This window comes from Arthrobacter sp. ok362 (assembly GCF_900102785.1).
Classification (GTDB): Bacteria; Actinomycetota; Actinomycetes; order Actinomycetales; family Micrococcaceae; genus Arthrobacter.
Map to the genome: position 1 here is coordinate 57111 of NZ_FNGC01000015.1, position 56744 is coordinate 113854.

The 56744-nt window shown below is 67.0% G+C and carries 54 protein-coding genes, 1 tRNA gene and 1 pseudogene (2 of these 56 cut by a window edge); 26 read left to right on the plus strand and 30 right to left on the minus strand.

The window, feature by feature from the left end:
- A protein-coding gene (locus BLQ10_RS17960; RefSeq protein WP_091564387.1) for a lysophospholipid acyltransferase family protein crosses the window boundary here: on the minus strand, positions 1–313 show its 5' portion. 527 nt of this gene lie to the left of the window's left edge; the window shows 313 of its 840 coding nt (coding positions 1–313); the start codon lies at positions 311–313; its stop codon lies off the left edge, out of view.
- A 113-nt stretch (positions 314–426) separates the two neighbouring features.
- Between BLQ10_RS17960 and BLQ10_RS17965 the strand changes: the two genes are divergently transcribed.
- The 3 genes from BLQ10_RS17965 to BLQ10_RS17975 are packed head-to-tail and all read left to right on the plus strand — an operon-like array spanning position 427 to position 2760.
- On the plus strand, positions 427–1242 hold the full coding sequence (locus BLQ10_RS17965) for an alpha/beta hydrolase (protein WP_091564389.1): 816 nt from the start codon (positions 427–429) through the stop codon (positions 1240–1242).
- Positions 1239–2042 carry an alpha/beta hydrolase gene (locus BLQ10_RS17970; RefSeq protein WP_091564391.1) on the plus strand — a complete coding sequence of 268 codons (804 nt, stop codon included), beginning with the start codon at positions 1239–1241 and terminating at the stop codon, positions 2040–2042. The genes BLQ10_RS17965 and BLQ10_RS17970 overlap by 4 nt, the downstream gene beginning before the upstream one ends.
- Complete coding sequence (locus tag BLQ10_RS17975; protein ID WP_254785651.1) at positions 2035–2760, plus strand: hypothetical protein; 726 nt, start codon at positions 2035–2037, stop codon at positions 2758–2760. The genes BLQ10_RS17970 and BLQ10_RS17975 overlap by 8 nt, the downstream gene beginning before the upstream one ends.
- 65 nt (positions 2761–2825) lie before the next feature.
- Here BLQ10_RS17975 and BLQ10_RS17980 read toward each other — a convergent pair whose 3' ends face one another.
- Positions 2826–3917, minus strand: a complete 1092-nt coding sequence (locus tag BLQ10_RS17980) for an ROK family glucokinase (protein ID WP_091564393.1) — start codon at positions 3915–3917, stop codon at positions 2826–2828.
- Positions 3918–4140: 223 nt separating this feature from the next.
- Between BLQ10_RS17980 and BLQ10_RS17985 the strand changes: the two genes are divergently transcribed.
- On the plus strand, positions 4141–5964 hold the full coding sequence (locus BLQ10_RS17985) for an AMP-dependent synthetase/ligase (protein WP_091564394.1): 1824 nt from the start codon (positions 4141–4143) through the stop codon (positions 5962–5964).
- A 141-nt stretch (positions 5965–6105) separates the two neighbouring features.
- Here BLQ10_RS17985 and BLQ10_RS17990 read toward each other — a convergent pair whose 3' ends face one another.
- Complete coding sequence (locus BLQ10_RS17990) at positions 6106–9501, minus strand: pyruvate carboxylase (RefSeq protein WP_091564396.1); 3396 nt, start codon at positions 9499–9501, stop codon at positions 6106–6108.
- A 318-nt stretch (positions 9502–9819) separates the two neighbouring features.
- On the opposite strand from BLQ10_RS17990, the gene BLQ10_RS17995 reads away from it, so the two are divergent.
- The gene (locus BLQ10_RS17995; RefSeq protein WP_091564398.1) at positions 9820–10707 is read left to right on the plus strand and encodes a ParA family protein; all 888 of its coding nucleotides are present in this window, start codon (positions 9820–9822) and stop codon (positions 10705–10707) included.
- Between the two features lie 161 nt (positions 10708–10868).
- On the opposite strand, the gene BLQ10_RS18000 is transcribed toward BLQ10_RS17995, so the two are convergent.
- From BLQ10_RS18000 to gcvH, 5 genes are all read right to left on the minus strand, one after another.
- Positions 10869–11465, minus strand: coding sequence for a MerR family transcriptional regulator (locus tag BLQ10_RS18000; RefSeq protein WP_018772320.1), 597 nt, complete (start codon positions 11463–11465; stop codon positions 10869–10871).
- 352 nt (positions 11466–11817) lie between these two features.
- On the minus strand, positions 11818–12321 hold the full coding sequence (locus tag BLQ10_RS18005; protein ID WP_091255089.1) for a bifunctional nuclease family protein: 504 nt from the start codon (positions 12319–12321) through the stop codon (positions 11818–11820).
- Positions 12321–13043, minus strand: a complete 723-nt coding sequence (locus tag BLQ10_RS18010) for a transcriptional regulator FtsR (protein WP_091564399.1) — start codon at positions 13041–13043, stop codon at positions 12321–12323. The genes BLQ10_RS18005 and BLQ10_RS18010 overlap by 1 nt, the downstream gene beginning before the upstream one ends.
- 17 nt (positions 13044–13060) lie before the next feature.
- Positions 13061–13537, minus strand: a complete 477-nt coding sequence (locus tag BLQ10_RS18015; protein WP_091564401.1) for an FHA domain-containing protein — start codon at positions 13535–13537, stop codon at positions 13061–13063.
- 160 nt (positions 13538–13697) lie between these two features.
- Complete coding sequence (gene gcvH / locus BLQ10_RS18020) at positions 13698–14084, minus strand: glycine cleavage system protein GcvH (RefSeq protein WP_091564402.1); 387 nt, start codon at positions 14082–14084, stop codon at positions 13698–13700.
- Positions 14085–14286: 202 nt separating this feature from the next.
- Here gcvH and BLQ10_RS18025 point away from each other — a divergent pair, with 202 nt between their 5' ends.
- On the plus strand, positions 14287–15156 hold the full coding sequence (locus BLQ10_RS18025) for an Fpg/Nei family DNA glycosylase (RefSeq protein WP_091564403.1): 870 nt from the start codon (positions 14287–14289) through the stop codon (positions 15154–15156).
- A gap of 109 nt (positions 15157–15265) precedes the next feature.
- Positions 15266–15838 (plus strand): adenylate kinase, encoded by a 573-nt coding sequence (locus BLQ10_RS18030; protein WP_091564405.1) that lies wholly within the window; start codon positions 15266–15268, stop codon positions 15836–15838.
- A gap of 149 nt (positions 15839–15987) precedes the next feature.
- Here the strand turns inward: BLQ10_RS18030 and BLQ10_RS18035 are convergent.
- From BLQ10_RS18035 to BLQ10_RS18075, 9 genes are all read right to left on the minus strand, one after another.
- Positions 15988–16064 (minus strand) — tRNA-Pro (locus BLQ10_RS18035).
- A gap of 149 nt (positions 16065–16213) precedes the next feature.
- The gene (der, locus tag BLQ10_RS18040) at positions 16214–17764 is read right to left on the minus strand and encodes a ribosome biogenesis GTPase Der (protein WP_091564407.1); all 1551 of its coding nucleotides are present in this window, start codon (positions 17762–17764) and stop codon (positions 16214–16216) included.
- Positions 17761–18459: a lysophospholipid acyltransferase family protein gene (locus tag BLQ10_RS18045; protein WP_091564409.1), complete on the minus strand. Its 699-nt coding sequence runs from the start codon at positions 18457–18459 to the stop codon at positions 17761–17763. Before BLQ10_RS18045 ends, der begins: the two co-directional genes overlap by 4 nt.
- Before the next feature lie 55 nt (positions 18460–18514).
- Entirely contained in the window at positions 18515–19258 is a 744-nt protein-coding gene (cmk, locus tag BLQ10_RS18050; protein WP_091564410.1) for a (d)CMP kinase, read from the minus strand.
- The gene (locus BLQ10_RS18055) at positions 19258–20367 is read right to left on the minus strand and encodes a prephenate dehydrogenase (RefSeq protein ID WP_091564411.1); all 1110 of its coding nucleotides are present in this window, start codon (positions 20365–20367) and stop codon (positions 19258–19260) included. Before BLQ10_RS18055 ends, cmk begins: the two co-directional genes overlap by 1 nt.
- A gap of 2 nt (positions 20368–20369) precedes the next feature.
- Positions 20370–21641: a pseudouridine synthase gene (locus BLQ10_RS18060; RefSeq protein ID WP_091564412.1), complete on the minus strand. Its 1272-nt coding sequence runs from the start codon at positions 21639–21641 to the stop codon at positions 20370–20372.
- A gap of 118 nt (positions 21642–21759) precedes the next feature.
- Positions 21760–22341, minus strand: coding sequence for an SMC-Scp complex subunit ScpB (locus tag BLQ10_RS18065; RefSeq protein ID WP_254785656.1), 582 nt, complete (start codon positions 22339–22341; stop codon positions 21760–21762).
- A 101-nt stretch (positions 22342–22442) separates the two neighbouring features.
- The gene (locus BLQ10_RS18070; protein ID WP_175558687.1) at positions 22443–23264 is read right to left on the minus strand and encodes a segregation and condensation protein A; all 822 of its coding nucleotides are present in this window, start codon (positions 23262–23264) and stop codon (positions 22443–22445) included.
- Positions 23265–23377: 113 nt separating this feature from the next.
- Entirely contained in the window at positions 23378–24277 is a 900-nt protein-coding gene (locus tag BLQ10_RS18075; protein WP_090583539.1) for a ParA family protein, read from the minus strand.
- Positions 24278–24632: 355 nt separating this feature from the next.
- On the opposite strand from BLQ10_RS18075, the gene BLQ10_RS18080 reads away from it, so the two are divergent.
- The 10 genes from BLQ10_RS18080 (at position 24633) to BLQ10_RS18125 (ending at position 33610) form a co-directional block, all read left to right on the plus strand.
- Entirely contained in the window at positions 24633–24962 is a 330-nt protein-coding gene (locus tag BLQ10_RS18080) for a hydrogenase maturation nickel metallochaperone HypA/HybF (protein ID WP_091564413.1), read from the plus strand.
- A gap of 2 nt (positions 24963–24964) precedes the next feature.
- Positions 24965–25897 carry a hydrogenase nickel incorporation protein HypB gene (hypB, locus tag BLQ10_RS18085; protein WP_091564414.1) on the plus strand — a complete coding sequence of 311 codons (933 nt, stop codon included), beginning with the start codon at positions 24965–24967 and terminating at the stop codon, positions 25895–25897.
- Between the two features lie 56 nt (positions 25898–25953).
- A complete protein-coding gene (locus tag BLQ10_RS18090; RefSeq protein ID WP_091564415.1) occupies positions 25954–27012 on the plus strand; it encodes an NADH-quinone oxidoreductase subunit B family protein in 1059 nt (352 codons plus the stop codon).
- Between the two features lie 25 nt (positions 27013–27037).
- Complete coding sequence (locus tag BLQ10_RS18095; RefSeq protein ID WP_091564416.1) at positions 27038–28831, plus strand: nickel-dependent hydrogenase large subunit; 1794 nt, start codon at positions 27038–27040, stop codon at positions 28829–28831.
- 6 nt (positions 28832–28837) lie between these two features.
- Positions 28838–29782 (plus strand): NifU family protein, encoded by a 945-nt coding sequence (locus tag BLQ10_RS18100; RefSeq protein WP_091564417.1) that lies wholly within the window; start codon positions 28838–28840, stop codon positions 29780–29782.
- 10 nt (positions 29783–29792) lie between these two features.
- Positions 29793–30485, plus strand: coding sequence for a DUF5947 family protein (locus BLQ10_RS18105; RefSeq protein ID WP_091564418.1), 693 nt, complete (start codon positions 29793–29795; stop codon positions 30483–30485).
- On the plus strand, positions 30478–31119 hold the full coding sequence (locus tag BLQ10_RS18110; RefSeq protein WP_091564419.1) for a DUF6084 family protein: 642 nt from the start codon (positions 30478–30480) through the stop codon (positions 31117–31119). The genes BLQ10_RS18105 and BLQ10_RS18110 overlap by 8 nt, the downstream gene beginning before the upstream one ends.
- Entirely contained in the window at positions 31116–32642 is a 1527-nt protein-coding gene (locus BLQ10_RS18115; protein WP_091564420.1) for a hypothetical protein, read from the plus strand. Before BLQ10_RS18110 ends, BLQ10_RS18115 begins: the two co-directional genes overlap by 4 nt.
- 124 nt (positions 32643–32766) lie before the next feature.
- Positions 32767–33339 carry a hydrogenase maturation protease gene (locus tag BLQ10_RS18120; protein WP_091564421.1) on the plus strand — a complete coding sequence of 191 codons (573 nt, stop codon included), beginning with the start codon at positions 32767–32769 and terminating at the stop codon, positions 33337–33339.
- Between the two features lie 13 nt (positions 33340–33352).
- Positions 33353–33610, plus strand: coding sequence for a HypC/HybG/HupF family hydrogenase formation chaperone (locus BLQ10_RS18125; protein ID WP_091564422.1), 258 nt, complete (start codon positions 33353–33355; stop codon positions 33608–33610).
- Positions 33611–33663: 53 nt separating this feature from the next.
- Here BLQ10_RS18125 and BLQ10_RS18130 read toward each other — a convergent pair whose 3' ends face one another.
- The gene (locus BLQ10_RS18130; RefSeq protein WP_091564423.1) at positions 33664–34437 is read right to left on the minus strand and encodes a DUF6390 family protein; all 774 of its coding nucleotides are present in this window, start codon (positions 34435–34437) and stop codon (positions 33664–33666) included.
- Between the two features lie 195 nt (positions 34438–34632).
- On the opposite strand from BLQ10_RS18130, the gene BLQ10_RS18135 reads away from it, so the two are divergent.
- The 3 genes from BLQ10_RS18135 to BLQ10_RS18145 are packed head-to-tail and all read left to right on the plus strand — an operon-like array spanning position 34633 to position 37607.
- Entirely contained in the window at positions 34633–35799 is a 1167-nt protein-coding gene (locus BLQ10_RS18135; protein WP_254785652.1) for an ABC transporter substrate-binding protein, read from the plus strand.
- The gene (locus BLQ10_RS18140) at positions 35789–36865 is read left to right on the plus strand and encodes a FecCD family ABC transporter permease (RefSeq protein WP_254785653.1); all 1077 of its coding nucleotides are present in this window, start codon (positions 35789–35791) and stop codon (positions 36863–36865) included. The genes BLQ10_RS18135 and BLQ10_RS18140 overlap by 11 nt, the downstream gene beginning before the upstream one ends.
- Entirely contained in the window at positions 36858–37607 is a 750-nt protein-coding gene (locus BLQ10_RS18145; protein ID WP_091564424.1) for an ABC transporter ATP-binding protein, read from the plus strand. Before BLQ10_RS18140 ends, BLQ10_RS18145 begins: the two co-directional genes overlap by 8 nt.
- A gap of 101 nt (positions 37608–37708) precedes the next feature.
- Here BLQ10_RS18145 and BLQ10_RS18150 read toward each other — a convergent pair whose 3' ends face one another.
- Positions 37709–39082, minus strand: coding sequence for a cation:dicarboxylate symporter family transporter (locus BLQ10_RS18150; protein WP_091564425.1), 1374 nt, complete (start codon positions 39080–39082; stop codon positions 37709–37711).
- A gap of 138 nt (positions 39083–39220) precedes the next feature.
- Here BLQ10_RS18150 and BLQ10_RS18155 point away from each other — a divergent pair, with 138 nt between their 5' ends.
- Entirely contained in the window at positions 39221–40933 is a 1713-nt protein-coding gene (locus BLQ10_RS18155) for a sensor histidine kinase (protein WP_091564426.1), read from the plus strand.
- The gene (locus BLQ10_RS18160) at positions 40930–41649 is read left to right on the plus strand and encodes a response regulator (protein ID WP_091564427.1); all 720 of its coding nucleotides are present in this window, start codon (positions 40930–40932) and stop codon (positions 41647–41649) included. The genes BLQ10_RS18155 and BLQ10_RS18160 overlap by 4 nt, the downstream gene beginning before the upstream one ends.
- 15 nt (positions 41650–41664) lie before the next feature.
- Here BLQ10_RS18160 and BLQ10_RS18165 read toward each other — a convergent pair whose 3' ends face one another.
- Positions 41665–43575, minus strand: coding sequence for an AMP-binding protein (locus BLQ10_RS18165; protein ID WP_091564428.1), 1911 nt, complete (start codon positions 43573–43575; stop codon positions 41665–41667).
- Between the two features lie 190 nt (positions 43576–43765).
- On the opposite strand from BLQ10_RS18165, the gene BLQ10_RS18170 reads away from it, so the two are divergent.
- From BLQ10_RS18170 to BLQ10_RS18185, 4 genes are read left to right on the plus strand one after another with little or no spacing between them, the layout of a single operon-like run.
- On the plus strand, positions 43766–44425 hold the full coding sequence (locus BLQ10_RS18170) for a GntR family transcriptional regulator (protein WP_091564429.1): 660 nt from the start codon (positions 43766–43768) through the stop codon (positions 44423–44425).
- Complete coding sequence (locus tag BLQ10_RS18175; RefSeq protein WP_091564430.1) at positions 44418–45938, plus strand: MmgE/PrpD family protein; 1521 nt, start codon at positions 44418–44420, stop codon at positions 45936–45938. Before BLQ10_RS18170 ends, BLQ10_RS18175 begins: the two co-directional genes overlap by 8 nt.
- Positions 45938–46840 (plus strand): methylisocitrate lyase, encoded by a 903-nt coding sequence (gene prpB / locus BLQ10_RS18180; protein WP_091564431.1) that lies wholly within the window; start codon positions 45938–45940, stop codon positions 46838–46840. Before BLQ10_RS18175 ends, prpB begins: the two co-directional genes overlap by 1 nt.
- A gap of 59 nt (positions 46841–46899) precedes the next feature.
- Positions 46900–48039 (plus strand): bifunctional 2-methylcitrate synthase/citrate synthase, encoded by a 1140-nt coding sequence (locus BLQ10_RS18185; protein ID WP_091564432.1) that lies wholly within the window; start codon positions 46900–46902, stop codon positions 48037–48039.
- Between the two features lie 100 nt (positions 48040–48139).
- On the opposite strand, the gene BLQ10_RS18190 is transcribed toward BLQ10_RS18185, so the two are convergent.
- From BLQ10_RS18190 to recN, 10 genes and pseudogenes are all read right to left on the minus strand, one after another.
- Positions 48140–49048 (minus strand): hypothetical protein, encoded by a 909-nt coding sequence (locus BLQ10_RS18190; protein ID WP_091564433.1) that lies wholly within the window; start codon positions 49046–49048, stop codon positions 48140–48142.
- A gap of 159 nt (positions 49049–49207) precedes the next feature.
- The gene (locus BLQ10_RS18195; protein WP_091564434.1) at positions 49208–49696 is read right to left on the minus strand and encodes an 8-oxo-dGTP diphosphatase; all 489 of its coding nucleotides are present in this window, start codon (positions 49694–49696) and stop codon (positions 49208–49210) included.
- Between the two features lie 35 nt (positions 49697–49731).
- Complete coding sequence (locus BLQ10_RS22470) at positions 49732–49998, minus strand: hypothetical protein (RefSeq protein WP_175558682.1); 267 nt, start codon at positions 49996–49998, stop codon at positions 49732–49734.
- Between the two features lie 207 nt (positions 49999–50205).
- On the minus strand, positions 50206–51198 hold the full coding sequence (locus tag BLQ10_RS22475; RefSeq protein ID WP_254785657.1) for a hypothetical protein: 993 nt from the start codon (positions 51196–51198) through the stop codon (positions 50206–50208).
- Between the two features lies 1 nt (position 51199).
- On the minus strand, positions 51200–51709 hold the full coding sequence (locus BLQ10_RS18215) for an RNA polymerase sigma factor (protein WP_091564438.1): 510 nt from the start codon (positions 51707–51709) through the stop codon (positions 51200–51202).
- 69 nt (positions 51710–51778) lie between these two features.
- Positions 51779–52268, minus strand: a pseudogene (locus BLQ10_RS18220) (8-oxo-dGTP diphosphatase).
- Positions 52269–52336: 68 nt separating this feature from the next.
- Complete coding sequence (gene xerD, locus BLQ10_RS18225; RefSeq protein ID WP_302847338.1) at positions 52337–53386, minus strand: site-specific tyrosine recombinase XerD; 1050 nt, start codon at positions 53384–53386, stop codon at positions 52337–52339.
- Positions 53383–54048, minus strand: a complete 666-nt coding sequence (locus BLQ10_RS18230; protein ID WP_091564439.1) for an NUDIX domain-containing protein — start codon at positions 54046–54048, stop codon at positions 53383–53385. Before BLQ10_RS18230 ends, xerD begins: the two co-directional genes overlap by 4 nt.
- 27 nt (positions 54049–54075) lie before the next feature.
- A complete protein-coding gene (locus BLQ10_RS18235; protein ID WP_091564440.1) occupies positions 54076–55869 on the minus strand; it encodes a CTP synthase in 1794 nt (597 codons plus the stop codon).
- Between the two features lie 100 nt (positions 55870–55969).
- A protein-coding gene (gene recN / locus BLQ10_RS18240; RefSeq protein WP_091564441.1) for a DNA repair protein RecN crosses the window boundary here: on the minus strand, positions 55970–56744 show its end. The gene runs 962 nt beyond the window's last position; 775 of the gene's 1737 nt are visible here — the last part of the coding sequence; the start codon falls outside the window, past its right edge; it ends in the stop codon at positions 55970–55972.

Genomic DNA, 56744 nt, shown 5'->3' on the forward strand with positions numbered 1-56744 from the left:
TGCCGGCGTTCAGGGACAGCGCGGATGCGGCGCCCCCGGATCTGTCCATGGGGAGCTGGTTGGTGAGCCGGAAGAAGGCCGCCGTCAGCCGGCCCTTGATCCCCGTGCCGGTGAAGTATTCGGATTTCGCCAGGAACACGACCGGCCGCGGCACCATCAGCGGCATGAAGATTGAATCCGAGAAGGAGAGGTGGTTCGAGGCCAGGATTGCGGCGCCCTCGGCCGGGACGTTGTCGAGGCCCTTGACCCAGGGCCGGAACAGCAGCTTTACCACCGGTCCCAGGACAAACGTCTTCATGAACCAATAAAACACTCGGCGACCTCTCCGGAAGGCGACTGGCCGGCCGCCCGAATCGGGTCCGGCCCGGACTTCAATGGACACCTTACTCTAGTGAGTTTTGTCGCCAAGGGTGACACGATGGGCTCATGACTGAAAGCAGCACTCCACCGGCACCCGCCGCTTTCAGCTACCCCGGCCACGGCCCCAACGCCCGGACCGGCGTGGCCATCTGCCACGGCTTCACGGGCAGCCCGCTCAGCCTCCTGCCGTGGGCCCACCACCTCGCCACCCAGGGCTTCGCGGTATCGGTGCCACTCCTGCCCGGGCACGGCACCCACTGGCGGGACCTCGCCCGGCAGGGCTGGCAGGACTGGTACACGAGCTTTGAAACGGCGTACCTGGAACTGGCCGCCCGGACCAATGACTGCTACGTCGCGGGGCTGTCCATGGGCGGCACCATCGCACTGCGCACCGCGGCCCGCCACAGCGTGGCCGGCGTGGCCGCAGTCAACCCCGGCCTGAGCTTCTATGACCGCAGGGTCAGGATCGTGGGACTGCTCAAGTACTTCCAGCGCACCACCACGCCGATTCTGGAGGAGAATTCCACGGCGGTCACCACCGACGACGGCGACTACTCCCTGACGCCGCTGGCCGCCGTACACCAGCTGCGCCGGCTGTTCTCCGCGACCCTGCGGGATCTGCCGGCAGTCCAGGCTCCGGCCCTGGTCTTCAAGTCGGGCACCGACGCCGTGGTCCCGCCGTCGTCCCTGGCGCTGCTGCGCAGGCGGCTCGGATCCCGGGACCTCACTGTGGTTCCCCTTCCGCGCAGCGGGCACGTTGCCACCCTGGATGCCGATGCGCCGCTACTCTTTGAAGAATCAGTCCGCTTCTTCCTTCAGCACGCCCACGCCACCCACACACGGTCCACCATGCCGCCCCCCGCCCCCTCGGAGACCCCATGAGCATCCTCCCGGACCACTCGCCGTTCAGCAGCCCGTTCACGGGAACCGGCCCCCGGACCGGCGTCGTGGTGTGCCATGGCTTCACCGGCAGCCCACACGGTGTGAGGGACTGGGCGTCGTCCCTGGCCGGTGCCGGGTCCGCCGTCCGGCTGCCCCTCCTGCCGGGGCACGGAACGAGCTGGCAGGAGCTGGCCAAAACCCGCTGGCAGGACTGGCACGCGGCCCTGGACGCGGCCTACCTGGAGCTGGCGGAAGAATGCGACGTCGTGGTCATGGCGGGACTGTCCATGGGCGGTGCCCTGGCGTTGCGGATTGCGGCCACGCGCCCCGTGGCGGGGGTGGTGGTGGTCAACCCCGGCCTGGTCATCGATGATCCCCGTGCCCCGCTGGCCGGCATCCTGAAGTTTGTCCTCAAGAGCACCCCCGCTATCGCCAATGACATCCTCAAACCTGACATGGATGAGGGTGCCTACCCGCGCACGCCGGTGGCCGCGGCGCATGAGCTCAACAAGATGTTCAAGGACACCGTGCGGCTGCTGCCCCGCATTACGGCTCCCGTCCGGGTGTACCGTTCAGCAGTGGATCATGTGGTGTCCGAATCCAGCATGGTGGCTCTGCGCCGCGGGCTGACCAACGCCCCGCTCGAGGTGGTCCGGCTGGAAAACAGCTACCACGTGGCTACCATGGACAACGACGCGCCCGAGATCTTCCGCGGCACGGCCGAATTCGTCCGGTCCGTTGCATCCGCAGCCAGTCCGGGCGCCGCGCGCGCCAGCCGGAAGGACACGGCCAATGACTAAACCAGACCCGGAAACCCCGGACCCCGAGACGCCGGACCCCGCCGACGCCCGGTCCTCCGGCCCTGACGCTGCCGGCGCCCAGCACTCGGGCGACACGCCGCCCCATGGGTCCCAGCCCCATGAGTCCCAGGACCCGCCCGCCGCAGACACACCCTCCGACGACGACGCCGTCTGGCTGGATCTCGTCGCCAGGCTTGAAGGGGTCGGGACAGCCGGGGACGAGGCGACTGGACCGGCTGGCGGAATGGACAGCACCGGAGCCGGCGCCGGCTTCGGTGCTGCCTCCGGCGCTGGCTCCCCTCCGGGGGGGAGGACGTTCCGCGATTTTGACCCGCTGGGTCTCTCCGGCGCCGCACCGATCGAGCTCTCCGCCAAGGAGCGGCTCGCCCCCGCCCCGGGGCAGCCGGCTGCGGGCAGCAGCAACGACATACCTGACACCGCGCCCGGTCCCCGCGACTACGAGACCGACGACGACGGCGGCGGCGCGTTTGTCCCGGAGGAGCCGCCCAGCCTGGCAGGGGCAGATCCGATGACTGTCCTTGCCTGGATTGGCGCCGTGGGCGGGCCGATTGCGCTGGTGCTCTCGGCGATGTTCTGGCGATCGGCCCCGCTGCTCGCGATCCTTGGCATGGTGGCCGCGTTCGCTGCCTCGGTGGTGTTCCTGATCATGCAGTTGCCGGGCGAGAAAGACGAAAACGACGACGGGGCGCGCATCTAGTCCACCCGGTCATTTAGACCACCAGCTGCTCCGCTGGTTAGTTCACGGCTGGTACCGTCGTGCTGCTACGTGTGCATGCGGCTGCTGACCCGGGAGAGGTCAGCGGCGCCGATCAGTCCGGCGTTGGGTCCAAGGGCAGCGAGTTCAATCTCCGCTGCGGGGCGGAACCCGCGGCCCGTGAGGTTCCGGGCGAAGGCCTTTCGGGCCGGCGCGACGAGCAGTTCGCCGGCATCGCACAGTCCGCCGCCGATCACGAACTTTCCGGGGTCCAGGGCCGCTGCGAGGTTCGCCAGGCCAAGGCCCAGCCATTCCCCGACGTCCTCGAGGAGTTCGCGGGAGGTCTGGTCCCCGGCCTCGGCCAGCCCGGTCACGATCACGCCCGTGATGCGTGCTACGTCTCCGTCCACGGCCTTGAGCAGTTCCTGGGCAACCGGAGAATTCGCGGCGGCCAGTTCCCTGGCCTCGCGGCCGAGCGCATTGCCTGAGGCGTATTGTTCCCAGCAGCCGCGATTGCCGCACTCGCAGCGATGCCCGCCCGGCATGATGATCTGGTGGCCGAACTCCCCCGCCACGCCGAAACGGCCGCGTTCCAGCCGTCCGTCCATCACCATCGCGCCGCCGATCCCGGTGCCCAGGGTGATGCAGACCAGACGGTTCTGTCCCTGCCCGGCGCCGAAGCGCCATTCCGCCCAGGCGGCGGCGTCGGCATCGTTGGTCAGCAGGACGGGGCGGCGCAGCAGCCGCTGCAGGTTCTCCCGCAGTGGTTCATTGCGCCAGGCCAGGTGCGGGCTGAAGAGCACCGTCCCGCCGTCAAGGTCCATCCAGCCGGCGGCGCCGATTCCGACCGACCAGATCCGGTGCCCTGTGCCCAGTTCTTCGACCAGTTCGACAATGACCTGCTCCACGGCGCGCGGGTCGTTGCCCGGAGTGGAGCGTTTCGCCTGGCTGAGGATCCGGCCCTCGGCATCGACCACTCCGGCAGCAACCTTGGTTCCCCCGATGTCGACGCCGATCGCCAGGCCCTTGCGGCCCAGCCGCAGGTGTGAACGGATGTCATGTCCGGCTGTGGCGGCCGCCGCTCCGGCCACAGTCCTGCTCCGCCAGGCGGCGGTCCGGCCGCGCAGGCCGGGCTGCCGGCCGGGTGTTGGTGTCTGCATGGTGCCCCATTCTATTCGCCGGCGCCGCCGCAGCGGCCAAGGCCCGGCAGCACGACGCGGCTGCATGACACCGCACCCGTGTCGACAGCATCGCTGACTGGCGGAACGGCGGGCCTGAACGTAAAGTTACTGGCCGGTAGGTGTCGCAGAACACACCTTGGGGGGACCGCATACTAGGCTTAGCGGTACCCCTTGCGGGCCTACGGATACCTAAGGAGCTCCCGTGCGAGAAATCATTGTCCCGCCCCTGGTGAATGTCGATCCGGACATCAACGCCACCGATCTCGTGGTACGCCAGGCGGCCAAGGCCTCCAACCCTGCGCTGTACTCGCGGCTCGATGCGGCGGGCCAGTGGCAGGACGTTCGTGCCACGGATTTCCTGGCCGACGTCTCGGCCCTCGCCAAGGGGCTCATGGCCAGCGGTGTGGCCGCCGGCGACCGCGTGGGCATCATGTCCCGCACACGGTACGAATGGGCCCTGATCGACTTCGCCATCTGGTTCGCCGGCGCCGTCTCGGTCCCGATCTATGAGACCTCCTCCCCCTCCCAGGTGGCTTGGAACCTTGGCGACTCCGGCGCCGTGGCCGCGTTCGGCGAATCCACGCATCACGAGGACATCATCCGGCAGGCCGCCACCTCCGAAGGGCTCACCGCTCTGCGGCATGTCTGGCAGCTCGAGGGCGACAGCCTGGACGAGGTCCGTGCGGCCGGAGCCGGCATCAGCGACGCCGAGCTCGAAGCGCGGCGCGGCCAGGCGTCCCTAAACGATATCGCCACGATCATCTACACCTCAGGAACCACCGGCCGGCCCAAGGGCTGCGAACTGACGCACGGCAATTTCGTGGAACTGTCTGAGAACGCCCTGGCTTCGTCGCTGGGCAAGATCGTGCACGAGCAAGCCAGGACCATCATGTTCCTGCCCATGGCCCACGTCTTTGCACGCTTCATCTCCGTGCTGGCCGTCGCAGCCGGCGTTACGGTGGCGCACACACCGGATATCAAGAACCTGCTCCCGGATCTGCAGAGCTACAAACCGACGTTCATTCTCGCCGTTCCGCGCGTCTTCGAAAAGGTCTACAACTCCGCCCTGACCAAGGCCGAGGACGGCGGCAAAGGCGCCATCTTCCACCGCGCCGCGGACACCGCCATCGAATTCTCCCGGGCCCGGCAGGCCGGCAAGGTGGGGCTCGTGCTCAGGCTCAAGCACTCCTTGTTCGACAAGCTCGTGTACAGCAAGCTTCGGGCCGCCATGGGCGGGCACGTCTCCCATGCCGTTTCCGGCGGCGGCCCGCTCGGTGAACGGCTGGGCCACTTCTTCCAGGGCATCGGCATGCAGATCCTGGAAGGGTACGGGCTGACCGAAACCACGGCGCCGGTCACGGTCAACACCCCGGACCTGATCAAGATCGGCACCGTCGGCGCCCCGATTCCCGGCAACTCCGTCAGGATCGCGGACGACGGCGAGATCCTCGCCAAGGGCGTGTGCGTCATGCGCGGCTACTACAAGCGCGACGACCTCTCCGCCGCGACCTTCGACGACGACGGCTGGTTCCGCACGGGCGACATCGGCCAGCTGGACGAGGCGGGGTTCCTGACCATCACCGGACGCAAGAAGGAAATCATCGTCACGGCGGGCGGCAAGAACGTGGTCCCTGCCCTGCTGGAAGACCAGATCCGGGCGGACGCCCTCGTCTCGCAGGTGCTCGTGGTGGGCGACAACCGCCCGTTCATCGGTGCCCTCGTGACCCTGGACGAAGAGGCCCTTCCCGGCTGGCTGGGCCGCCACGGACTCCCGGCCTCGACCCCGCTCGCCGAGGCTGCCGGGCACCCGGCGGTCAAGGCCGCCGTCCAGGAGCTCATCAACCACGCCAACCAGTCAGTGTCCCAGGCCGAGGCAATCAAGTCCTTCCGGATCGTGCCGGCCGACTTCACCGAGGCCTCCGGCCACCTGACCCCCTCCATGAAGGTCAAGCGCGCACAGGTCCTCAAAGACTTCGAGAACGTGATCGAGGACATGTACAGCGCCAAGCGTCCCACCCTCGCCTAGGTAGCGGACGCCCCGCACCGCCAAAACCTGCACCGCCAAAACCCGCACCGCCAAAACCCGCACCGCCAAGAAGGGTCCTTCCAGCTTCGGCTGGAAGGACCCTTCTGGGTTGCTACGGGTTGTTGGAGTGCTGCGCGGCCGCTATTCGACGACGAGCAGCAGGTCCCCGCCCTGGACCTGTTCGATCGAGCCGACGGCGAGGCGCGCCACGGTGCCGGCCACCGGCGTCGTGATGGACGCTTCCATCTTCATGGCCTCGATGGTGGCCACCGTGTCGCCGGCCTTGACCGTGTCCCCGGCCTTGACGGTCAGCGTGACGGCACCGGCGAACGGCGAGGCCACCTGGCCCGGCTGGGAGGCGTCGGCGCGTTCGGCGGCCTTGACGTTGCTCACCACTGAACGGTCACGGACCACCACGGGCCGGGACTGGCCGTTGAGCGTGCACATGACCGTGCGCATGCCCTTCTCGTCCGGCTCGGAGACGGCCTCGAGCGAGGCGATCAGGCGGACGCCCTTCTCGAGCTCGATCTCGTGCTCCGCGCCGCGCTGCAGCCCGAAGAGGTAATCGCGCGTGTCCAGCACCGAAAGGTTGCCGTAGGACTCGACGCTCTTCTGGTAGTCCTTGGTGGGCCCGGCGAAGAGAAGGCGGTTGAGGGTGCGCCGACGGGTCTTGGAATCGCCGTTGAGCGCAGCGCTGTCCTCGGTGCTGATCTCGACGTCGCGGACCTTGATGGTCCGGCCCTGCAGCGCCTTGGTCCGGAAAGGCTCAGGCCAGCCGCCGGGCGGGTCGCCGAGCTCGCCGGAGAGGAAGCCGATCACGGAATCCGGGACGTCGTACTTCTGCGGGTTTTCGTTGAAGTCCGCGGGATCGGCGTTGAGGCCCACGAGGTGCAGGGCGAGGTCGCCCACCACCTTGGACGACGGCGTCACCTTCACCAGTCGGCCGAGGATGCGGTCCGCCGCGGTGTACATGTCCTCGATGGCCTCGAAACGTTCGCCCAGGCCCAGCGCCATCGCCTGCTGACGCAGGTTGGACAGCTGCCCGCCCGGAATCTCATGCTGGTAGACCCGGCCCGTGGGCCCAGGCAGTCCGGACTCGAACGGCGCGTAGACCCGGCGGACGGCTTCCCAGTAGGGCTCGAGGGCACAAACGTTCGCGAGGCTGAGGCCAGTGTCGCGCGGCGTGTGGGCCAGCGCGGCGACGAGGGCCGAGGCCGAGGGCTGGCTGGTGGTTCCGGCCAGGGAGGCCGAAGCCACGTCCACGGCATCCACGCCGGCATCCACGGCTGCGAGGAGGGTGGCCAACTGGCCCCCTGCGGTGTCGTGGGTGTGCAGGTGCACAGGCAGGTCGAACCGCGCCCGCAGCGCCGAGACGAGGCGTGCCGCGGCAGCCGGACGCAGCAGCCCGGCCATGTCCTTGATCGCGAGGATGTGCGCCCCGGCGTCGACGATCTTCTGCGCCAGCTCCAGGTAGTAGTCCAGCGTGTAGAGCGTTTCCTCCGGATCCAGCATGTCCGCGGTGTAGCAGAGGGCGACCTCGGCGACGGCGGTACCGGTCTCGCGGACGGCCCGGATGGCCGGGGCCATCTGGTTGACGTCGTTGAGGGCATCGAAGATGCGGAAGATGTCGATGCCCGTGGCGGCGGCCTCGTTGACGAACGCCACCGTGACCTCTTCCGGGTAGGGCGTGTAGCCGACGGTGTTGCGGCCGCGGAGCAGCATCTGCAGGCACAGGTTCGGCATCGCCTTGCGCAGGGCAGCAAGCCGGTCCCACGGGTCTTCGCCGAGGAAGCGCAGGGCGACGTCGTAGGTCGCCCCGCCCCAGGCCTCGACCGACAGCAGCTCCGGGAGCAGCTTGGACTCGGCCGGACCGGCCGCCACGAGGTCGCGGGTGCGCACACGGGTGGCGAGCAGGGACTGGTGCGCGTCGCGGAAGGTGGTGTCCGTGACGGCCACGGCGTCCTGCGCGCGCAGGGCCCGGGCAAATCCTTCCGGGCCGAGCTCCAGGAGCCGCTGGCGGGACCCCGGCCGGGCCTCGGTGTCATCAAGGGCTGGAAGCTTGTCCGCCGGGTCCGTGTGGACCTTAAGTTCGCCGTTGGGCTTGTTGACTGTGACCTCGGCAAGCCAGGTCAACAGCTTGGTGCCGCGGTCTGCGGAGACCCGCGCCTTCAGCAGCTCGGGCCGTTCGTCAATAAACGAGGTGGCCACATCCCCCGCGACGAAGTCGGCATCGTCCAGGACGGCCTGCAGGAAGGAGATGTTGGTGGACACGCCGCGGATACGGAACTCGGCGAGGGCGCGCCGGGCCCGGGCCACGGCGGCCGGGTAGTCGCGGCCTCGGCAGGTCAGCTTGACCAGCATGGAGTCGAAGTGCGGGCTGATCTCCGCGCCCGAGTAGACGGTACCGCCGTCGAGCCGGACACCCGCTCCGCCGGCCGAGCGGTAGCCGGTGATCTTGCCGACGTCGGGCCGGAAGCCGTTGGCCGGGTCCTCCGTGGTGATGCGGCACTGCAGGGCAGCGCCCTTGAGCTGGACGCTCTCCTGCGACAGGCCCAGGTCCGCGAGCGTCTCACCGGCGGCGATGCGCAGCTGCGCCTGGACGAGATCGACGTCGGTGACTTCCTCGGTGACGGTGTGCTCGACCTGGATGCGCGGGTTCATTTCAATGAACACGTGCTGGCCGGCGCGCTCCCCCACCGTGTCGACAAGGAATTCGACCGTGCCGGCGTTGACGTAGTTCAACGCCTTCGCGAACTTCACGGCGTCGCGGTAGAGCGCCTGCCGGATGCCCTCATCGAGGTTCGGTGCCGGTGCAATCTCGATGACCTTCTGGTGGCGGCGCTGGATGGAGCAGTCCCGCTCGAAGAGGTGCATGATGTTGCCCTGGGCGTCGGCCAGAATCTGGACTTCGATGTGGCGCGGGCGCAGGACGGCCTGCTCGAGGAACATGGTGGGGTCCCCGAACGCTGCGTCCGCTTCGCGCATGGCGGCCTGCAGGGCATCCGGGAGCGCTTCGCGGGTGTCCACGCGGCGCATGCCGCGCCCGCCGCCGCCGGCGACGGCCTTGGCGAAGATCGGGAAGCCGATCTCATCCGCGGCGGCGATCAGTTCGTCCAGGTCTTTTGACGGCTGGCTGGACTTGAGCACCGGGACACCGGCCTTGCGGGCGGCCTCGAGGGCGGCAACCTTGTTGCCTGCGAGTTCCAGGACTTCCGCCGGCGGGCCGACGAACGTGATGCCGGCCGCCTTCGCGGCGCGCGCCAGGCGCGGGTTCTCGGAGAGGAAGCCGTAGCCGGGGTAGATGGCGTCCGCACCGGACTCCTTGGCTACCCGCACCACCTCATCAACGTCCAGGTACGCCCGGACCGGGTGTCCCTCCTCGCCGATCAGGTACGCCTCGTCGGCCTTCTGGCGGTGGATCGAGTTGCGGTCTTCGTGGGGAAACACAGCGACAGTCTTGGCACCCAGCTCGTAGCTCGCGCGGAACGCGCGAATCGCGATTTCGCCGCGGTTGGCCACCAGAATCTTAGAAAACATGCTTCTCCTGCATCATCGCGGGCGTATCGGTAAGTGCTCACAGTGTCTAGGACCTGTGCGGGCAAACACAAATCATTGTGGCCACTGTCACAGCATTATCCGTCACGGACGCCGCGATGGGCAGGGTCCCGGCCATGAAGCTTTTCCTGCATGCCCGGTTCGCGACGTTCTGGCGCCCCCACGCCGGATGAAACGGGTTTCGCCGGAGCATCAACATATGATGAGGGGGTGGGTGGCGCACGCACGCCCCGGCTCCGAAGAACGCAGGAGCCGGCACGACCCCGTCTCGGCAACCGGCGTTAGGTATTGGTTTTTCAAGTGCAAGTAGTGAGCATCAGCAGCCTCAAAGGCGGTGTCGGCAAGACATCCGTGACCACCGGACTGGCGTCGGCGGCATTGGCCGCCGGCATCCCCACCCTCGTCGTCGACCTTGACCCGCACGCTGACGCCAGCACCGCCCTGGGCGTGAGCCCGGACGATCAGCTTGATATCGGCAGGATGCTGAGGTCGCCCCGGCGGGCCCACTTGGCTGACAACGTGGTTCCCAGCGGCTGGGTGGAACACGCCAGGATCAACGGAGGCGCCAACGGCCGCGCCAACGGCAGCACCAACGGTAGAACACAACCCGGCGCTGCAACCTCCGTCCTCGACGTGGCGGTCGGCTCTGCCTACACCGGCATCTACGACCGGCCTGACCTGGGCCGCCGCGACCTCCGCCGGCTCTCCGCTGTGCTGGCCGATGCCACGAACTATGAACTCGTCCTAGTGGATTGCCCCCCGTCGCTGAACGGCCTGACCCGGATGGCGTGGTCCGCAAGCGACAAGGTGACCCTGGTGGCCGAACCGGGGCTCTTCTCGGTGGCCGGCACGGAGCGCACCATGCGCGCCATCGCGTTGTTCCGGCAGGAATTCGCCCCCAAGCTGTCCCCCGCCGGCATTGTGGCCAACCGGGTGCGCAGCGGCTCGGCCGAGCACACGTTCCGGCTCTCGGAGATGGAGTCCATGTTCGGCCAGCTGCTGCTGAGCCCTCACATCCCGGAGCAGGCGAACTGGCAGCAGATCCAGGGCGCAGCCCACTCCATCCACCACTGGCCCGGAGACTCGGCCAAGAACGCGGCCGGGCTCTTCGATACCCTGCTGCAGAACCTGCTGCATCCCAACGGCGCGGCCCCGGCCGGCACTGTCCGCAACCGCAACTTGCGTTAACCGGCGGCTGCCCGGCACCGGCCGCGGACTCCGAACCGGCCGGATCCCGGCACCGGCGCACCAGACTTTACGAACTGAGCGTTCAACGAACTGAGGCCGCCTCCCTGTCCGGAAGGCGGCCTCAGTCGCGTCTGTAACTCTCGTGTCTGTACCGGAGCGCGCTAGCCGATCTTGCGGGCCGCGCGGCGCTTGCTCAGTTCGTCGTCGGGAAAGGACTGGTCCGCGGCGTGTTCGCTGGGAAGGGCTGCGAGGCTTCCTTCAACTTCGCGCCAGACACGGCCGACGGCGATGCCGAACACCCCCTGGCCGCCCTGGACCAGATCGATCACTTCGTCCGCCGATGTGCACTCGTATACGCTCGCACCGTCGCTCATGAGCGTGATCTGGGCGAGGTCTTCGACGCCGCGCTCCCGCAGGTGCTCCACGGCCGTGCGGATCTGCTGCAGGGAGACACCGGTGTCCAGGAGCCGCTTGACCACCTTGAGGACCAGGATGTCCCGGAAGCCGTAGAGCCGTTGCGAGCCGGAGCCAGCAGCGCCGCGCACGGCGGGCTCAACGAGCCCGGTGCGTGCCCAGTAGTCGAGTTGGCGGTAGGTAATGCCGGCCGCCTTGCAGGCGGTGGGGCCGCGGTAGCCCGCGTCTTCGTCCAGCACGGGAAGATCCTCGGTGAACAGCAGGCCTTGGGCACCGCTGGCGGGCACAGCAACGCCGGCCGTCGCGGCCTGCTTCAGCTCGCCCGCTTCGCCTTTCGGACTCACGTGGACCCTCCTTGTCGTGAGTTCCCCTGAGTAAGTTGCATCGGCAGCAATATATGTGAACAGCTGCATGACACAGGATAATGACTTCATCCGTGTAATTCAGCCGAGGCTGCACTTTCCAGTGTGACTTGCGCGGCTACCGTATGCAATGGGAACTTGTACCTCCGACGTTAGGCCTGCTGGGGCCCAAGGTCAAAGACGTTGGGGCTATTCGGCGGGCGTGTCGAAACTTTCATCCTCGACTTTAACGTTTAATGCCGCCACAGCTGTCCCAAGCGTCTCAGAAACCTCAGCCGCCACAGGCACACCAGCAACCCCGGCAGCCTCCTTGGCCCCGGTTACCAGCGGCAATTCAGCCGCCGAAGTCTTCCGGTTCGACGTCGTCGAGGAACTCGCGGAAGCGCCGTAGTTCGCCTTCCTCGTCCACGGCGGGTCCGGGATGCGTGTCCTCGCCCTCGTCGTGTTCGGTGATCCGGACGCCGGCCTCGTCCATGACGGCGTCGGCACACCAGATCCGGCACTTGGCGCGCAGGGCAAGCGCCAAGGCATCCGAGGCCCGGGAGCTTACGGTGGTTCCGTTCTCGAACTGCAGTTGCCCGTAAAAGATGTTGTCCTCCACCGCGACGATGTTGACGCTGACGATCGTGTGGCCCAGGGCCTCGACAACGTCCACCAGGAGGTCGTGGGTCATCGGCCGGGGCGGGACGACCCCCTGCTGGGCCAGGGCGATGGCACTGGCTTCCGGAGTCCCGATCCAGATCGGCACGTGGCGCTCACCATGGATTTCTTTGAGCAGGACAAGCGGCTGGTTGGACGGCAATTCAATCCGCACGCCGACAATCTCCACCTCAATCATCAGATGTCCATCCTCGAGATGCGGTCGTGGACCAGCGCCTGGTGCAGGGACAGGCAGAGGTCGCTGATTTCCCGGGCTGCCTCGGCGGCGCGGGCTTGGGAGGCAGCGTCCTTGCGGGACGTCAGCGTGGCCACGGCGCGTTCCACGAGCCCAAATTCGCGGTCGGCAGCTGCCTGGAAGGGCCGCAGGTGGCGCGGTTCCAGGCCGTGGCCCTCCAGCTGGACGCAAGCCCGCGCCACCTGCAGGGCGTGTTCGTCGAACTTGCCGTTGACGTGCCCGATCAGGCCGTAGCTTAAGAGGGATTCCAGCAAGGGGACGCTCGCCCCGGATTCGGCACGGAGCTGCTCCTCGCTGAGCCGGCGCGCACGGCTCTGCAGCTCGGTGGCGAGCTCCTCGGAGACGATCCGCGGGGAGACAGTGACGCCTGCCGGCAGGTTTTCCGGCCGTTCGCCCCGGTCGATCGCGTCGAGGTAGTCCTTGATGACCTTTAGCGGCAGGTACTGGTCACGCTGGAGGGACAGGACAAAGCGCAGCCGTTCGACGTCGTTCTCGGAATACTGCCGGTAGCCGGCAGGGGTCCGCTGCGGGTTGATGAGTCCTTTTTCCTCAAGGAACCGGATTTTTGACGCGGTCATGCTGGGAAAGTCGTCACTCAATTGAGCCAGGACTTCCCCGATGTTCAGAACCTGGGGTCCGCGCCGATCCGCATGTGCCGTGGCCACAGGCAGCTACCCCGGAATCAGACGTTGCCTGCTGCGCGGGCAGGGCTGCGATAGAAGGTGAGCCGGAACTTGCCGATCTGGACCTCGTTGCCGGACTTCAGTTCCACGGAGTCCACGCGGTCGTGGTTGACGTAGGTGCCGTTCAGGCTCCCGGTGTCCACGACCTCGAAGCTGCGCGCGGTGCGGCGGAATTCTACGTGCCTGCGGGACACGGTGACGTCGTCGAGGAAGATATCGGCGTCCGGGTGGCGGCCGGCCGTCGTGACGTCAGAGTCCAGCAGGAACCGCGCGCCGGCGTTGGGGCCGCTGTGCGCCACGAGCAGGGCCGATCCGAAGGGAAGGGCCTCTACGGCCGCCCGCTCCTCGGTCGAGAGCTTCGGTGTGAAGTTGGGTTCATCGCGCACCGGAGTGAGGTTGATCGACGTGGTCTCCGAAGCCTTCACTCCACCCGTGCCGTAACCGTCACCGGTGTCGTTCCGTTCGTGCCCAAACATTGAGTCCTCCTCATTCGTTGCAGGTGTCCCCCCTGCAAACAACGCATGCCGTCCGGAAAAGCCTCGCAGTCCCGGTATTGAGGCCTTTCGGCGGGGCGCGGCTTTGTTTTGTTATCCCAACAACACTCTCCGGCGACCCCGGACCGAACGACCTCTGTCTTTAGCCTACCTGCTGTTCATACTCGGATGCACTGAGCAGAGACTCGACCGCGTCGGCTTCCGCGAGCTTGATTTCGATCAGCCAGCCCTCACCGTACGGATCGGAGTTGATCAGGGCAGAATCGGTGTCCAGGGACTCGTTCCGCGCCACGACCTCGCCCGTCACGGGGGCGTAGATGTCGCTGACGCTCTTGGTGGATTCGACCTCTCCGACGACGTCGTTGGCCTTGATGGTGGTCCCCACTTCGGGCATCTGGGCGTAAACGACATCCCCGAGGGCGTCCTGGGCAAAATCGGTGATGCCGACGCGCACAATCCCGTCGGCATTGGGGGCCGAAACCCATTCGTGTTCTGCGGTGTAGGACAGGTCTTCGGGAATGATGCTCATGACGGGCCTTTCATCGGGTCAATCACCTATGCGGCGGCAGTCGTTTGTTCTAGCCGCCGCTGAAAGTATAGGCATATCGGGCAGGGGCCGGGGAGGGATCTGAGAAGATGGGGCGATGGCAGAACATGCACCGCCGAAGGTCAGGAATGTGAACAACCGGGCCGCCGGGACCCCGGGACCCCGGACCAGCAAGGGCTAGGCCATGCCTGAGCTTCCTGAAGTTGCGGCCCTGACGGACTTTCTGGACGAGCACCTGCGCGGAGCAGTTGTGGCGAAGATCCAGCTGGTCTCCTTCGCCGTGCTCAAGACGGCCGACCCTCCCTTCACCGATCTCGAAGGCAGGGTCGTCACCGGGGTGCGCCGGTTCGGCAAGTTCGTCAGCATGGAAGCCGACGGGCTGCATTTTGTCTTCCATCTGGCGCGGGCCGGCTGGGTCCGCTTCACTGACGCCCCCACAGACGCCCAGCTGAAAATGGGCAAGGGGCACATCGCGGTGCGGCTGACATTTTCCGGCGCTCCGGGCCCGGTGGGCATGGACCTGACCGAGGCGGGCACGAAAAAGAGCCTGGCGGTCTACGTGGTCCGCGATCCGCTTGACGTTCCCGGCGTCGCGGCGCTCGGACCGGATCCGTTCAGTCCGGGCTTCGACGTCGGCGCTTTGGCGGGGATCCTCGGTTCCAGCTCCCAGCAGATCAAGGGCGTCCTGAGGAGCCAGAGCATCATCGCCGGAATTGGAAATGCCTACAGCGACGAGATCCTGCACGCCGCCAAGACATCCCCTTTCGCCCTCGCCAAGTCCCTGGACCGGACGGACGTCCAGCGCCTCTACGACGCCATCCACACCATTCTGGGAACGGCCGTGGAGGAAGCCCAAGGCAAGCCGCCCAACGAGCTCAAAGACACCAAGCGGAGCCACATGAGGGTCCACGGCCGGACCGGCGAAGCGTGTCCGGTGTGCGGCGACACGGTCAGGGAGGTCTCCTTTGCGGACACCGCCCTGCAGTACTGCCCGAAGTGCCAGACGAAGGGAAAGATCCTGGCCGACCGCCGGACGTCGCGCTTCCTCAAATAGGCGCTTCCCGGGCGCCGGCGATTCAATCCCTTGCGCTGGCGCCTCCCAGCGAACACGATACAAGGACACCTTTCAACGGCGCCTGAGGGGAGTTGTCTCAAAGATGCGAATGCTGATCATGGGTCCCCCGGGGTGCGGCAAGGGCACCCAGGCCGAACGTTTGTCCCGGCGCCTCGGCATCACCGTGGTGTCCACTGGAGAGGTTTTCCGCGACCATGTGAAGAACCTGACGCCGCTGGGCCAGGAAGTCATTGTGCATCTGGACGCGGGCGATTTGGTGCCCGATACCCTGACAAACCGTGTGGTGCGTGACCGCCTGAACCAGAATGACGTCAGGGTCGGGTTTCTCTTGGACGGGTATCCCCGAAACACGTCGCAGCTGGCTGAACTCGACTTCATCCTCGCCATCAACGGGCACGCGCTGGACGTTGCAGTCCAACTGACGGTTGACGACGCGGAACTCGTCCGCCGAATGCTCCACCGCGCCACCATGACCGGACGCAGCGACGATACCGAGGACGTCATCCGGCACCGTTTGGAGCTCTACCACCAAGAGACTGAGCCGGTGGCCTCAGCATACTCACAGCGCGGCATCCTCCTCAGCGTCGACGGCATGGGAAGCGAGGATGAGATCTTCGGCAGACTGCTTGCTGCACTTCGTGCGTCCTTCCCGCGGCCATAACCGATGTCGCCATGGACGGAACGATGCCGAACTGAGTGACCCGCCGACAGTCACCAGCAGCAACCCACACCGGCGCCGCGATTTCCTTGGAAGTTCGAGATACAGAAAACCCCGCCATTCCTGATCAGGAATGGCGGGGTTTTCTCTGTTGGTCGGGCTGACAGGATTTGAACCTGCGACCCCTTGACCCCCAGTCAAGTGCGCTACCAAGCTGCGCTACAGCCCGCTGGTTCCACCGTTCTCCGCTGGGAAGTCCTCCCGGATTCTCTCCAGGTTTTCTTCCAAGCAGTCCGGCCGAACCACCTCCAAAAGCTTACACGATCCCGGAGGGTGCCTGTGACAATTTCATCCTGTCACGGCCACGGTGTGTCGGAATTAACGTTTCTTGCCGCGCTTTTCGCGCACACGCATGTTGACCTCGATCGGCGTGCCCTCGAAACCGAAGGTCTCGCGCAGGCGCCGGGTGATGAAGCGGCGGTATCCCGGATCCAGGAATCCCGTGGTGAACAGCACGAACTTCGGCGGCCGGCTCGACGCCTGGGTGCCAAACAGGATGCGCGGCTGCTTGCCGCCGCGCACCGGGTGCGGGTGCGCCGCCACGAGTTCGCCCAGGAACGCGTTGAGGCGTCCGGTGGGGATGCGCTTGTCCCAGTTTTCCAGGGCAACGTCCAGTGCCGGGACCAGCCGGTCCTTGTGCCAGCCGGTCTTCGCCGAGATGTTCACGCGCGGTGCCCAGGCCACGTGGGCCAGGTCCTGCTCGATTTCGCGTTCCAGGTAGCGGCGGCGCTCGTCGTCGAGGAGGTCCCACTTATTGAAGGCGAGCACCAGGGCCCGGCCGGATTCAACGGCGAGTTGCAGGATGCGCACATCCTGCTCGCTGAGCACTTCGTCCACGGCCAGGAGCACGACGGCGACCTCGGCCTTTTCGAGCGCGCTCTGCGTCCGCAGGGAGGCGTAGAAGTCCGCACCCTGGGCCATGTGCTGGCGTCGCCGGATGCCGGCGGTGTCCACGAAGCGCCACGTGCGTCCGCCGAGTTCGATGAATTCGTCGACCGGGTCGCGGGTGGTGCCGGCGGTGTTGTCCACCACCACACGCTCGGAACCGGCGAGCTTGTTCAGCAGCGAGGACTTGCCGACGTTCGGGCGGCCGATCAGGGCCACACGGCGGGGTCCACCGGAGCGCTCGAGGCCTTCGATCGTGGAGAACTCCGGGAGGGTGTCCATGACGTGGTCCAGGAGGTCGGCCACGCCGCGGCCGTGCAGGGCCGAGACGGGGTACGGTTCGCCAAAGCCCAGTCCCCAGAGGGTTGCCGAGTCGGCTTCCTGGGCGAAGTCGTCCACCTTGTTGGCCACCATGATGACCGGCTTCTTGGCCTTGCGCAGCATCTTCATGACGCCTTCGTCCGTGGCCGTAGCGCCCACGGCGGAGTCGACGACGAACAGGACGGCGTCGGCAAGTTCCACTGCCATCTCGGCCTGCTCCGCCACGCGGGCGTGGATGCCACGGGCATCATGTTCCCACCCGCCGGTGTCCACCACGGTGAAGTTGCGGCCGTTCCAGTTCGCCGAGTACATGACACGGTCCCGGGTGACGCCGGGAGTGTCCTCGACGACTGCCTCGCGGCGGCCCAGAATCCTGTTGACCAGGGTGGACTTGCCCACGTTGGGGCGGCCGATGATGGCCAGGACCGGATCCAGTTTGACTGGGCCGTCAAAGTCTTCATCGTCGAAGTGGCCGCTCAGCAGTGCGGCGTCGTCTTCGTCCAACTCGTAGTCGTCCAGCCCGGCGCGCAGCGACGCAGCGCGGAGCTCCGCTTCGTCGTCGTCCAGGGCGGCGAGGTTTTCAGCCACCTGGTCGGTGCCGGTGGGCGTGTATTCGTCTTCGCCGGCGCCGAAATTACCGGAGGTTTGAGTCGTATCGCTCATTGCACTTTCCTTAGGTGGTGATCTGCCGGCGTCCCGGCTACTGCTTCATGACGTTCATGCGGGAATTCCGCGTGGGGCAGGGGCTGCCCTGTTCTTTGGATCGAGTCCTGGACATGGCGGGCCAGGGCGGCCCGGATTTCGGTTCCCGCCCTGTCCATTGAAACACGCCCAGTCTCGCCGGGCCTGCGGCTGACGTTGATGGCACCGCCGAAGCTGACATGCAGCCGCCGGCGGGGTGCGGGAACAGTGTCCAGGTGTTCGCCGCCGATTCTGGTGCCCAGGATGGCCACGGGAACCACTGTGGCGCCGGAGTTGAGCGCCAGCCAGGCGACGCCGTTGTTGATCGCGGCGGCCTCACCACTCCCCCGGGTCCCTTCGGGCAAAATCCCAACACACCGTCCGGCGGCGAGCAGGCTCCGGGCCGTGGCCAGCGCCGCACGGCCGCCGCGGCGGTCGACGGGCAGCTGGCCCGACGCCGCCAGTACGCGGCCGAGGAGCCCGGTGAACATCTCCTGCTTGACGAGGATGTGCATGGGCCGGGGCGAGGCGCCGAACATGACGGGCCCGTCGAGGAAGCTGATGTGGTTTCCCGCGAAGATGACGGGTCCGGCCGCCGGGACGTTGGACCGTCCGGTGACCGAGGTGCGGTAGACGAGGTGGTCCAGGATCCAGCCCACAGGCCGGCTCCACGCCATCGTCCAGTGGCCGGGAAGGGAGGCGTGCACGTTCGCCTGCCCCCCGGTGCGCCCCTCAGTCACCGTGGACGGCCCGGCGTGGGACAGCAGTGTGGTTGACCACGGTGTCCACGATGTCGAGGGCGGCCTGAACGGTCTCGTCAAAGTCCAGCTCCGAGGAATCCAGGGTGACGACGCCGTCGGCGGCCGTGGTGAAGTTTACAACGGTGGAGTCCTTGGCATCGCGGTGCGTGACCTGGGCTGCCAGCTGCTCAGCATTCTGGCTCCCGCCCAGCTGGATGCCGCGGCGGCGCAGCCGGGCTTCCTCGCTCGCGGTCAGCAGCATCCGCACCTCGGCATGGGGCGCGACGACGGTGGTGATGTCCCGGCCCTCCACCACCATGCGGCGGTGGTGCTGCTCGATCAGCTCGCGCTGCCGGCGGATCAGTTCCGTGCGTGCGCCCAGGGTGGTGGCAACGGCACTCACCGCCGCGGAAATGGCGGGCTCACGGATGGCCAGAGTGACATCGTGCCCACCGACGCGGACGTACTCTTCCTGCGGGCTCGTGCTGATGTCCAGCGTGAGCGCCTCGGACGCGGCCTCGACGGCAGCCCCGTCGTCCAGGTCCGTGCCGTTCTCCAGGCAGAACCACGTTAGGGCCCGGTACATTGCTCCGGTGTCGAGGTAGGCCAGTTTGAGCCGGCGGGCGACCTCTTTGCTGACGCTGGATTTGCCGGAGCCGGAGGGGCCGTCGATGGCGACCACCAGGCTTTTTCCGGGACGGAGCACTTCCACGGTCTCGATGAGTTCCTGGGTCATTACTGGAGTACCTGCCATCCGCGGTCGTTGAGGGCTTCAATCAAAAGGTCGTGTTTGTTGGGCAGGACGGAAATTTCCACCATGCCCACATTCTGTCCCGAGGAGTGGTCGAGGCGGAGGTCCTCGACGTTGACGCCGATCTCGCCGATCTCGGTCAGGAGCTTCGCGATCTGTCCAGGCGTGTCGTCCACCAGGACCGTCAGCCATGAGTAGGCCTGCGGCGGTCCACCGTGCTTGCCCGGGATCCGGGACTGGCCGGCGTTGCCTTCGCTGAACAGTTGGGCAAGGTCCAGCCGGGCGCCGGGAGCGGTCGGCGCCTCCAGGGTACCGATCAGCCGGTTGAGGTCTTCGCGGACTCCATGCAGGATCCCCACGACCTTGTCCGCGTTCGCGCCCAGGATCTGGACCCACAGCGTGGGATCGCTCGCGGCGATCCGGGTGACGTCCCGCAGCCCGTTTCCCGCCAGGGACAGGGCGTGCAGGGGTGTGCCCTGCAGGCGGCTGGCCACGAGCGAGGACATCACCTGCGGAAGGTGTGAGACGAGCGCCACGGCCTCGTCGTGTTCGTCGGCGGCGAATTCGGATACGACGGCGCCGAGGTCGCCGGCCAGCGCACGCGCCACCTGCAGGGACTCGGGCAGAGTCTCTTCCGCCGGGCACACGACCCACGGCATGGACGTGAACAGCTCGCCGCGGGCAGCGACGGGACCGGATTTCTCGCGCCCGGCCATGGGGTGGGTCCCCACGTAGCGGCCCACATCAGCGCCGCGGCTGCGGAGATCGGCCAGGATGGACGCCTTCACACTCGCGATGTCCACCACGACGGCGTGCGGGTAGTCCCGGAGCGCGTTGGCAACGACGTCCGCCGTGACATCCGGCGGCGCAGCCACTACAACGAGCTCCGGCTGTTCCCCGTCGAGGCGCGCCAATGGCAGGCCGGCGCCGATGTCTACGGCGACGGCCTGGTTGGTCGGCGAGGGGTCCGAGAGGAACACAGCGACACCACGCCCCCGCAGCCCCAGCCCGATGCTGGTGCCCAGAAGCCCGGAGCCCAAGACGACCACCGGGCCGTTCAGGTGGCCGCGGCCGTGCGTGCGGAAGGCGGACATGCTTACAGCCCCACGGATGCCAGCAGGTGGCCGACTTCCTGCTTGCCGAGGTTGCGGATGCTGCCCTGGCGCTGGTCGCCCAGACCGATGGGGCCAACCTTGACGCGGACCAGGCGCAGCACGGGGAAGCCGACGGCGTCGAACAAGCGCCGGACGATACGGTTCTTGCCCGAGTGGAGCACGACCTCGATCAGCACGTGGCCGGGGGTCGAGTCCACGAGCTTGAAGGAGTCCACCGAGGCGATACCGTCCTCGAGCTCGACGCCGTCCTTGAGTTCGGCGCCGATGCCCTGCGGGAACGGCCCGCGCACCTGCACGAGGTAGGTCTTGGGCACTTCGTAGGACGGGTGCGTCAGGCGGTTGGCGAGCTCGCCGTCGTTAGTCAGGAGCAGCAGCCCTTCCGTGGCGACGTCGAGCCGGCCCACGTGGAACAGTCGTTCGCCGTGGTGGTGGCGGACGAAGTCGCTGATGCACGGACGGCCGTCCGGGTCCTCCATGGTGGAGACAACGCCCTTGGGCTTGTTGAAGACCATGTAGACCATGTTCTCGTCCAGCTGGATGCGCAGTCCGTCGACGTGGATCACTGCCGTCTTCGGGTCGACGCGCACGCCGAGTTCGGTGACCACCTGGCCGTCGACCTCGACACGGCCTTCGGCGATCATTTCCTCGCAGACCCGCCGTGAGGCGACCCCGGCGGAGGCCATGACCTTCTGGAGGCGGGTGCCGTCGGCGTCGTGTAGCTCAGACTGCGGCACCTCGCGGCGCGGTCCGCGGTGACGGGCGGGCTTGCGCACCGGTCCGAGGTTCTGGCCAAAGCGTTCGCTGCCGAAGGCGCGGGGACCGGCGAACTTGGCGGCGCCGGTGCGGGGCTTGGGCTTGAGGGCACCGGGGGTGCCGGGGGCCTTGCCGAAGCCGGGCTTGCGGGCGGCGGCCTTGCGGGCTGCTTCCTTGCCGGAGGGCGCCTTGGACTTCCAGTCAGCGGAAGCCGGGCGGCCAGCCGACGGCGCGCCGTCGGGACCCTGCAGGTCCGGATCGATGAAGGCCTCTTCACGAGGCTTGGGGTGCTTGAAGGGGCGGTCACCGCCGCCCTTGGAGAAGTCACGGCCTCCCTTGCCGCCGGCAGCGCGCGGGCCGCCGCCCTGAACCGGACCGCGTGCGGTCTTACCCTGACCTGCCCTGCTTTGTCCGGCACTGCTTTGTCCGGCCCTGCTCTGTCCGGCACTGTTGCGTCCCGAACTGTTACGTGGTGAACCCTGGCGTCCCGCCTGTGTCATGACCCGTCCTTACGTTAATGGCCTGCGGCCGCTGTCTCCCGACAACACCCGCCGGCCGGGCAAATTGTTCTGCCCGATGGATACTCTCGTGCAGACGTTATGCCTGCACAGATGCTTCTTACATTCTTCCTGCGTCGTAGTATTCCTCGATGCCTTCCAGACCCGGAAGGTGGGGGGAAAGCTGTGGCAATTCAGCCACCGAGCCGATTCCCATCCGCTCAAGGAAATACGATGTCGTGCGGTACAGGATTGCTCCGGATTCGGGATCGGTTCCCGAGTCCTCGATCAGCCCCCGCTGCGTCAGCGTCCGCACGACAGAGTCAACGTTGACTCCTCGAATTGCAGACACCCGCGCCCTTGATACGGGCTGGCGGTAAGCGATAACGGCGAGCGTTTCGAGCGCCGCCTGCGTCAGCCTGGCTGTTTGTCCTTCCAACACGAATCCGCCAACGATCTCGGCGAACTCCGCGCGGGAATAGATCCGCCAGCCTCCGGCGATATTCCGCAATTCAAAACCCCGGGGGGCGGCATTGTTGCCGTCAGTTTTACTGTTATGGCTGGCGACGTCCGCATCCGGGGCATTAACAGTATAGCCGTTATACTCCCGCTCCAGTTCAGCCAGCAGGGTCTCGACGACGTCGACGGTCAGGTCCAGTCCGGCGGCGAGAGCCGTGGCTGTGGCCGGTTCGTCGATCACCATCAGGACGGCTTCGAGCGCCGCGCGGGCCCCGCCGGGCAGGCTCGCGACGTCCGGCCGCGTGTCCGGCCCGGCGTCAGGCCCGGCGTCCGGCAATCGTTCGTTCACGGCAGGTCCTCGTATTCTTCACTCAGGTTTTCGCTGCTCCACCCGTGAGAATCGGCCGTCCAGTGCACGGTCAGGTCTCCCAGCGGCAGCAGCTGGTCAAAGCCCACCGCGCGGTCGCGGAACAGCTCCAGCAGGGCCAGGAAGCGCGCCACCACCACCAGCGTGGATTCGGCGTCGGCGATCAGCGCCCGGAACGTCAGCGGCGTCCCCAGGCGCAGTCGGTCCCCCAGCAGTTCGGCCTGTTCCTTGACGCTCACGGGCGTACCGTGCAGGTGCGCGAGGCCTACTTCCGTAGGGGCTGCCGCCTTGGGCTTGAGGGCCGCCTCGGCCAGGGAAGCGAACTGCTCCGGGGTGTGCCGCCAAAGAAGTTCCGGAAGCAGGGCAGCGAAGTGTCCCTCCAGGGCAACCTGCCGGGGATACCGCCGGGCCTCGAGCTCAAGGGTGGAGCCGATCATGCCGGCCACGTGCTTGAAGGCCTTGTACTGCAACAACCGGGCAAACAAGAGGTCCCGGGCTTCCAGCAGGGCAATGTCCTCATCGTCCTCAACCTCGCCTGCGGGCAGCAGCCGGGCCGCCTTCAGGTCCAGGAGCGTGGCCGCAATCACCAGGAATTCGCTGGCTTCATCCAGCGCCCATTCCTCCCCCAGCTGCTGCAGGCCTCGGATGTACTTGATGAATTCGTCCGTGACCGTGGACAGCGCCACCTCGGTAATGTCCAGCTGATGCTTGGAGATCAGGCCGAGCAGGAGGTCGAATGGTCCGGTAAAGTTGGCGAGCCGCACTTCGAATCCCGGCTTCTTCCCGGACGGCCCGGCAATGACGTCCGGCTCTGCCGGGACGGCCGGGCCTGCGGACTGCGTGGAATCCGCGCGCGTGTCGAGCTCCACGTCGAGATTCGCTGGCGGAGAGAAGGCGGCTGGCACGATCCTGGCTAGGGCGCGCCGCCGCGCGAGATCAGCTCTTTGGCCAGTCGGCGGTAGGCGTCGGCACCTACGTGGTTGCCCGCGTAGGTGGTGATGGGCTCGGCTGCAACGGTGGCGTCGGCAAACTTGATGGAGCGCTTGATGACGGTTTCGAAGACCTTGTCACCGAAGGCCTCCACCAGGCGGGCGATCACTTCTCGGCCGTGCAGGGTCCGCGCGTCGTACATCGTGGCGAGCACGCCGTCGACCTGCAGGCGCGGATTGAGGCGGTCCTGGACCTTGTCGATGGTTTCCACGAGCAGCGCCACGGCGCGCAGGGCGAAGAATTCACAGATCAGCGGGATGATGACGCCGTGGGCGGCGGTCAGCGCGTTGACGGTGAGGAGCCCGAGTGAGGGCTGGCAGTCGATCAGGACGACGTCGTAGTCGTCCTCTACTTTTTTCAGCGCCCGGTCCAGGACCTGCTCGCGGGCCACTTCGTTGACCAGCTGCACCTCGGCGGCGGAGAGGTCGATGTTGGCCGGGAGAAGATCCACGTTTTCCACGCCGGTCTTCTGGATGGCGTCGCGGATGTCCACTTTGCGGTCCATCAGCACGTTGTACACGGTGAGGTCGAGCTCATGCGGGTTCGTGCCCAGGCCGGCGGAGAGGGCACCCTGCGGATCGAAATCGACCAGGAGCACGCGGCGGCCGTATTCGGCCAGCGCTGCGGCGAGGTTGATCGTGGACGTGGTTTTGCCCACGCCGCCCTTTTGGTTCACCATGGCGATGACCCGCGCAGGGCCGTGGGAGGACAGCGGTGCGGGCTCCGGAAAGTCGCGATGGGGACGCCCGGTGGGGCCCATGACGGCGTCTTCCAGATCGAGTTCGGTGCCTTCCAGAGTTGCTGAACCCTGCTCGCTGCTCACGTATCTATCCACACTTTCGATGACGGTGATTGTCGTGCTTCATATTGCCGCCTGGGCTCGCAGAGCCCAGCGCGTTCCTCCCAAGGTTACAGCGCCCGACACGGTATTCGCCGGACCTTGACATCGGCGCGGACGCTGTGCCTTGACCTTCGGGTTGAAGTCGAAGGTTGACCCCAGGCGGGCACGACGGCGGGAGCACGCTGGCAGCTGCACGCCGGTAGCTAGATCGGGAGCGGCTGAGGGAGGCGGGCAGGCGGGGCGACGGGCGGCTCCAAACCTATTGCAGGCGTATTGCGGGCATATTGAAGTTTGTACCCTGCAGGCCTACATTGATACGACGAGGTGGCAGCGGCTCATGCACGAACTTTCGATCACGCAAAGTCTTGTGGAGGCGGTCCTGAACCGGACCGGCGGCCGCCCCGTCACGGGCGTGAATCTCCGGATCGGACCCTTGAGTGGCGTCCTCCCGGACGCCGTGCGCTTTTGCTTCGAAGTCGTTTCAGCTGACACGCCGCTGGCCGGCGCGGCGCTCACGATCGATGAATCCGAGGGCCGGGCCAGGTGCCGCAGCTGCCGCGACGAATTCGTCCTTGAGGACATGTTTCTGCTCTGTCCGTGCGGCAGTGCCGATGTCGAAATCGTCAGTGGCCGGGAACTCCTGGTCACCTCGGTGGAGGTTGCGTAGACATGTGTGCGACGTGCGGATGCGGCGACGACGCCGGAACCAGGGTTTCGGACCTCGACGGAACAGTGCACGACGGAACAGTGCACGACGGAACTGTGCACGACGGAACTGCGCACGCTGCTGCAGCACCGCATGAGCATCCGCATCCCCACGATCACGAACATCCACACGACCACGACCACGGGCACGAGCATCCGCACGACCACGACCACGGGCACAGCCACGCGCCGGACGGTCGGACCATTATTTCCCTGGAGGAGAATCTTCTCGCCAAGAACGACCTCCTGGCCGCACGAAACCGGGGATGGCTGGAAGGACGCGGCATTCGGGCGTTCAACGTCATGAGTTCCCCCGGCGCCGGTAAGACCACGCTCCTGGTGCGGACCATCTGGGAACTGGCCGGTGAACTGGACATCGGTGTCATCGAAGGGGACCAGGAGACCTCGCTGGACGCCGACCGGATCCGGTCCACGGGGCGGCCGGTGATCCAAATCAACACCGGAGCAGGCTGCCACCTGGATGCCGGGATGCTGCAGCGGGCCCTGGACGCGCTGGACCCGGTATCCGGCTCGACACTCTTCATCGAAAACGTGGGCAACCTGGTGTGCCCGGCATTGTTCGACCTCGGCGAATCGGCCAGGGTCGTCGTGATCTCAGTTACGGAGGGCGATGATAAACCGCAGAAATACCCCCACATGTTCCTGGCTGCCGACCTGGTGATCATCAACAAGGCAGACCTGCTCCCCTATGTGGAGTTCGACGTCGAGCGTTGCGTGCGCCAGGCGCGCCGGCTGAATCCCGGCGTCGACGTCCTGACCGTGTCAGCTACCACCGGCGACGGCATGGATGGCTGGCTCGAGTGGATCCGGAAGAATCCCCACCTGGCGACGGGCGCCGCCGGGAGCGCGCCGCGCTCCGGTGGACTACGCGTTTGACCGTTGACGCAACATTCGAGCCGCAGCCGCAGGGCGGGGCTCCGAAGGAGGCAACGATGCCTACAGCTACTGCATTGAAAGCGGAACAGACTTTGATCCACGTCCTGTGGATCAACGCCGGACTCAGCTGCGACGGTGACTCCGTGGCCCTGACGGCGGCAACCCAACCAAGCGTCGAGGAGATAGCCCTCGGGGCGCTTCCCGGGCTTCCCAAAATCGCCATGCACTGGCCGCTGATCGACTTCGAATGCGGCCCGCAGCAGGGGGCCGACGACTTCCTAGAGTGGTTCCGCAAGGCGGACCGCGGCGAGCTGGAGCCGTTCGTGCTGGTGGTGGAGGGCTCCATCCCGAATGAGAACCTGCACGCCCCGGGCGGCTACTGGGCGGCCTTCGGCAACAACCTCGACACCGGACAGCCGATCACGACCAGCGAGTGGTTGGACCGGCTGGCGCCCAAAGCGACGGCAATCATCGCGGCGGGGACCTGTGCGACCTATGGCGGCATCCACGCCATGGCCGGGAACCCCACCGGGGCCATGGGGGTGCCCGACTATCTCGGCTATGAGTGGCGGTCCAAGGCCGGAATCCCGATCGTGTGCGTCCCGGGCTGCCCCATCCAGCCGGACAACCTGTCAGAGACCATGACGTATCTGCTGTATCAGGCCACCGGTCAGGCACCCATGATTCCCCTTGACGAGGCGCTCCGGCCGACGTGGCTGTTCGGCCAGACGGTGCACGAGGGATGCGACCGCGCGGGGTACTACGAACAGGGCGACTTCGCCACGGAATACGGATCGCCGAAGTGCATCGTCAAACTCGGCTGCTGGGGACCTGTGGTCAAGTGCAACGTGCCCAAGCGTGGCTGGATGAACGGAATCGGCGGCTGCCCGAACGTGGGCGGCATCTGCATCGGGTGCACGATGCCGGGATTCCCGGATAAGTTCATGCCCTTCATGGACGAACCTCCTGGCGGCAAGCTGTCTACGGCGTCGGTCATGCCCTACGGCAAGACCATCAGGACACTGCGGAACATCACGAAGCACACGCTGGACCAGGAACCACGCTGGCGCAAACCCGGCAATGATCTGCTGACCGGCGCCAAGCGGACCTGGTAGGGACCCTAAGCAGAGAGGCAATGCAATGACTTCGACGATTCCGATGCCCTCGGCGGACGGTTCCGCGGGCGAGAACCTGGTGGAGATGGCCTGGGACCCGATCACGAGGATCGTCGGCAGCCTCGGCATCTACACCAAGGTCGATTTCAAGAACAACGAAGTGGTGGAATGCCACAGCACGTCATCGATTTTCCGCGGCTATTCCATCTTCATGCGCGGCAAGGACCCCCGGGACGCCCACTTCATCACGAGCCGGATCTGCGGAATCTGTGGCGACAACCACGCCACGTGCTCCTGCTACGCGCAGAACATGGCCTACGGGGTGAAGCCTCCGCACCTTGGCGAATGGATCGTGAACCTGGGCGAGGCTGCCGAGTACATGTTCGACCACAACATCTTCCAGGAGAATCTGGTCGGCGTGGACTACTGCGAGAAGATGGTCTCCGAAACCAACCCGTCGGTGCTGGCCAAAGCCGAGAACACACCGGCCCCGCGCGCGGGCGAGCACGGCTACCGCACCATCGCGGACATCATGCGCTCGTTGAACCCGTTCACCGGGGAGTTCTACCGCGAGGCACTGCAGGTGAGCCGGATGACCCGGGAAATGTTCTGCCTGATGGAGGGCCGGCATGTCCATCCCTCCACGCTTTACCCTGGCGGCGTGGGCACCGTGGCGACCATCCAGCTGATGACGGACTACATCACCCGGCTCATGCGGTACGTGGAGTTCATGAAGAAGGTCGTGCCGATGCACGACGACCTCTTCGACTTCTTCTATGAGGCCCTGCCCGGATACGAGCAGGTGGGGCTGCGGCGCACCCTGCTTGGCTGCTGGGGCTCCTTCCAGGATCCGGAGTTCTGCAATTTCGCCTACAAGGACATGACGGAGTGGGGCCGGAAGATGTTCGTCACCCCCGGCGTCGTGGTGGACGGCAAACTCGTGACCACGGACCTGGTCCGGATCAACCTGGGAATCCGGATCATGCTGGGCTCGTCGTACTACGAGGACTGGGGCGACCAGAAAATGTTCGTCACCCGCGATCCGCTGGGCAACCCGGTGGACCGCCGGCACCCCTGGAACCAGCACACCAACCCGCGGCCGCAGAAGCGCGACCTGGAGGACAAGTACAGCTGGGTGATGTCGCCGCGCTGGTTTGACGGCGAAAACAATCTGGCGCTGGATACCGGCGGCGGCCCGCTCGCCCGGCTCTGGTCGACCGCCCTTGCCGGGTTCGTCGACACCGGCTACCTCAAGTCAACGGGCAGCAGCGTCCAGATCGAGCTGCCCAAGACAGCGCTGAAGGGCCCGGTAACCCTGGAATGGAAGATCCCGCAGTGGAGCAACACGCTGGAGCGCAACCGTGCGCGGACCTATTTCCAGGCCTACGCGGCCGCCGCTGCACTGCACTTCGCCGAAAAGGCACTCGAGGAGATCCGGGCCGGCCGCACCAAGACCTGGGAGTCCTTTGAAGTGCCGGACGAAGCCATCAGCTGCGGCTTCACCGAGGCCGTCCGCGGCGTGCTCTCACACCACATGGTGATCCGCGACGGCAAGATCGCCAACTATCATCCCTACCCGCCGACGCCGTGGAACGCCAGCCCGCGCGACTCCGAGGGAATCCCGGGTCCGTATGAGGACGCGGTGCAAGGCCAGCCCATCTTCGAGGAGAACGACCGCGATCATTTCAAGGGCATCGACATCATGCGCACCGTCCGGAGCTTCGATCCCTGCCTGCCGTGCGGCGTCCACATGTACCTAGGGGATGGTCAGACGCTGGACCTGCTGCACTCCCCCACGCAGTCGCTCACCGGTGAGTAGCCCGCCATGGACCGGGAGAATCTGTTGGGCTCGGCAGGGGAACGGATCAGTTCCCTCCTCGACGCGCTGGGTTCCGGCGGTCCTGTGGCCCGGGACCGGGCGGAGGAGCTGGTCCGGCAGGTCACGGAGCTGTACGGTGCCGGGCTGGAACGAATCCTGCAGGTGCTGGATGAGCAGGGTGTACTCGGCCCCGGAACGGTGTCCGCCCTCACCTCCGACCCGTTGGTGTCAGGCCTGCTGCTGATCCACGGGCTGCACCCCGTGGACCTGCCCGGGAGGGTCGCCGCCGCCCTCGACTCCGTCCGGCCCTACCTGGGCTCGCACGGCGGGGATGTGGAACTGCTCGGCATCAGCGAAGAAGGCGTCGTCCGGCTGAGGCTGCTGGGCAGCTGCCAGGGCTGTCCGTCGTCGTCGGTCACGCTCAAACTCGCCGTCGAGGACGCGATTGAAACCGGGGCGCCCGAGGTGACCGGCATCGAAGTGGAGGAGGCGGCCCCCGCCGCCGTTCCTGCCCTGATCCCGGTCGGCGCCCTGCGCTCGAGGCTGGACGGGCTGGGCGGCCACGACGCCGGCCCGTCCGACGCCGCCACGCCGGCCTCCGGCACGTGGCAGTCGGTCCCGGCCCTCGCTGAGCTGGAGTCCGGAGGCGTCGCGGGCTTCCTGGTGGCGGGCGTCGAGGTGCTCACGTGCCGGATCGGCCCGGACGTCTATGCGTTTGTGGACCGCTGCCCCCGTTGCACCCACTCCATGCCGGGCGCTTCGCTGCAGCGGGCGCTGGCGGCCCCGGCGGGCGGCGGGCTGCTGCGCTGCCCGCACTGCCGCAGCCACTTCGACGTCCGGAAGGCCGGGGTCTGCCTCGAGGACAAGGCACTGCATCTTGATCCCCTTCCACTGCTGCTCCGCGACGGTGTTCCCTGCGTGGCCGTCCCCACCACCGCGGACCCGCTGTGAGGTGCCGCAAATGACAGGACCCGGCAACGCCGGAATCGACAGCGCGTCGGCGCTCTCCGTGCTCCGCAGGATAGCCTCCACCCGCCCCGCCCAACCTGCCGGCGAGCGCTGCGAGATGTGCGCTGAGCCCATTGCGGAGGCCCACCAGCACGTGGTGGATCTGGAGAGCCGCTCCCTGCTGTGCACGTGCCGGCCCTGCTATCTGCTGTTCACGGACTCGTCGGCCCATCTGCGCTACCGTTCCGTCCCGGACCGCTACCTCTCATTCGAGCCCTTCGAACTCGGGCAGGCCCAATGGGACGAGCTGGAAATCCCGGTGGGACTGGCATTCTTCTTCTTCAACTCGGCTCTCGGTCGGACCGCTGCTTTCTATCCGAGCCCGGCGGGCGCCACGGAGTCGGAACTTTCCCTGGACGCCTGGGCATCGGTCCAAGCCGCCAACCCGGCCATCACCATGCTCACCCCTGACACGGAGGCCCTGCTGATCCGCTCCCCCGGCCCTGACCGGGAGCGGGCGGACTGCCATCTGGTCCCCATCGATGCGTGCTACGAGCTGGTGGGCCGCCTGCGGAGGGTGTGGAAGGGCTTCGACGGAGGCCAGGAGTCCCGCCAGGAGCTCGCCGGTTTCTTTGACCGGATCAGCAGCCGCAGCAGGCCCGCCCCCGCTCCGGCCGCGGCAGACCCGGAGGGACGTCATGGTTGACCTCGAATTCAGCGTGCTGGATATCGCCCCGGAGCTCTATGCGGCTTCACCGCAGCTGACCGCGCGCCTGCGGATCCAGGAAAGAAGCGGCGCCGCCATCCACGCCATGGCACTGCGTTGCCAGGTGCGGATCCTGGCCCAGCGCCGCGGTTACGACGCCGACGAGGAAGCCGGGCTGCTGGAGCTCTTCGGCAGCCGCGGGCGGTGGCCCACCACCCTCAAGCCCTTCATGTGGATGCACAGCGGCGTCCTGGTCCAGGGATTTGCGGACAGCCTTGACGTTGACCTGCCGCTCCCCTGCACCTTCGATTTCGAGGTCTCCGCGGCAAAGTACCTGAACTCCCTGCGGGACGGGACCGTTCCGCTGGAATTCCTCTTCTCCGGGACAGTATTCACGCGGGGCGCGGCGGGCTTCGGCGTCGAGCAGATTCCCTGGGACCGGGAATCGCGGTACGCCCTGCCCGTGGCGGTCTGGCGCTCGCTGATGGACGCATTCTTCCCGAACCAAGGATGGATCCGCCTGGACCGCGACGTCCTTGCGGCCCTGGCCAGGTACAAGGCGGTCCACGGCCTGACTTCCTGGGAGGCCGCAATCGAGGGTCTGTTGGCCGGGGCTGGTGACCCGGTACCGTGAACGCCGGCCTCAGCCTGGCACGCGCCGTCGCCGACGCTGTCCTCTATGAGGGGTACCTCCTGTACCCGTACCGCGCCTCGTCCGCCAAGAACCAGGCCCGCTGGCAGTTCGGGGTGCTTGGGCCGCCGGGCGCGGCAGAATCCGGTGCCGGCGAAGAGCCGGGCATGGCAGCGGACTGCCTCCTCGAGCCCGGACCCGCAGCCCGGGTGGACGTCCATCTGCGCTTCCTGCACCTCCAGACAAGATCCGCCGAGCGCGCGGATGACGGCGGCTTCACGCCGGCCGAAGAACTCATCGTCGGCCCGTCCCGCTGGCTCAGCTGGGACGAGGCAACGGATCAGGAGATCACGCTCGGGCCGTACAGCCTCGGCCAGCTTGCCGCGGGCGTGCGCGCGCCGATCAACGTGCCGGCGACCGAGGACACAGAGCCCGTGCTGGACGCCGACGGCGCCATCGCCGGCAGGCTCGTGCGCCGGCGTCGGCAGCTCCGCGGCGAGCTGCGCCTGGTGGCGGCGCAAGTAGCGACCCAAGTCCCGGCGGCCGCTGCCGGCAGCGCGGCCGTGCCGGCCCAAGCTCCGCTGTGGCGGCTCAGGGTCACGGTCGAGAACACGGCGGCAGCCACCACCGACAAGCGTTCCGCCATCGAGCTCTCGTTCATCGGAGCCCATGTCCTGCTCGCTGTCCACGATGCCGACTTCCTCTCGGTGATCGATCCGCCTGAGTGGGCGTCGGCCGCGGCGGCTTCGTGTCGCCAGCACCGCTGCTGGCCCGTGCTCGCCGGCCCCGAGGGGCAGCGCGATGTCCTGCTCCTGTCCCCGATCATCCTTTATGACCATCCCGCGGTGGCGCCGGAGAGCACCGTGGAACTGTTCGATGCGACGGAGATCGATGAAATCCTGACCCTGCGGGTGCTTACGCTGACCGATGAGGAAAAGGCGGAGGCCCGGTCAACCGACGCCCGGGCGGCGGCGATCATCGATCGCTGCGAAAACATGACAGCAGAGGAGCTGCAGCAGCTGCACGGCATCCTGCGGAACCCGCACGCCGGTTCGCCCCGTGGACCCGGGGCGTCCGGGTACGGAGACTTCCCCGGCTTTGCCGTCCCGGAATATTCGGATTCGGAATTTTCCGTCCCTGAATATTCCGTCCCGGGCGGTGACGGCGCCTCGGCCAACAACGGCGCAGATACGCCCTGGTGGGATCCGGCCCGGGACGCCGCCGTCGATCCGGAATCGGACACCGTCTTTATCGACGGCGTCCCGGTCTCTCGCGGCAGCCGGGTGCGGGTTGTGCCGTTGCGCCGCGCCGATGCCCAGGACCTCTTTTTCGCCGGGAAATCGGGGCGTGTCACGGGCGTCCACTTCGACGTCGACGGCGGAACGCATGTCGCGGTGGTCCTCGAGGCCGACCCGGCGGCCGAACTGCAGGAATGGTACGGCCGGTATCTGTATTTCGCCCCCGAGGAGCTCGTGCCGCTCGCAGCGGCGCCGCCCCCGGATAACGGAAAGGAACCATCATCATGAAGGGTCTGGGCATCATGACCGTCGTGCTCCTGCTGGCCGCGGGCCTGGCAGCAGCCGTCGTCGGACTGCGTTCGATTCCGGACATCAAGCGCTACGTGCGAATGTCCAGGATGTGAGGCCCGATGTGAGCAGGGTTCTCGTGGCGGGCGTGGGAAACGTGTTCCTGAGCGACGACGGATTTGGACCGGCCGTCGCCCGCCGCCTGGCGGAGGAGGTATCGGGGCTGCCCGGCTGGGCGCCAGAGGACGTTCAGGTGCGGGACTACGGGGTCCGCGGGCTGCACCTCGCCTACGATCTCCTGGACGGGGTGGATGCGCTGGTGCTCGTGGATGTGCTTCCCGCCCCGGCGGACGGGAGCACAAGCGCCGGAACGCTCCGGATCCTGAAGATCCGGGCGGAGGATCTGGACCCCGGCGGACCGCTCACGCCGGCCGGCCTGCCGGTCAACCCGGAGTTCGATCCGCATGGCATGGACCCGCTGGCCGTCCTGCGCCGCCTCCGCATCCTGGGAGGATCGCTGCCGGAGACCTACCTGGTGGGTTGCGTCGCGGGGCGAACAGACGAGGGCATGGAACTGTCCGAGGAAGTGTCCCGTGCCGTCCCCGCAGCCGTGGAGGCAGTGCGCACGCTGGTCACGGCCCGCCTGTCGTCCGCGGACGCAGCGACCGCGAGCGCGGGTTCGGATGGATCAGACTGAGGAGGAAGCGCGGATGTGTCTGGGAATACCGGGCCGGATCATCGAAGTGATCGACGGCTACAACGGGCAGCTGGCCCTCGTGGATGTGGCAGGCGTGCAGCGAAAGATCAACATTGGGCTCCTCGACGACGGTCCGTTGGAGAGCGGCACGTGGGTCCTGATCCACATGGGTTTCGCGCTGGAGCGCGTGGACCAGGAGGGCGCCGACCGTGCAATGACTGGACTTGAGCTCATGGGACGAGGCCCGGACCCCACCGACACCGTACCCTAGTTCTGCTCCCACTCACGGCCCCGTACTCACTGTCCGGTACTTGCTGTTCGGTTTCAGCTTTCGAGGGCAATCGCGGCGCCGCGGTGCTCTACGCCGGAGTTGGCGATCTTGAGGTGGCGGGCAAAGTAGTGCTGGAGTCGGTGGAGCTGGGCGGGCGTCAGCCGGTCGCACACCCAGTCCCAGTGGAGGGACACCATGTCCCCTGCCGTGAGGTCAGCGATGAAGCCGGAGCCGGCCACGGCGTACTGGGCCGTCTCGATCACCGGTTCGCCGAGCGAGAGCGCGGTCCCGTCCCAGGCAAGGGGCCGCGAGCGCACCAGGGCACTGTCCCCTTCGACGGCCACCACTTCGCCCCACCGGATGCGGCATTGGTCAAGGACATTCAGTGCGGTGGCTGAGCGCCGATCATCGCGCAAGAGTCCCAGCCACGGATAGATTTCGAGCACATGGAAGCTGTGGTGCGGGACGCCGCCGGCCAGGACCCCTTCCATCAGGTGCGGAAACTGATGGCCGGTCCGTGCGCGGAACCTGTCCTCCATGGAATTGCCGATGCTGCGCACACCCACGGAGTCCAGCAGCGCGTTTCCCACCCAGTAGGCCTCCACCACCCCGTAATCAAGCGGGTCCGGGTTGCCCGTGGCACCGGCAATGAGCTCCAGATACGGCCAGGCGCCGGCAAACCCCTTGGCAAGTTCGCGCAGGCCCGCGTCGGTCACCCCGGACTGGCCGTAGTGCAGCAGCGCATCGCTGTCAGGCGGCCCGCAGCTGCCCCGCGAGTTCGGCGGATATGCGTACCGGACAAAGAGTTGGGCGCCATTGACTTGCATCCCGTGGCCTCGTTTCACAGGGGATAAGTGCGAGGCTAGCACCGCCGCCCGCCGGCAAACAATGCCCGCGTTGCATGCATTGACACCCCTGCGCATTCGGCAGATGCTGTGAAGGAATGCCGTCCCGGGATCATTGTTGCTGCCGGCGCGGAGCGAATGGCCGCCCCCGTGCGGTCCTTCCCGGGAGGTAGGCCGATGAACATCCCCGAAGCCAACCGACGATCCGTGCTGGCAGCGGCCCTCTACGGCGGAGGGGCGCTGTTCCTCGCTTCCTGCGCCCCGGGCAGCACGTCGCCACAGTCCGCGCCGCCGGCAGGTACCTCAGCACCGGGTTCCTCCGCCGGTTCGGCGGGGATCCAGGTGACGGACCAGCGCGGGACCGTGCTGAGTTTCGACCGCCCAGTAACTCGGGTGGTGACCATTCCCATGCCGGCCGCCTCCCTGCTGGTCGCCGTCGACCAGGGCGCAAGCCATCTCGCCGGGATGCACAACGCCTCCTGGGTCGCCATGCGCGATGGCGCCATGGGTGCCATGTACCCGGAGGCCCTGAATATTCCGCACGACATCGCCACGACCGATTTCACGCCCAATGTCGAAAGCATCCGGGCGCTGAACCCCGACGTCGTGGTCCAGTGGAGCGATGCGCAATTGACGGCGCCGCTGGAACAAGCCGGGATGAAGGTCCTGGGCATCACGAACACCGGCACGCAGCAGGATGTGGACACGTGGACCGCGCTCTTCGCGGCGATGCTGGGGCGCCCGGACCGGGCCGTGCAGATGAAGGCGCGCAGCGACGAGCAACAGAAGTCCATCCAGGCCGAGGGCGCCTCCCGCGGCACGGGCGGCCCGGGCATCATCTACTTCAACAGGTTCAGTGGCGGGCTCAAAGTTGCCGGAAACGGCAGCTACAACGACTTCTACATCAAGCTCGTCGGAGGACACAATCCGGCAACCGGCCCGCAAGGTCTCCAGGGCAAGGGCATGGTGGGCGTGGACGTCGAACAGGTCCTTGCCTGGGATCCGGAGGTCATCTTGCTCGGAAATTTCGACGAAGCGATGCCCGCGGACCTCTACGGCAACCCGGTGTGGCAAAGCGTGTCCGCCGTGCGTTCCCGCCGTGTGTACAAGGTCCCGCTCGGCGGATACCGCTGGGATCCCCCCGGCCAGGAATCGCCGCTCATGTGGCGCTGGCTCAGCGACATCAGTTTCCCCTCCGGCAACCGGTCCGCGCTGCGGGACGAGACGAGCGACTACTTCGATTTCCTGTACCGCCACCGGCCATCAACGGCGGAGATGGACAAGATCCTGTGGACTGAAGCCAATGCCGCCTCGGCCAACTACCGGCAGTTCGATGCTTCGTGAGGCCCAGCCGCTGACCACGGGATACCCCGGCGGCCGCCGGGGACCGGGGCTGCGCCAGGTTCTCGGGCCGTGCCTGCTCTCACTGGCCGTCCTGGCCGCCGTGTCGGCGCTTGCACTCGCCAGCGGCCGCTACAACGTGTCCCTCGCCCATGTCGCGCAAATCCTGGCCTCCCGGATAGTTCCCTTCGGATCAAACCTTCCCGCGGCCGAGGAAAACGTGGTGCTGTTGGTCAGGTTGCCCAGGATCTTGCTGGCCCTGCTGGTCGGTGGTGGCCTCGCAATCGGCGGGGCCGCGCTGCAGGCCGTGTTCCGTAATCCCCTCGTCAGCCCGGAGGTCATCGGCGTTTCATCCGGGGCCTCCTTCGGGGGTGCCTTGGCCCTGTTGCTGGGCTTGGGTCCCATCGCCCTCGTGGGCGGATCGTTCGGCTTCGGGCTGCTGGCACTGGCCATCGTCTTCCTCATCACCTCAGGCCGGGGCGGCGCCCACATCCTCATGGTGGTCCTCGGAGGAATCGTCACGGCCAGTTTCTTCTCCGCCCTTGTGGCCCTCGTGACGTATCTGGCGGACCCGTTCACCACCCTCCCCGCAATCGTCTTCTGGCTGCTGGGAAGTGTCTCCACCGCAACCTGGGCGAAGGTAGTGGTGGCCTTCATTCCGATTGCTGCCGGCGGCGTCGTCCTGCTGGCACTGCGGTGGCGGATCAATGTGCTCTCGCTCGGCGACGACGATACAACGGCCCTGGGACTCCGGCCGCGCCTGCTGCGCTGGACGGTCCTCTCCGCCGTGGCCCTCATGGTGGCCGGGGCCGTGGCCGTCAGCGGCGTCATCAGTTGGGTGGGGCTGGTCATCCCGCACCTCGCGCGGATGTGGGTGGGTCCGGACCACCGGGTCCTGCTGCCGGTCTCATTCCTGCTGGGCGGGGCGTACCTCATCGCCATCGACACCATTGCGCGCACCGCCACGGCCGGCGAAATCCCGCTGGGCGTCCTCACCGCCCTGATCGGGGCACCGGTCTTCTTCGTGCTGTTGCGCCGGAACCGGGAGAGGATCTGGGACGGTGCTTGAGCTGCGCGGGGCCGGGTTTGGCTATTCACCACAGAACTGGGTGTTCAAGGATCTGAGCTTCTCGGTGCCGCCGGGCACCGTGACTGCCGTCCTGGGGCCAAACGGCAGCGGCAAGACGACACTCGCGCGCTGCGCAGCCGGCCTGCTGGCCCTACAGGAAGGGGCCGTGCGCAGGTCCGAGACCGCCGGGTATGTTCCCCAGGCCCGCGGCACCACCTTCGGCTACCCGGCCCTCGACATGGTGATCATGGGCCGTGCCCGCCACATCGGCGTCTTCCGCTCCCCCGGCGCCCGGGACAGGGCCGCCGCCCTCCAGGCCATGGACCGGGTGGGAATCGCCGCCCTGGCCGGCCGGCTGTTTCCGACCCTGAGCGGGGGCGAGCAGCAGCTGGTCCTCATTGCGCGGGCCGTCGCGGGCGGTTCGCGGCTCCTAGTCCTGGACGAGCCGTCCACCGGGCTGGACCTGAAAAACCAGGTCCGGGTCCTTCAGCTCCTGAGGGAACTGGTGCGGACCGGCATGTCGCTGCTGGTGAGCACCCATCATCCGGACCACGCCCTGTTCCTCGCAGACTCGGTGGTCCTCATGGGCGCCGAGGGTGTGGTGACTGGTCCTGCCGGACCGCTCCTCGCCGATGCACAGCTCTCGGCGCTGTACGGTGTCCGCGTCAGCACACTGAACTACGACGACGCCGGCACGCCCCGCCGTACGGTGGTCACCCCATTCGGCGCAGCCGAGGGCTGATCCGAACGCCAAAGCGCCCGGCAGCTTAGCTGCCGGGCGCTTTGGGCGTCATCTGGCGGTGTTGAGTCCGTTCAGACTGCGGCCGGAATTCGGGCCGAGGTTCAGGCGTGCGTCAGGACCGGCTGCGCCGGTTCTTCGGCGGCGTCCTCTTCGGCGGCGTCCTGCACACTGCTGTGGCTGGCGAGCATGGTCTCTTCGTCGAACGGCTCGGCACCGGCGAGGACACGGTCCACGCGTTCGCCGTCGATCTCCTTGACCCAGGTGCCGATCAGCACCGTGGCGACGGCGTTGCCGGTGAAGTTGGTCAGGGCGCGTGCTTCGGACATGAAGCGGTCGATGCCGACGATCATGCCCACGCCACCCAGCAACTGAGGAGCATGCGACTGGAGTCCGGCGGCCAGGGTGGCGAGGCCGGCCCCGGTGACGCCAGCGGCACCCTTGGAGGCGATGATCATGAAGACCAGCAGGGAAACCTGGGCGCCAAGGTCCAGCGGCGTGCCCATGGCGTTGGCGACGAAGAGTGCGGCCATGGTCAGGTAGATGGCGGTGCCGTCAAGGTTGAAGGAGTAGCCGGTGGGGACCGTGACGCCGACGACCGGCTTGGACACGCCGAGGTGTTCCATCTTCGCGATCAGGCGGGGCAGCGCGGCTTCGGAGGAGGACGTGGAAAAGATCAGCAGGTATTCGCGGCCGAGGTACTTCATGAGCTTGAAGATGCTGACGCCGGTGACCACCTTGAGCAGGCCGCCGAGGATCACGACGATGAACAGGGCGCAGGTGATGTAGAAGGCGATCATCAGGGTGAACATGCTGAAGATGGCCTGCACGCCGGTGGCACCGACGACGGCGGCGATCGCACCGAAGGCTCCGACGGGGGCCAACCACATGATCATGATGAGGATGCGGAACACCAGGGCCTGTCCGTAGCCGACGGCCTTGAGGATCGGGGCTCCCTGCGGGCCCATCTTCTGCAGGGCGAAGCCCACGAGGATCGCGGCGAGGAGTGTCGGCAGTACGGGAATGTCGCCCGGGATGATACCCAGCAGGAAGTCAACGGTGCTGTCGACTGCCGCCTTCTTGTTCGGATCGTAGGGCGCGAGGTTGAGGCCCTCACCCGGGTGGATCAGGTTGCCCACCACGAGGCCGATCGCCAGGGCAAAGGTGGACATGACAACGAAGTAGCCGAGCGCCAGTCCGCCGACCTTGCCGACCGTGGCGGCCTTGGCGATGGAGCCGATGCCCAGCACGATGGTGCAGAAGATCACGGGGCCGATCATCATCTTGATGAGTTTGATGAAGCCGTCGCCCAGCGGCTTGAGGGATTTGCCGACCTCGGGGAAGAGCAAGCCAACAACGGCACCTGCAACCACGGCGACGATGACTGCAATGTACAGGTAGTGGGACTTGTCCAGTCCCTTGCGCTTCTTGGCCGTCGTTGCGGCCGGTGCTGCCGACTCTCCTCGTTGAGAGGCCATGGTCTTCTCCTTGGATAGGCTGGACTTGGTGCGGTCCAGGCTGTGGTCCGCTCACGTCCGTTCTTGTGTGTAGCTCCATCATTGATGACGGAGTGACGCGCATCACCGTTGCGTTCATATTGGTCATGGAAGGTGTTGATGATCCACCGCTGGAGCATCGCCCGCAGGCTGTTTGTAGCCCAACTGCTGTTCGTGGTGGCCCTGACAGCCATCGTCGGCACGGCCGCGTTCGTCGACTCCCGCGACCGCGCCTACGACGAGGCCGGTCGCAGGATGGCGGGCATTGCCACGACGGTGGCCGACGCCCCCTTCGTCCTGCAGGCGGCGGGCGCCGCCGACCCGTCAGCCCTGCTCCAGCCGTATGCCCTGAAGATCATGAAGGATGCCGACGCGGATTTCGTCACGATCATGGCCCCGGACCGGACGCGGTGGACCCATCCGCGCAATGAGGAACTGGGCAAGCCGTATATCGGTTCCATCGACGCGGCCCTCAATGGCCAGGTTTTCACGGAGGTCACGGCCGGCACCCTGGGCCCGTCCGTTCGCACCATCGCCCCGGTCAAAGATGCGGATGGCAAGGTACGGGCGCTCGTGGCCGCGGGCGTGACGGTCCGGACGGTGGACGTGGCGGTCTCCGGCAGGCTGCCAGCGCTGCTGGCCATCAGCCTGGCGCTTCTCGCCGGCGGTTCGCTGGCATCCTGGCTCCTGGGGCGGTACTTGCGCCGGGTGACCCGCGGCTGGGGACCGGAGCAGCTGGGCCAGCTCTTCGCGTACTACGAATCGGTGCTGCACTCCGTGCGTGAGGGCGTGATCCTCATTGATCCCAAAGGCAAAGTGGTGATGTACAACGACCAGGCCGCCGAACTGCTGGGGCTGGCCAAGCAGTCAGCCGACGGCCCTCCTGCTGAAGGCACGGAAGCTGCCAGTACGGATGCTTCCGGCGCTGCGGACGCCGGGCGGCAGACGGCGCCGTCCCTCGCGGACTTGCCGCTGGCACCCAGCCTCAAGGAACTCTTTGAATCCGGGCGGACGGCGCTCGACGAGATCCACCTCACCGGGTCCCGGATCCTGGTGGTCAACCAGGGCCCCGCGGTGGGCCCCGCATCCACCGGAGCCCGCCAGCGGGGAGCGGCTTCCGGCGGCCATGTCTACGGCACTGTGGCCACCATCCGGGACCGCACCGAAATCGAATCCCTCGGCAGCGAACTGGAAACCATGCACACGCTTTCAGACGCCCTTCGTGCCCAGACGCATGAGCATGCCAACCGGCTCCACACGATCGTCTCGCTCATGGAACTGGGGCGTGCCTCCGAGGCGCTGGACTTTGCCACGAAAGACCTGGAACTAAGCCAGCGTCTAACGGATGACATTGTGAGCTCCATAGAGGAACCGGTACTCGGCGCCCTGGTCATGGGTAAGGCGGCCGAAGCGCACGAGCGCGGCGTCGAACTGATCCTGAACGCCGGCGGCTCCACTGCCGTGACCGGGCTGGCCGTGCAGGACCTCGTGGCCATCCTCGGGAACCTGCTGGACAACGCCATCGACGCCGCGGCCGATGCACCGGCACCCCGGCTCGTGGAACTGTCCGTCGAGACCACCGGCTCCACCCTCGAAATCACGGTCGAGGACAGCGGACCCGGGATCGACCCCTCGGCCGTGGAGGACATCTTCCGTCACGGCTTCAGCACCAAGACACCGGGACCGTTCGGACGGGGCCTTGGGCTGGCCCTGGTCCGCCAGGCCGTGCAGCGACTGGGCGGTACCATGACAATCACCAGCCCGGCCGGGGCGCTGTTCCGCGTCACGCTGCCGGTCACAACACTGCCGGTAATAAAAGAGGGACAGCCATGAGCGACATCAGGGTGCTCGTCGTCGAAGACGAGCCCATCGCTGCCGCGGCGCACGCCGCCTACATTGAAAGGCTGGAAGGTTTCACCCTGGCGGGTTCCGCGCCGGACGGGCAGTCCGCCCTGCGGCTGCTCACGGACTTCGCGGCGGCGGGCAACCCGGTGGAGCTGGTGCTGCTGGACATGAACCTCCCGGACCTGCACGGGCTGGACATCGCACGCAGGATGCGGGCTGCCGGACTCTTCGCGGACATCATCGCCATCACCGCCGTGCGGGAACTGAACATCGTCCGCAGCGCGGTGGCCACCGGCGTGGTCCAGTACCTGATCAAGCCGTTCACCTACGCAACGTTCGCCGACAAACTCGCCAGCTACCGGCTGTTCCGGGAGCAGCTGGCTTCGCCGCTGCCCGGCGTGGCGGGGGCCCGGGCGTCCCAAAGCGATGTGGACCAGGCCTTCGCCAGCCTGCGCGCCCCGTCCGAAGTGTCGCTGCCCAAGGGCCTGGCCGTGTCCACGCTGGAATCCGTCCAGGTCTACATCAAAGAGCAGGACGGGGCGGTCTCGGCAAGCGAGGTCATGGAGGCGCTCGGCATGTCCCGGGTCACCGCCCGGCGCTACCTCGAATACCTCGCCGACGCCGGAACGGTTTCCCGCGCAGCACGCTACGGCGCCCCCGGCCGGCCGGAGAACGAATACCGCTGGAACCGGCCACGGCCATAACCAGCGCCTACGCGGTCACTCCGGATTGGCAGGCCGCAGGGTTTCGAGCAGCCGGTCGATCACGCCGGCGTCCTCGATCGTGGAGGGCACCACGTAGTCTTCTCCGTCGGCGATTTGGCGCATGGTCTTGCGCAGGATCTTTCCGGAACGGGTCTTGGGCAGGGCGTCCACCACGGTGACGTGCTTGAAGTCGGCCACGGCGCCTATGTCGCGCCGGACCAGAGCGATCAGGTCCTTGGCCAGAACGTCCTCGGCAACGTCCACACCGGATTTGAGGACCACGTAGCCGCTGGGCCGCTGGCCCTTGAGCGGGTCGGCGAGGCCAATCACCGCGCATTCGGCGACCGCCGGGTGCTGGCCGATCACTTGTTCCATGGAGCCGGTGGAGAGCCGGTGTCCGGCGACGTTGATGATGTCGTCGGTTCGGCCCATGACAAAGACATAGCCGTCCTCGTCCCGGTAGCCGGAGTCGCCGGTGGCGTAGTAGCCCTCGAACGCCTGCAGGTAGGAGGAGATGTAGCGTTCGTCGTTGCGCCAAAGGGTGGTCAGGGTGCCAGGCGGCAGCGGCAGGCCCAGGACGATATTCCCTTCAGTGCCGGCCTCGACGTCCCCGCCCGCGCCGTCGACGATGTTGAGCCGGAAGCCGGGCATCGGGACGCTCGGCGAGCCGGCCTTGATCGGCAGCCCGTCGAGACCGCGGGCGTTGGCGCAGATGGCCCAGCCCGTCTCCGTCTGCCACCAGTGATCGACCACCGGTACGCCGAGGACCCGGGAGGCCCAGTGGAAGGTGTCGGTATCCAGCCGCTCGCCGGCCGCGAACAGGGTCCGCAGGCTGGAAAGGTCGTACTTGCCCAGAAGCTGGCCCTCAGGGTCGGCCTTCCGGATGGCACGCAACGCGGTGGGCGCGGTGAACAGCACGTTGACCCTGTGGTCCTGGATCACCCGCCAGAACGCGCCGGCGTCGGGGGTCCCCACGGGTTTTCCTTCGTACAGCACCGTGGTGGCGCCGGCCAGCAGCGGCCCGTACACAATGTAGGAGTGACCCACCACCCAGCCGACGTCCGAGGCGGTCCACATGACGTCCCCGGGGCCGACGTCGTAAATGTTTTCCATGGTCCATTTCAGGGCCACGGCATGGCCGCCGTTGTCCCGCACCACGCCCTTCGGCGCCCCGGTGGTGCCCGAGGTGTAGAGGATGTACAGCGGATCCGTGGCCGTGACATCCACCGGCGGGGCCGGCTCGGCGGAGGCCATCTCGGCGTCCCAGTCGAGCCACCCGGGCTGTTCGGCCGCCATGGAGGCCACAGTGGAGCCGAAGCCTTCCCTGGCCTTGACCAGCACTGGGGTGTCCGGGGCGCCGGCGATGCCGAGAGCCTCGGCGACGGCGGGCAGGTATTCAATCCGGCGCGACGGCTCAATGCCACCGGACGCCGTGACCACCGCGGCGGGGGCGGCGTCGCGGATGCGGGCGGCGAGCTCCTTGGGCGCGAACCCGCCGAACACGACCGAGTGCACGGCGCCGAGCCGTGCGGTGGCCAGCATCGCGATCACGGCCTCGGGGATCATCGGCATGTAAATCACCACGCGGTCGCCCTTGCTCACGCCGCTGCGGCGCAGGACACCGGCGAACCGGGCCACGAGGTCCGTCAGTTCCGCATACGTGTAGCTCTGCCGGATGCCCAACATCGCGGAGTCGTAGACCAGGGCGTCCTGCGCACCCCTGCCCCGGGCCACGTGCCGGTCGAGCGCGTTGTAGGACGTGTTCAGGACACCGTCCGGAAACCAGTCGTAGAGCGGCGCCCGGCTGGGATCGAGGGCTTGACGCGGTGGCGTCCGCCAGGAGATTCCGCCCGCGGCCTCCAGCCAGAACTCTGCGGGATGATCCAGGCTCCGTTCGTAGGCGGCCCGGTAGCTGTTGGTGACCATGACTTACATCCTGTCCACGACATTGTGATGCAGCCCATGGTAAACCGGTGCGGACCGGCGATACAAGGGTTTCTGTATACACAGCTCCGCTATTTCCCCGCCGCAGGTGCCGTTTGCTAGGCAAGGCGGTCCCCTGTGTATACACTGTTGATGTTCCACCGTTACGGAGCCACCACTGAAGGAGGCAAGGATGCGCGCCAGCGACAAGGCCTACGCGGCCCTGCGCGACGACATCATCGAATGGCGCCTCCTGCCCGGAACCGTGCTCGCGGAGGTGGAACAGTCGGAGCGCCTCGGCATCTCCCGCACCCCGCTGCGGGAGGCTTTGAGTCGGCTCACGGCCGAAGGCCTGACGACGACGGCGGGCGGCCGCGGCGTCGTCGTGACCGACATTTCCCTGGACGACATCGATGAACTGTTCGAACTGCGCGAGACCCTCGAAGGCAGGGCAGCCGCCCTGGCCGCCGAGCGCGGCGACCCCGCAACCTTCGAACAGCTCCGGCGCGAGCTGCTCCAGGCCCCGGAACTGATCGGCGGGCAGGATCCGGCCCTGCACGACTACTACGGGCTGGTCGGACGGCTGGACGCGGCCATTGACGCCGCAATCTCCAACGCCTACCTCGTCCAGGCCATGCGCAGCCTCCGCGTCCACCTCGTGCGCGTTCGGCGACTGGCAGCCGACGACGCCGCACGGCTCACCGCCGCCGCCGCCGAGCACGCCGCAATCGCCGAGGCGATCGCGGCCGGCAACCCCCGGCTGGCCGAGGCCGCCACCACGCTCCACCTGCACCGCAGCCTTTCGCACGTCAAAGCCACCCATACACCTCAGCAAAAGGAGCACCATGGTTAAGGAACACCACGTCCGCGTTTACAAGAGCGAGGAAAACCTGGGCCGCGAGGACCAGCTCGCCTACAAGATCGCCAAGGTCGCCGCGGATCCCGTGGATGTCACCGATGAGGTTACCGACATGGTGATCAACCGGATCATCGACAACGCCTCGGTGGCGATCGCATCGCTGAACCGTGCCCCGATCGTCGCGGCCCGGGCCCAGGCCCTCACCCACGGCCCCAGCAGCGGCGGCAAGGGCGCCAAAGTTTTCGGCATTGAGGAACGTGTCTCCCCCGAATGGGCCGCCTGGGCCAACGGCGTCGCGGTCCGCGAACTCGATTACCACGACACCTTCCTGGCCGCGGACTACTCACACCCGGGCGACAACATCCCCCCGATCCTGGCCGTCGCCCAGCACGTCGGTTCCAGCGGCCAGGACCTGATCCGCGGCATCGCCACCGGCTACGAGATCCAGGTCAACCTGGTCAAGGCCATCTGCCTGCACAAGCACAAGATTGACCACGTCGCGCACCTCGGCCCCTCCGCCGCCGCCGGCATCGGCACCCTGCTGGGACTCGACGTCGAGACCATCTTCCAGTCCGTGGGCCAGGGGCTGCACACCACCACCGCCACCCGGCAGTCCCGCAAGGGCGAAATCTCCACCTGGAAGGCCCACGCCCCCGCGTTCGCCGGCAAGATGGCCGTCGAATCCGCGGACCGTGCGATGCGCGGCCAGACCTCCCCGGTGCCGATCTATGAAGGCGAAGACGGCGTGATCGCCTGGATGCTGGACGGACCGGACGCCTCCTACACCGTGCCGCTGCCCGAAGCCGGCGAAGCCAAGCGGGCCATCATGGACACGTACACCAAGGAGCACTCGGCCGAATACCAGGCTCAGGCGTGGATCGACCTCGCCCGCAAGCTCAACGGCGAGCACCCCGAGGTCACGGACCCGGCCAACGTCGATTCCGTGCTGATCAAAACCAGCCACCACACCCACTATGTGATCGGCTCCGGCGCCAACGACCCGCAGAAGTACGACCCCACGGCCAGCCGCGAGACGCTGGACCACTCGATCCCGTACATTTTCACCGTCGCCCTGCAGGACGGCACCTGGCACCATGTGGACTCCTACGCACCGGAACGCGCCGCCCGCCCCGACACCGTGGAACTCTGGCACAAGGTCACCACGGTCGAGGACCCGGAATGGACCCGGCGCTACCACTCCCTGGACATCGCCGAGAAGGCCTTCGGCGGCACCGTGGAAATCACGCTCAAGGACGGCACCGTCATCACCGATGACATTGCGGTCGCCGACGCCCACCCGCTGGGCGCCCGTCCGTTCGCGCGGGAGCAGTACGTCAACAAGTTCCGCACCCTCGCCGCCGGCCTCGTGGACGACGAGGAGATCGAGCGCTTCCTCGCCGCTGCCGCGCGGCTCCCGGAGCTCGCCGCCGGCGAGCTGGACCAGCTGAACATCCGGGCGGCCGACGGCGTGATCGACCTCGCCGCCGCCCCGAAGGGACTCTTCTAATGTTGTACTCAAAGGTCACGCCGGAGCAGAAGCGGATCCGGTTCCGCGAACTCCTCGCGTCCGGCACCATCGCCCAGTTCCCCGGCGCGTTCAACCCGCTCTCGGCGCGGCTGATCGAGGAGAAGGGCTTCGCCGGGGTCTACATTTCCGGTGCCGTCCTCGCCAACGATCTTGGCCTGCCGGACATCGGCCTGACCACCCTCACCGAGGTCGCCACCCGCGCCGGGCAGATCGCCCGGATGACGGACCTGCCGGCAATCGTCGACGCCGACACCGGCTTCGGCGAGCCCATGAACGTGGCCCGTTCGGTCCAGGAGCTCGAGAACGCCGGCCTGGCCGGCTGCCACATCGAGGACCAGTTCAACCCGAAGCGCTGCGGCCACCTGGACGGCAAGAACGTGGTGGACCTCGACACCGCCACCAAGCGGATCCGGGCCGCGGCCGACGCCCGGCGTGACCCGAACTTCCTGATCATGGCCCGGACCGACATCCGCGCCACCGACGGGCTGCAGGCCACGCAGGATCGGGCCCGGGCCCTGGTCGAGGCCGGTGCGGACGCGATTTTCCCGGAGGCGATGAAGGACCTGAGCGAGTTCCAGGCCATCCGCGACGCCGTCGACGTCCCGATCCTGGCCAACATGACCGAATTCGGCCAGAGCGCCCTGTTCACCGTGGAGGAACTGGCCGGCGTCGGGGTCAACATGGTCATCTATCCGGTGACGCTGCTCCGTAGTGCCATGGGTGCTGCGGAGCGTACTCTGGAATCGATTAAGGCCGACGGAACCCAAGAGGCACAGGTTGGGAGCATGCTGACCCGTGCGCGTTTGTACGATCTTGTTGACTATGAGGCTTACAACCGTTTTGACACCGGGGTGTTCAATTTCCAGATCCCCGGTAAGTAAGCCCACACGGAACCACCGGCTCGTGCCGGTACAGGAGTCAGAGACAAAGGAGTTTCAGCATGGCTGAACAGGACATCAAAAAGGGCCTCGTCGGCGTCGTGGTGGACTACACCGCGGTCTCGAAGGTCAACCCGGACACCAATTCGCTGCTGTACCGCGGCTATCCCGTCCAGGAGCTGGCCGCCAGGTGCAGCTTCGAGGAAGTCGCCTACCTTTTGTGGAACGGCGAGCTGCCCACCACGGACCAGCTGGCGGAGTTCACCGCCAGGGAACGTGCCGGGCGTGCCCTGGATCCGGTGATCAAGCAGGTGATCGACGCCTTGCCCATCACGTCGCACCCGATGGATGTCTGCCGGACGGCAACCTCGGTCATGGGCGCACGGCACCCGCTCGCCGAGGATTCCTCGCGCGAAGCCAACCTGGCCAAGGCCATCGATCTGTTCGCCGCGATGCCGGCCGTCGTGGCCTACGACCAGCGCCGCCGACGCGGGCAGGACCTCGTGGAGCCCCGCGAAGACCTGGGCTACGACGCCAACTTCCTCTGGATGACCTTCGGGGAGGAGTCCGTCCCCGAGGTAGTCGACGCGTTCAACGTCTCCATGATCCTGTACGCCGAGCACTCGTTCAACGCCTCCACCTTCACGGCCCGGGTCATCACGTCCACGCTCTCGGACCTGCACTCGGCCGTGACCGGCGCCATCGGCGCCCTCAAAGGGTCCCTGCACGGCGGTGCCAACGAGGCCGTCATGCACACCTTTGACGAGATCGGGATCCGGCCGGAGGAGTCCCTGGAGGACGCTCACGTCCGGGCGAAGGCCTGGATGGAAGACGCCCTGGCCCACAAGAAGAAGGTCATGGGCTTCGGCCACCGCGTCTACAAGCACGGCGATTCCCGGGTGCCCACCATGAAGGCGGCGCTGGACAAGATGATCGCCCATTATGGCCGGCCGGAGCTGCTGGGCCTCTACAACGGGCTCGAGACGGCAATGGACGAGGCGAAGGGGATTAAGCCGAACCTGGACTATCCGACCGGGCCCACCTACCACCTCATGGGCTTCGACACCGATACCTTCACTCCCCTGTTCGTCGCCAGCCGCATCACCGGCTGGACGGCGCACATCATGGAGCAGCTGGACTCGAACTCCCTGATCCGTCCGCTGAGCGAGTACAACGGCGTCGAGGAACGGCACCTGGCCTAGTAGGGCCTCCTGCGAAACGCACGACGACGGGCAGCAAGCGCGGGCCGGCCACCTTTGAAAGGTGGCCGGCCCGCGCTTTCTGTTCTCTGGGCGTAGCCTGCTAGCCCGCGTTGATCTTCAGCGAGGTAATCATGCGCTTCGCATTCAGGTACTCCGGGGTCTGCATGTAGGCCCGCGCTGCGTCCAACGAGGGGAACGTCTTGGCTCCCTTGCGCATGGGGTCGTCCTCTTTGCTCCCAACGTTGACCTGGAAAGCGTCGGCGAAGGAGAACAGCGGCCACTCGGGCGGGCCGGTGACTACGTTGTAGAACATGCAGGTGGTGCCGTTCTGCCCGGCCGGAGTATCGGTTAGTCCGAAGGACGCTGTGACACGGTCCGATTCCTGGAGTGCCCGGAAGGCAAACCTCGGCGTGACAGAGCCCTTCGCGGGCTGGTGCGGAAGATCCACTTCGACCGAATCAAGCACTGTGTAGGGAACGTCGCCCTGGCACGCGCCGCCGAGTCCACCGGACGGGCCGACGTGCAGGGACGCCACCACCACGGCGGCCTCGTTCGCAACGTCAACAGCGATCCCCTCGTAACCAGGAGCACCGGCTGCTGCCTCGGAGACACGCCAGGCGGCCGGGTAGTCGAAACTGACCTTCGAATCGGCGCTGGTGAAGGTCCGCCAGGCCCCGGCAGAAGGTGCCGGGGTTGCCGGATCGGACGTTGCGGACGACGACGGCGACACGGACGGCGACACGGACGCCGACGTCGCAACGATCGGCGACGGCGTCGCCGTGAGGGCGTCGGACGCTGTCGGTGCAATCACTGCGGCCGTCGAGGCTACCGCGGGGGTCCTGTCAACGGAGCCCATGTTTCCGGCCACGGCAACGCCACCGGCGACGGCCGCCACGGCGAGGGCAACGACGGCGGCCGCCCACGGCCAGCGCCGGCGTGCCCCGGTGTCCTTGGACGGCTCGTCGTCCCAAGGATCCCCGCCCGGAAGGTCGCTATTGTTTGAGTCCATGCCTTGCCCCCAAAATGGCCCGTATGCCGCTCGCAGGTGTGCGATGGAAGTGCGTGGATCGCCGCGGCGCGATGTTCGAACCCTAGGCTACCGGCCAGGCCGCGGCATTCCCGGCAACACGATTTCGAGTCGCGGAAATCTGCGGCGCGGAAGCCCTGCTCACCTCCGCGTGGAGGGATACCGGACCGACGCAACGGTCTCGTTGTCCTCGTTGAGGACCACGACGACGTCGATCGTTCCGCCTGCCAGCGCCGGGGGCAGCCAGTGCGCCGCATCCTGCCACATCCGCTCCAGCGGCAACGACGCGGAGTCGAACCACTCGGGCGTGATTTCCGGGCTCTCGGTGGGTTCGCCGTCCCACCGCCGGGTGGTGAAGAGCCGGCACGACATGTTCCACTCGGGCCGGGCGGGAAAGATGAACTCGACGACGCCGGCGTGGGCCAGGTCCTCTTGGAGCACCGCGATGCCGGCTTCTTCCCAGACCTCGCGGACCACGGCCTCGGCGTCGCTCTCCCCCGGCTCCACGTGGCCGCCGATGCCCACGATCTTGCCGATGCCGAAACCGGTTCTTTTCAGGCCCAGCAGGACCTCGGTTCCGGTCTCCGCGTCACGGAGCGGGAAGCAGAGAGTGACTGGCGTGAGCTTCATGTGCTCAACCCTATAGCGGCCGCAGGCTACCGATGCTATCCGGCTGCCGGGCCATCGCCTACAAGCTGTGGCCGCAGGTCGACTGGAATCCCCTTGTCCGCGAATTCCTTGTCCATGGCCTGCTGCGGCGTGAGTCGCTGGCCATTTTGCGAGACATCATTGTTCAGCGCGTGGAACTTCCAACTGAATACGCTGGACCATTCCTGCCGGAAGTCGCAGAGGAAACGCCCGTTCTGCAGTTTGCCAATCTGATACCACGCATTGCCACCGTCGAGCTGGAGCGCCCTTACACGGGCCAGCAAGCAGGAACCGGCACGCGGTGTCGGAACCGGCGGACTTTGTCCTAGCCCAGGGCGCGCGGGTGCGCGCACCTGCCAGCGTCGGGGGCAGCCAGTACGCCGCCTCCTGCCACATCCGCTCCAGCGGCAACGACGCGGAGTCGAACCACTCGGGCGTGCCGGTCACCTTCAGGTGCCCGGCACGCCGTCGTTCGGCCTGCCGGAGTTGCGCTAGCCCGCGTTGATTTTCAGCGAGGTGATCATGCGCTTCGCGTTCACGTAGTCGGGGGTCTGCATATAAGCCCTCGCCGCTTCCATGGAAGGGAACGTCTTGATACCCCCGCGGCTTGCGTTCTGTCCGGTATCCCCGGCGTTGACTTGGAAGGCGTCGGCAAAGGAGTACAGGGGCGCCTCGGCCGGTCCGCTGACCACGTTGTAGAACATGCAGGACTTCCCGTCCTGCCCGGCGGCACTGCTCGTGATGCCGTAGGAGGCGGTGACGCGGCCCGGTTCCTGCAACGCCCGGAAGGTGAATCGGGGCGTGACGGTGTCTGCCGCTGAGGTGTTGTACGGTAACGCGAGCACCACCGAATCGAGAACCGTGTAGGGAACGGGTGATCGAAGGCATGCCCCGCCAATTCCGCCGCCCGGCCCGTCGTAGTGCAGGGATGCCACCCTCAAGCCGGCGGCATCCGATACATCGACGTCGACGTCCGGTGACCCGGAAGCGCCCGTCAACGCCGCAACGCTCCACTGGGCCGGGTAGTCGAAGGTGACTTTTCCGCCGGCGCTCGTGAAAGTCCGCCAATCTTCTGCGGCCGCCACGGGCGTTGTCGGAGTCTGGGCCGCTGTTGCTGTCGGCGTCGGGGTCGGGGTCGGGGTCGGGGTCGGGGTCGCCGACGGCGACACGCTCGCCGAGGCCGTCGCCGTCGCCGTCGCCGTCGGAGCCACAACACCCGCCGGTGCGGGGGCGGTGGTCAGTGAACCCACGTTGGTGGCCACGAGGACTCCGGCGGTGACGGCCGCTGCTGCGAGGGTCAGCACGCCGGCCAGCCTGGCGCGCCGCAGCTTCCAGTCAGCGAGGGAGTCGACGTTGCGCGGCAAGCTATCGCTAAACTCCGCGGGCTCGGCGAACATCCGCCGCAGGGCTGCCTCGCCGTCGGGCACGGACGGATCGCTGTGGACCGGATCCGTCGCGGAAATCATGTTCTTGATCGGATCCATCTCAGGCACCCATCTTCTGTGTCATCGTTTCAGCATTGACCGGCATTTGCTTCCGAAAGGCGGCCCGGGCCCGGTGCAGCCGGACCTTGGCGGCGGACTCGCTGCACCGCAGCACCCCCGAGATTTCCGCGATACTCAATTCATCCCAGTAGGCGAGTTGGAGAATATCCCGGTCCTTCTCCCGCAATCTCGCCAGGGCGTCCTGGACCGCCACGTTGTCCGGGCCATCGCCCAACCGCACCTCCGCAACGGAACGCAGCTTGTCCTGCAGCGCCTCCTGCCGATCGCGGCTCCGGTACGCGTTCCCGACCAGGTTGCGGGCCACCGTCAGCAGCCACGCGGTGTCCGTCCGCGGCGCGTCGCCCCACTTCTGCCACACCACCCGGAAAACATCCGCCGCGAGTTCCTCCGCCACCTCGGCCGATTCCACCCGCCGCCGCACAAACTTGTAGACCCGTGGATAGCTGTCCTTATGAATGGCGATAAACGCCAGTTCGCGCTCAGAAAGCACGCATCCCCCAAATATAAGTAGTGTCCAAACTGCTGGATAACTGTTTAGTTTCCGGCCGACGCCCCGGGGTTACACGTCCCGCAAAGAATGCCCCGCGGAGGCCACGGTCTCGTTGTCGTCGTTCAGAGTCATGACGGCCTCCACAGTGCCCTCCCCCAGGGCCAGCGGCAGCCAGTGTCCGGCATCTTGCCACATGCGCTCCAGCGGCAGGGAAGTGATCTGGAACCATTCCGGGATGATTTCCTGGCTTTCGACCGGGTCGCCGGTCCAGCGCCGCGCGGTGAACAGGCTTGTGGACATGTTCCATTCCGGCCGGGCCGGAAAGACGAATTCAATCCGTCCGGCAACGCGGAGATCGTGCTCCCCGACGACGATTCCGGCTTCCTCGAAGACTTCGCGGCAGGCTGCCTCCGCGTCGGACTCCCCCGGCTCCACGTGGCCGCCGAGCGCCAACGATCTTTCCGACGCCGAACCCGGTTTTCTTCGTGCCGAGCAGGACCTGTGTCTCGGCGGCTCCGTCGCGGAGCAGGAAGCACAGAGTCACAGCTGTCGAGTTCATGGATCCACCCTAGCGCCCGGCTCCCCGGGGCCCGGCGGTGCACCGCCGCAGGTCGTCCGAGTGGGCGCTTAGCCCAGGGCGCGCGGGTGCGCGGCGGCGTAGATCTCCCGCAGCGTATCGGCCGTCACCTGGGTGTAGACCTGCGTGGTGGTTACCGAGGCGTGTCCCAGCAGTTCCTGGACCACTCGGACATCGGCACCGCCCTCAAGCAGGTGGGTGGCGAAGGAGTGCCGCAGGGTGTGCGGTGAAACGTCTTTGGTGATGTTGGCCCTGTCCGCCGCCGTTTTCAAAATGGTCCAGGCGCTTTGCCGGCTGATCCTGCCGCCGCGGGCGTTGAGGAACAAGGCAGGGGTGCCCTTGCCCTTGGCGGCCAGCAGGGGCCGGCCGCGGACGAGGTAGGCGTCGAGGGCGCGTGCCCCGTAGGATCCGAGCGGGACGAGGCGTTCCTTGGAGCCCTTGCCGAACAGCCTCACGATCGCCGGCCCGTCGCCTTCGCCGGCTTGTTCGGGCGTCTGCAGGGAGATGTCGTCGACGTCCAGGCCCACGGCTTCGCTGATGCGGGCACCGGTGGAATAGAGGAACTCGAGCAGCGCGCGGTCGCGCAAACCGGTGGCCGTATCCGTACCGGCCGCCTCGAGGATCCGGGTGACCTCGTCGACGCTGATGGCCTTGGGCAGCCGTTTGCCGGGCATGGGCGGGTGAACGTCGCTGGCGGGGTCGGTGGGCGTGACGCCTTCGAGTGCCCAGAACTTGTGGAGTCCGCGCACGGCCACTACGGTCCGGGCCGCCGAGCGGATTCCCAGGGCGGAGCCGCCGTCGGACCCGTCGGAGAGCGCCTGGACGAAGCCGGTGACGTCGTGCCGGGTGATCTCGGCGGGGCGTTCCCGGCCTGTGTGCGCGAGGTGCCTGGCGTAGCGGGCCAGGTCCCGCCGGTAGGCGGAGAGAGTGTTGGCCGCGAGCCCCCGTTCCACCCCCATGTGCTGCAAGTAGTCAGTTATTGCGCGGTCTATCGCTGTGAGTGGCCGGGTGGGCGGGCGTTCGGGAACGGCTGCCTCCGCCGGCGCGGGGGCCGGCGGTTGCGCAGGGGCCGGGGGCTCGGCAATCAGCGCATCGGTCATCGGCGCTGGCTGGGATGGGCGGGCCAGGGCGCGTCGGCCGGGCGGAGGCTTTCGAAGTTGTCGGCGCGGGCGGCGGCAGCGGCCAGCACTCCGACGACGGCTGACGGGTTGTGCAGGCGGCCGTCAAGCACCGCCCGCACGGCCTCGTCCAGCGGGGTCCAGTGCAGTTCGATTTCGGCTTCTTCGTCGGTGCGCACGTGCCGCTCGTGTCCCGGCACCTCGCTCAGGCCGCGAGCCAGGTAGATGCGGATGGCTTCGCTGGAGGATCCCGGGGAGTTGAAGAAGTCCGCCAGCACGTTCCAGCGGTCCGCTAGGAGGTCCGCTTCCTCCGCCAGTTCGCGGGCGGCGCCGATGACGAAGTCCTCCCCTTCGACGTCCAGCAGCCCTGCGGGGATCTCCCAGAGGTCCATGCCGACGGGGTGCCGGTACTGCCGGAGCAGCAGCACGTCGCCGGCGTCGTTCATGGGGAGAATGGCCACGGCGCCGGGATGGTCGATGTAGTCCCGGACCAGGGTGTCGCCGTCGTCGTTGAGCTGGAAACTGTCGCTGACGACGTCCCAGATCCGGCCTTCGTAAACCTTCCGGGAAGACAAAAGACGGCGCGGGCTCGGCTCATCCGAAACCTGCCGTGCAGCATTGGGGGTCTCAGACATACCGGGCATCGCGCCGTCCTTTGATTCAGTTGGAAATTACTTGGACACTGCTGCCGACGAGGGCTTGGGTGCAGCAGCCGGGGCATCGGCCTTTGCGCTGGCGCTGGTACTTGCAGTGGGCCCGGCGTCGGCGGCCCGCTGGTGCCCAAGGGCAGCCTCGATCAGTCCCGCGAACAGCGGGTGCGGGCGCGTGGGCCGCGAGCTGAGCTCGGGGTGCGCCTGCGTGGCCACGTAGTACGGGTGGACTTCGCGGGGAAGTTCCACGAACTCGACCAGCTTGCCATCGGGCGACGTTCCAGAGAACGACAGGCCCTTGGCGGCAATCTGATCGCGGTACTTGTTGTTGACCTCGTAGCGGTGGCGGTGCCGTTCGCTGACCTTCGTGGCGCCGTAGGTCTCCGCGACGACGGAGCCTGCGTCCAGCTTGGCTTCGTACAGGCCCAGGCGCATGGTGCCGCCGAGGTCGCCCTTGCCCTCAACAAATTCGAGCTGCTCCTCCATCGTGGCGATGACGGGGTACTTGGAGTCCGGCTCGAATTCGGACGAGGACGCGCCTTCCAGACCGACCACGTTGCGGGCGTACTCGATCACCATGCACTGCAGGCCCAGGCACAGGCCCAGGACCGGGAGCTTGGTTTCGCGGGCGTACTTCAGGGCGCCGAGTTTGCCTTCGAGGCCGCGGATGCCGAAGCCGCCCGGAACGCAGATGGCGTCGACGCCGGCCAGGGACTGCACGGCGCCCTCGCGGGTTTCGCATTCGTCCGAGGGGACCCAGCGGATCTTGACCTTGGTGTCGTTGGCGAAGCCACCGGCACGCAGGGCCTCCGTGACGGACAGGTACGCGTCCGGCAGGTCGATGTACTTACCCACGAGCGCGATCTCAACTTCGTGCTTCGGGTTGTGGACGGCGTCAAGCAGCTTGTCCCAGCTGGTCCAGTCCACATCCTTGAACGGCAGGTCCAGGGCGCGGACGATGTACGAATCCAGGCCCTGGGAGTGCAGGGTCTTCGGGATGTCGTAGATGCTCGGTGCGTCCGGGCAGCCGATCACGGCGTCGATGTCGACGTCGCACATGCGGCCGATCTTGTCGCGCATCGGCTGCGGGACGTCGCGGTCCGAACGGATCACGATTGCCTCCGGCTGGATGCCGATGGAGCGCAACGCGGCAACGGAGTGCTGCGTCGGCTTGGTCTTCAGCTCCTGCGACGGGCCGATGTACGGCACCAGGGATACGTGGAGGAAGAAGACATTTCCGCGGCCGATGTCCTGGCGGACTTGGCGGGCGGATTCCAGGAACGGCTGGGACTCGATGTCGCCCACCGTGCCGCCGATTTCGGTGATGATGACATCCGGGGCGTTCTTGCCTTCGGAAGGAAGCCGCATGCGCCGCTTGATCTCATCGGTGATGTGCGGAATGACCTGGACGGTGTCGCCAAGGTATTCGCCCCGGCGTTCCTTGGCGATGACGGTCGAGTAGACCTGGCCGGTTGTGACGTTGGCCGATCCTTCGAGGTTTTCATCGAGGAAGCGCTCATAGTGGCCGATGTCCAGGTCCGTTTCGGCGCCGTCGTCAGTGACGAAGACTTCGCCGTGCTGGAAGGGGTTCATCGTGCCCGGATCCACGTTCAGATAAGGATCGAGCTTTTGCATTGTTACAGACAGACCGCGTGCCCGCAGGAGGTGGCCGAGGCTCGAAGCCGTCAGTCCCTTACCGAGCGAGGACGCTACACCACCGGTGACGAAGATGTGTTTGGTCGTCTTGGACGAGCCCGGAAACCGGGAATTTACACGAGAGTTTGATCGCTGCACCACGGGGTTTGAGCTTATCATCAATTCGGCCTTCCACGGGCTCCTTGGCGGGATCCCGATGTAATTGTTGTCCTGGCAGCGGTCCCTGCGGGAATCCTTGCGGAGGTCCCTGCCGGCCCGCTCAGGTTTGCGGCAGGAGTTTGGCGTCTTCCAGCAGCTCCTGGGCATGGGCCTGGGCTGATTCCGAGTCCTCCTGGCCGGCCAGCATGCGGGCCAGCTCGCGGACGCGTTCGGCCTCGTCCAGCAGCTGCACGTCGCTCGAGGTGAATCCCGTGGCGGTGGCCCCGTCAGCGCCCCGTACGGAGGTCTTGGTGACCCTGATGTGCTGGTTCGCGAAGGCGGCCACCTGCGGCAGGTGGGTCACCACGAGGACCTGGACGTGCTGGGCCAGCATCGCCAGCCGGCGCCCGATCTCGACGGCGGCACGGCCGCCCACGCCGGCGTCCACCTCGTCGAAGACGAACGTCGGGACGGGATCGACGGCGGCCAGCACCACCTCGATGGCGAGCATGACTCGGGAGAGTTCGCCGCCCGAGGCGCCCTTGCCCAGCGGCCGGGCCGGCGCGCCGGAGTGCGGCTGCAACAGGAACGAGATCTCATCGGCCCCAAACGGTCCCAGCTGGCCTGCTGACTCCACGTTGATGACCAGGGTGGCATCGGCCATGGCCAGCGCGGTCAGCTCTGCACTGACCCGTGCGGAGAGGTCCTTGGCGGCCTTCGTGCGAGCCTTGCTGATCGTGGCGGCCATCTTCCGCAGCTCGGCTTCGGCCCGGGCCACCTCGGCGTCCAGCGATTCGATCCGGGTGGAGTCGTCCTGCAGTTCCTCGTGCCGGGCCCGGGCGGCCTCGGCCCAGACCAGGACTTCGTCGATGCTCGGCGCGTACTTGCGGACGAGC

Excerpts from the sequence above, each read along its gene's own strand:
- BLQ10_RS17965 (WP_091564389.1), top strand. The coding sequence starts at position 427 with ATGACTGAAAGCAGCACTCCACCGGCACCCGCCGCTTTCAGCTACCCC.
- BLQ10_RS17970 (WP_091564391.1), top strand. The coding sequence starts at position 1,239 with ATGAGCATCCTCCCGGACCACTCGCCGTTCAGCAGCCCGTTCACGGGA.
- BLQ10_RS17975 (WP_254785651.1), top strand. The coding sequence starts at position 2,035 with ATGACTAAACCAGACCCGGAAACCCCGGACCCCGAGACGCCGGACCCC.
- BLQ10_RS17980 (WP_091564393.1), bottom strand. The coding sequence starts at position 3,917 with ATGCAGACACCAACACCCGGCCGGCAGCCCGGCCTGCGCGGCCGGACC.
- BLQ10_RS17990 (WP_091564396.1), bottom strand. The coding sequence starts at position 9,501 with ATGTTTTCTAAGATTCTGGTGGCCAACCGCGGCGAAATCGCGATTCGC.
- BLQ10_RS18005 (WP_091255089.1), bottom strand. The coding sequence starts at position 12,321 with ATGATTGAGGTGGAGATTGTCGGCGTGCGGATTGAATTGCCGTCCAAC.
- BLQ10_RS18015 (WP_091564401.1), bottom strand. The coding sequence starts at position 13,537 with ATGTTTGGGCACGAACGGAACGACACCGGTGACGGTTACGGCACGGGT.
- gcvH (WP_091564402.1), bottom strand. The coding sequence starts at position 14,084 with ATGAGCATCATTCCCGAAGACCTGTCCTACACCGCAGAACACGAATGG.
- BLQ10_RS18025 (WP_091564403.1), top strand. The coding sequence starts at position 14,287 with ATGCCTGAGCTTCCTGAAGTTGCGGCCCTGACGGACTTTCTGGACGAG.
- BLQ10_RS18030 (WP_091564405.1), top strand. The coding sequence starts at position 15,266 with ATGCTGATCATGGGTCCCCCGGGGTGCGGCAAGGGCACCCAGGCCGAA.
- der (WP_091564407.1), bottom strand. The coding sequence starts at position 17,764 with ATGAGCGATACGACTCAAACCTCCGGTAATTTCGGCGCCGGCGAAGAC.
- BLQ10_RS18045 (WP_091564409.1), bottom strand. The coding sequence starts at position 18,459 with ATGGCGTGGAGCCGGCCTGTGGGCTGGATCCTGGACCACCTCGTCTAC.
- cmk (WP_091564410.1), bottom strand. The coding sequence starts at position 19,258 with ATGACCCAGGAACTCATCGAGACCGTGGAAGTGCTCCGTCCCGGAAAA.
- BLQ10_RS18055 (WP_091564411.1), bottom strand. The coding sequence starts at position 20,367 with ATGTCCGCCTTCCGCACGCACGGCCGCGGCCACCTGAACGGCCCGGTG.
- BLQ10_RS18060 (WP_091564412.1), bottom strand. The coding sequence starts at position 21,641 with ATGACACAGGCGGGACGCCAGGGTTCACCACGTAACAGTTCGGGACGC.
- BLQ10_RS18065 (WP_254785656.1), bottom strand. The coding sequence starts at position 22,341 with ATGGTGATCGACGAACCGGCCACAGCCACGGCTCTCGCCGCCGGACTG.
- BLQ10_RS18080 (WP_091564413.1), top strand. The coding sequence starts at position 24,633 with ATGCACGAACTTTCGATCACGCAAAGTCTTGTGGAGGCGGTCCTGAAC.
- hypB (WP_091564414.1), top strand. The coding sequence starts at position 24,965 with ATGTGTGCGACGTGCGGATGCGGCGACGACGCCGGAACCAGGGTTTCG.
- BLQ10_RS18090 (WP_091564415.1), top strand. The coding sequence starts at position 25,954 with ATGCCTACAGCTACTGCATTGAAAGCGGAACAGACTTTGATCCACGTC.
- BLQ10_RS18095 (WP_091564416.1), top strand. The coding sequence starts at position 27,038 with ATGACTTCGACGATTCCGATGCCCTCGGCGGACGGTTCCGCGGGCGAG.
- BLQ10_RS18100 (WP_091564417.1), top strand. The coding sequence starts at position 28,838 with ATGGACCGGGAGAATCTGTTGGGCTCGGCAGGGGAACGGATCAGTTCC.
- BLQ10_RS18105 (WP_091564418.1), top strand. The coding sequence starts at position 29,793 with ATGACAGGACCCGGCAACGCCGGAATCGACAGCGCGTCGGCGCTCTCC.
- BLQ10_RS18110 (WP_091564419.1), top strand. The coding sequence starts at position 30,478 with ATGGTTGACCTCGAATTCAGCGTGCTGGATATCGCCCCGGAGCTCTAT.
- BLQ10_RS18125 (WP_091564422.1), top strand. The coding sequence starts at position 33,353 with ATGTGTCTGGGAATACCGGGCCGGATCATCGAAGTGATCGACGGCTAC.
- BLQ10_RS18130 (WP_091564423.1), bottom strand. The coding sequence starts at position 34,437 with ATGCAAGTCAATGGCGCCCAACTCTTTGTCCGGTACGCATATCCGCCG.
- BLQ10_RS18135 (WP_254785652.1), top strand. The coding sequence starts at position 34,633 with ATGAACATCCCCGAAGCCAACCGACGATCCGTGCTGGCAGCGGCCCTC.
- BLQ10_RS18140 (WP_254785653.1), top strand. The coding sequence starts at position 35,789 with ATGCTTCGTGAGGCCCAGCCGCTGACCACGGGATACCCCGGCGGCCGC.
- BLQ10_RS18150 (WP_091564425.1), bottom strand. The coding sequence starts at position 39,082 with ATGGCCTCTCAACGAGGAGAGTCGGCAGCACCGGCCGCAACGACGGCC.
- BLQ10_RS18155 (WP_091564426.1), top strand. The coding sequence starts at position 39,221 with ATGATCCACCGCTGGAGCATCGCCCGCAGGCTGTTTGTAGCCCAACTG.
- BLQ10_RS18160 (WP_091564427.1), top strand. The coding sequence starts at position 40,930 with ATGAGCGACATCAGGGTGCTCGTCGTCGAAGACGAGCCCATCGCTGCC.
- BLQ10_RS18165 (WP_091564428.1), bottom strand. The coding sequence starts at position 43,575 with ATGGTCACCAACAGCTACCGGGCCGCCTACGAACGGAGCCTGGATCAT.
- BLQ10_RS18170 (WP_091564429.1), top strand. The coding sequence starts at position 43,766 with ATGCGCGCCAGCGACAAGGCCTACGCGGCCCTGCGCGACGACATCATC.
- BLQ10_RS18175 (WP_091564430.1), top strand. The coding sequence starts at position 44,418 with ATGGTTAAGGAACACCACGTCCGCGTTTACAAGAGCGAGGAAAACCTG.
- prpB (WP_091564431.1), top strand. The coding sequence starts at position 45,938 with ATGTTGTACTCAAAGGTCACGCCGGAGCAGAAGCGGATCCGGTTCCGC.
- BLQ10_RS18185 (WP_091564432.1), top strand. The coding sequence starts at position 46,900 with ATGGCTGAACAGGACATCAAAAAGGGCCTCGTCGGCGTCGTGGTGGAC.
- BLQ10_RS18190 (WP_091564433.1), bottom strand. The coding sequence starts at position 49,048 with ATGGACTCAAACAATAGCGACCTTCCGGGCGGGGATCCTTGGGACGAC.
- BLQ10_RS18195 (WP_091564434.1), bottom strand. The coding sequence starts at position 49,696 with ATGAAGCTCACGCCAGTCACTCTCTGCTTCCCGCTCCGTGACGCGGAG.
- BLQ10_RS22475 (WP_254785657.1), bottom strand. The coding sequence starts at position 51,198 with ATGGATCCGATCAAGAACATGATTTCCGCGACGGATCCGGTCCACAGC.
- xerD (WP_302847338.1), bottom strand. The coding sequence starts at position 53,386 with ATGACCGATGCGCTGATTGCCGAGCCCCCGGCCCCTGCGCAACCGCCG.
- BLQ10_RS18230 (WP_091564439.1), bottom strand. The coding sequence starts at position 54,048 with ATGCCCGGTATGTCTGAGACCCCCAATGCTGCACGGCAGGTTTCGGAT.
- BLQ10_RS18235 (WP_091564440.1), bottom strand. The coding sequence starts at position 55,869 with ATGATAAGCTCAAACCCCGTGGTGCAGCGATCAAACTCTCGTGTAAAT.